This window comes from Neopusillimonas maritima (assembly GCF_003576595.1).
In the GTDB taxonomy this organism is placed as follows: Bacteria; Pseudomonadota; Gammaproteobacteria; order Burkholderiales; family Burkholderiaceae_B; genus Neopusillimonas; species Neopusillimonas maritima.
Genome location: NZ_NQOU01000002.1, coordinates 573,647 through 631,317, shown reverse-complemented (window position 1 = coordinate 631,317; position 57,671 = coordinate 573,647). Strand labels below are relative to the sequence as shown.

Sequence of the window (57,671 nt, the reverse complement as noted above, 5' to 3'; positions counted from 1 at the left end):
ACGTGTTCGCGTGAAATAGCGATTTTTTGGGCACGCCCGTTGCGCAGCTCCCGTGACGTTTGTTGCAAATCGCCAACAGTAATGGGTTCTCGCGGGTTGTCCCATACCCAACGCAGGACGTCTTTGGCGGGTTCCGACAATTGCGCAACCAGGGATTGCATCGTATTGGTTGTAACCACCTGTGCATTGACCCGTTTGCGCCCTGCACGCACAAAGTTAATTAGAAAATAGGCAATAATAAGCGTGCACAGCGCCACCAATGCCCACCAGAAATAGGGGTTGTAGCGATTCAAAAATTCAATGGTGGGGCCACCTAATACCTCGAGACCGGTATAGTCGACCGTGTGGCCGAATGCAACCACGCGTTGCAGCAGGTAGTACCACACAAGGGCAACGACCACGACGACAACCGTACAAATGATTTTGTGCGTTGCGGTGAGCTTCAACAGGGTGTTACGCAATGCAGAGAAATCGCGGCGCGTGGGCTGGTGGGTGGATTCTGTTTTCATGCGGGCTATTTTACCTATGCAATCGCGACAATCGATACAGTTACGCCAGCAGCAGCAATTGGCTTTAACGCCACAATTGCAGCAATCAATTCGGTTTTTGCAGCTATCGGCGCAAGAACTCGAGCTTGAGGTGGCGCAAGCGCTGACTGACAACCCGCTGCTGGAGCTTGAGGGGCAGTATGACACCGACACGTCCAGTGCGGAAGAGGGCCCGTTGTCGCAAGACGACGGCGGTGCGCAGCAAGACAATAATACGTATCTCGATGAAGCCGAGCATTATGGTGCCCAGCCGTCGATGGGGGAACGTTCCCAAGACGATGATTACGCACCGCGCGAGGCTGGGTCAGTGGAAACCTTGCGGGATCATCTGCTGGGGCAATTGAATGTGACGCGCGCCACTGATCGTGACAAGGTGTTGGTCACGCTGCTGGTCGACGAACTGGATGAAAATGGCTTGTTGCCGGTGTCGATTGATGATGTGGTGGGGTATATAAATGGTCATTTGGGCGTACCCGAACCCCAGGACACGCCCGGCGCAGATCAGGCGCCGCAGGCAGCCGTCGAAAACGATGATGAGGACGAGGACCCACACCTGGTCTCTCGCGAGGAAATGCTTGCCGCGCTGCGTTTACTGCAATCGTTTGATCCGCCGGGGGTGGGAGGGCAAAGCGTGGCGGAATGTTTGCAAATTCAGTTGCGACAAACGCAGAGCATCTACCCGATCGATGTTTTCGATTGCGCGATGCAAATGGTGGGCGAGCATCTTGATATGCTTGCTGCGGGTAATTTCACCCGTTTGCGAAACCAGCTGGGCGTGTCGCAAACTATTTTGCAGGCGGCGCACAAATGGGTTTTAAGCCTGAATCCCAAACCGGGCCGCGCCTGGGCGCAAAGTGTGGCCGATTATGTGCGGCCCGAAGTGATTGTGCGTAAAGTGGAAGAGCAATGGCACGCTCGTTTGAACCCCGCTGTTTTTCCGCGTTTAAGGGTGAACCCCGAATATGAACAATGGCTTCAGTCAAACAAGGCAGACGAAAGCACGTCGGCACTTCAGGTTCAGCTTCAGCAAGCGCATGGTTTGATGAAGAGTGTGGCTCAGCGCTTTGAAACGGTGCTTCGGGTGGCGGAGTTTATCGTGCGGCATCAACAGGCTTTTTTCGAGCAAGGGCCGCAAGCCATGCAGCCACTGGTTCTACGGGATATTGCCGACGCGCTCGAGATGCACGAATCAACCGTATCGCGCGCCACCCGTAACAAATACGCCCAAACGCCTTGGGGGGTGTTTGAGCTTAAGTATTTTCTGGGGACGTCATTGGGCGGCGCCGGCTTGGCGCCGGCGTCATCGGGCACTGCGGTGCGTGCCATGATTCGACAACTCATCAGTGCCGAATCCACTCAGAAGCCCTTGTCCGACAATAAAATTGCCCAGTTGCTGGCTGAAAAAGGGGTTGATGTAGCGCGTCGTACAGTGGCCAAGTACCGTGAAGCAGAAGGCATCGATGCCGCGTCTGTGCGTAAAGCGAAGGCGCGGTTAAAAAGGGCGTAATTTTTTGTGGCAGAACAGTTACAAAAAAAATGGGCAGGGGCTTGCGTTGAAGAAAAACATGGATGATAATTATTCTCATGTTTATTTGTATCTGTAACGCCATTACCGAGCGGCAAGTGCGCGAAGCGGTTGCCGGAGGCGCTCATACCATGTCCGATCTCCAGGCCCAGTTGGGTGTGGCGTCGTGCTGTGGGTGCTGCTCCGATACCGCATCCGAGTATCTGCCCGGTGGTCGCCAGGCTGCGTACCCCGCAGTGCACGATATGGTTGAAACCATCGAGGCAGCAGCGAACGACACCGCTCTACCCCCCGGCTTCACGGAAGTCGTGGCCCGACGCGCCTGAAAAAGGCGCTAAATTATGGTTCCTGCTAGTGCGAAAGTCGCACTGGCGTGGTAGGCTTGTTATCTAACGTTTTGCAAGCCAAGGAGAACCGTCATGAAGGGCGACGCCACCGTTATTCAGCACCTGAATAAACAACTCAAAAACGAACTCACCGCCATTAACCAGTACTTTCTGCATGCGCGCATGCTGAATCACTGGGGCTTCAACAAACTAGGCAAACACGAGTACGACGAGTCCATCGGTGAAATGAAGCACGCCGACAAACTCATCGAACGCATTTTCATGCTCGACGGTTTGCCGAATCTTCAAGACCTGCATAAGTTGCTTATCGGCGAAAACGTGCCGGAAGTGTTGTCGTGCGATCTAAAGCTCGAATCGGGCGCTCAGGAAACCATCAAAGACGGCATCGCCTATTGCGAGTCGGTGCGCGATTACGTGTCACGTGATTTGTTGCAGGAAATCCTCGACGACACCGAAGAACATATCGATTGGCTTGAAACTCAAATCGAACTGGTTGAAAAAGTAGGTGTTCAGAACTATTTGCAAAGCCAAATGGAAGAATAAGTTTTTCAACTGTAGCCATGTAAAAAGCTCTCTGATGTTGCTTCGGGGGGCTTTTTCATTTTTTTCCCGGCCAACCTTACGACTTCCAACCAACTTTACGAACAGAAATGCAGATTAATGCCGATTTCTCAGAACCCGCCTGCGTTTTGCCTGATGAATATGAATGGAGGTCGTCTCCTCAGCCGGGCGTTGAGCGCGTCATGCTTGACCGCATAGGTGAAGAAAAAGCACGCGCAACCAGTATTGTTCGGTATGCGCCTGAGTCTTACTTTCCAACCCATTCGCACCCTGGGGGCGAAGAAATCCTGGTACTGTCGGGTACGTTTTCTGAAAGAAACCTAACGCAAGACGACAGCTGCAAGCCGAAGAACGGTCTTAGTCCGGAAGATCATCGTAATTCGGAAGATACGTATCATTATTCGGCGGGGTGGTATTTGCGCAGTCCACCTGGCTCGTCGCACCGGCCCTTCAGTGGCGAGGGCGCGGTGATTTTCGTGAAACTTTGGCAAATGGGTGCCGATGAAACGCAAATGGTGCGCCTGAACACGAATGATCCTGCGAATTGGGTCAGTGAACCCCAGCGCGTATATTGCCAACTTTACATAGGCTCGCGGGAAAACGTGCAGCTAACGCGTTTGCATGCCGGCGCGTCGTTGTTCACAAAAGCGATTGAAGGCGCCGAGATACTGGTGCTGGAAGGCGGTCTGAATGACGCAAGCACGTTTTACCCCGCAGGCGCCTGGGTGCGGCTGCCTGCCGGCCGGTATCCTTCAATTGTGGCTGGCGAAACAGGGGCAAAATGCTACGTTAAAACCGGGCGCCTGGGCGGGCCCAACGCACAATAACGTTGCACTACTCAGCGGTTTCCAGTTGTTTTTGATGCTGGAGCCCACGGGGCCAGGCATACACTAGCGCTTTTAAAAGGGTGGCGAGTGGGATGGCGAAGAAAATGCCCCAAAACCCCCAGATTCCGCCAAAAAATAGCACCGCCACAATAATAGAAACGGGATGAATGTTGTTGGTTTCGGAAAATAAGATGGGCGCCAGTACGTTGCCATCAAGCGCCTGAATAATGCCGTATGCAATAAGTACATACATGAATTCGTTACTGAACCCAAAGTAAAATCCCGCTACTGCGGCCACTGGTATCGTGGCCACGGCCGCGCCAATGTAGGGTACCAGTACAGAAAATCCAACAACTACCGCCAGCAAGGCTGAGTAGGGCAAGCCAAAAAAGGTGAACGTAATAAAAGAAACAATGCCGACAATAATAATTTCAATAAATTTGCCGCGTATGTAGTTGGCAATTTGGTCGTCCATTTCGTTCCAGATACGCGTCATTAAGGTGCGCTTTTTTGGCAGCATGGACAGTACAAAATCTATTAGTTTGCGCCGGTCTTTCAGCAAGAAGAAAACCAGAATTGGCACCAGAACCAAATAAATAATCAAGGCCAGGACGTTACCCAAAGATGAGAGCGAAAGTGTTAGTGCACGTTGGCCGAACTGGGTTATTTCGCGCCCGGCTACGTATATCCACTCTTGAATTTGGTTGGGAGTAATAAGCTGCGGAAACCGGCTTTGCAGGTTGTCTAGTAAAAGCTGTCCGCTGGCAAATATGCGCGGCGTTTCTTGTACCAACCCAACTAACTGGTCCCAAATTAAGGGCAATAATATAAAAGCAAGGGTAAGCAATAACCCAATGAAGCCCACAAACACCAGAATAACGGCCAGCAGGTGTGGAACACGCCGTCTTTCAAGCCAACTTACAACGCCCTGCAGCAAAAAAGCAATAACCAGCGCGGTTAAGAAAGGCGCCAGAATATGCCCGAATAAAATGACCGTAGCAAAGCCCAGTACCAGCACAACCAACAGAATGACTGCCTCTTCGTCGGAAAAGTAGCGGTCAACCCAGTTTTTGAATATTGCTTTCAGGCCCATGATTTATTCTTTATGCCGTCGCCAATTGTGTGGGGGTGAGCTGGTATTTGAAGCTGGCCTGTTAGGAATTAAAAGTTTCGGGAAGGACATTCTTCTATTTGGCCCCAGGCGTTGTTTGGGGTGCAGTATTTGTTGCGCGCCGCCCATGTGCAACTGGGGCGGTCGAAAAAGCTTTCCAGGTTGCATTGCTGCAGTTCGTCTTGCAGCTGTGCTCGCCAGTTGGTCTGGCCGGTACCGGTGCTATTCATGGGTATTTCCGGTGGTGGCGGCGGGGGGTCGGGCATTTCCACCGGTTGCAACGGCATATTGCCGCTTTGCGTGCCCAGGTTCGACATCAGGTCGCCCACATCGCCAATGCCCGAAAGTCGGCCTTGCTCTATGGCGGCAATTTGTTCTGCTTCAACCATCGTAATAGGGTTTGTTGACACCGCAATTACTTCACTGGCCAAGGTCTCGCCCGCCGCTTTTTCTGCAATTTGCCAAGGCACAGGTTCTACGCCCTGCGGAATGGCCAGTTGTCCGTTCACCAGCGGCTGAGGAGGTTGTTGCGAGAATGGGCGCCCGTCGGCATCGAGCACTTCAACCGGCGCCAGTTCAGGCCGACCCGGTGCTGCGGCAGCGGTTGGCCCATGGGCAACCAGCCATTCGCCCAGGCGCAGGCCGCCCCAGGCTGAGGCGCCCGCCAGGACCAGCAGAATTGCGAACATGATTCGCCAGGACATTTAAACCCTCGGGTTATGAAACACGATTCCAAGTATAAAGCGTTGAGCGAAATACCGTGTGTCAGGTTGAGAAAACCTGACCGCCGTGTTCACGCATCGCGTGGAAGGTGACATCGGGGTAGAGCTCTTGAACGACACGCAATTGCGCGGGTGAGCTGGCCAGGAAGGCGGGCGCTTCGACCACATCATAGGCAATATTAGCGGCATTGCTGTCGAGAAACTTTTGCAAAGTTTTACTATCGGGCGCGGTGACCCAGCGAGCCAGGTTGTAGCGCGATGGCATCATTCGGGCGTCGACTCCGTATTCCGACTTCAATCGTTGTGCCACCACTTCGAACTGAAGTTGACCGATGGCGCCCAACAACAATGCGCCCCCTGCTGCGACGGGTCGGAATACCTGGATAGCGCCTTCTTCGCCCAGTTGCGTGAGCCCGGTACGCAATTGCTTGGTGCGCAAAGGGTCTTTGACCTCAACGGCCTGAAACAGTTCCGGCGCAAAGAACGGCAAGCCGGTAAATTGGAGCTTTTCCCCTTCGGTTAGCACATCGCCCAGGTGCAGCACCCCGTGGTTGGGAATGCCGATCACGTCGCCGGCAAATGCTTCTTCAACCAGTTCGCGCCGCTGTGATAAAAACGACACCACATTATTCAGTCGAATTTCCTTGCCGGTCCGGGCCACTTTCAGGCGCATGCCGCGATTGAAAACGCCCGAGCTGACACGCACAAAAGCCACGCGATCCCGGTGGGCCGGATCCATATTGGCCTGAACTTTGAAGACCACGCCGCTGAATTTGGTTTCATCAGGCTGAACCTTGCGTTCCAGTGCTTCGCGTGGGCCGGGTGGCGGGGCCAAGTCCACCAACGCATCCAGCACCTCCTGAACACCGAAATTATTAATCGCGGAGCCGAAAAAGACGGGGGTTTGACGCCCGCCCAGAAACGCCTCGTGGTCGAAAGGGGGCGCAGCGCCCGTGATCAGATCGATCTCGTCGCGTGCCTTGTCGAAATCCGTGCCGAAACGGGAGGCGATATCGGGGTTGTTAATACCGTCAATTAACTCGTCGTTCTCGGTACGGCGTTCTTCCCCTGCCCGGAAAACACGCATGCGGTCGCGTCGAATATCAAATACACCGCCGAAATGACGTCCCATACCCACCGGCCACGAGAACGGAATGGCATCCATCCCGAGATGGTCTTCAATTTCTGAAAGCAGGTTCAGCGGTTCCTGAACTTCGCGGTCGAACTTGTTGACGAAGGTGATAATGGGGGTGTTGCGTGCGCGACACACTTGTAACAATCGAATGGTCTGCGGCTCAACCCCGTTGGCGCCGTCAATAACCATTAATGCGGCGTCTACGGCGGTCAGCACACGGTAGGTGTCTTCAGAAAAGTCTTGGTGGCCCGGGGTGTCGAGCAAGTTGATGACGCAGTCGCGGTATTCCATCTGCATGACCGACGACGCCACGGAAATGCCGCGTTGTTTTTCGATGTCCATCCAATCGGAAGACGCATGACGTGAAGACTTTCGCCCCTTCACCGCCCCGGCAATTTGAATGGCACCCGCGAACAGCAAAAGCTTTTCAGTTAGTGTGGTTTTACCGGCATCGGGGTGGGAAATAATGGCGAAAGTGCGGCGGCGGGCGACTTCCTGTGGGATAGGCAAAGAGGACATTAACTCGTTAAGTAGGGAGGTTTTTAGATGGAAAAATAAGAAGTTGCGGTATATTAAGCAAAAAATTAACAGGCAATAATTCAACTCATGCGTTTCCGCTCAGGTAGCTCTTCACTATGCTGTACGGCGGCAAAAGTAAAAGCGGCGGTAACGCCGCTAATGGTACTGGCACTTGTATGGGTGTTCGGCAGTTCAATTTTTAATCTTGCATCAGCGCAAATACAAAACGCGACACGCACAGAACTGCTTCCGGGAATGTTTGCCTATCAGCCAAAGCCGATGCCAGCGTTGAACTGGATGCCTGATCCGCCTCATTATATAAATTTGCGCACGCAAGACCAACTCTCTGGCGTATTGGCTACGCTTGTTGCTCCTCAAGGTGGCCATGTCGTCCCGCTGGACGCAATTAACATTGTTGAGTCCGGAGGGGACCATGTCGACATTGCGAATGCTGCAATCAGCGTGGTTTCACCCCGGAACGTCACATCTTTTGGCTGGCTCGATATTTGGCAAAAGTACACACTCATGCTTGCCATATTGGCGGTGTTAATGGTGGCAACGATTGGCCTGGCTTTCGTGTTGATGTTGATTTACCGTCGTGAACGACGAGTTCGCAGGCAAAGTCGTGATAGCCAGCGACGGTTGGAAAGCATTATTGACGGCACCCAGGCCGGTACCTGGGAATGGAATCTTCAAACAGGTGAGCTGCGTTTGAATGAGCGTTGGGCGCAGATTGTCGGGTATCAACTGGCGGAACTCGAACCGATTTCGATTCAAACCTGGTTAAGGCTCGTTCATCCCGACGACGTGAATGTATCGGAAAAACTTTTGAAACAACATGTTGCCGATGAACATTCGCATTACGACTTTGAAGCGCGTATGTGGCACAAAGACGGTTACTGGGTTTGGGTTCACGACCGTGGGCGCCTGGCCACCCGAACACCCGACGGCAAGCCTGAATGGATGTTTGGTACGCATCTTGATATTACCGCCAGAAGGCGTGCCCAGGCCGAGCGCGACGCCTGGTTGACGCGTTTTCGGGAGTTGTCGGCGAATGTTCCCGGGGGCTTATATCAATATCGTCTAGACACTGAAGGCAACAGCTCATTCCCGTTTGCCAGTGATGGTATCCGCGATATTTATGGTTTTTCGGCTGATGAATTACTGGAAGATGCCTCGGCGGTCTTTCAGCGCATCCATCGAGACGACGTGCAAGGGGTCAGTACATCGATTCAACAGTCGGCACGCACTTTGGCGACCTGGCGCCATGCCTATCGGGTTTTGCATCCGTCTTACGGCGAACGATGGGTGGAGGGTACAGCAACGCCCAAGTTGCAGCCGGATGGCGCGATTTTGTGGCACGGTTATTTAACTGATATCACCGAGTTAAAAAGGGCACGCGACCAGTTGCGATTGGCTGCCAGCGTGTATGACGCGAGCCGCGAAGGCATTTGCATCACCGACCGGCGACATCGTTTTATTGACGTGAACCGTGCTTTTGTCGAATTAACCGGTTATGAACTCGACGATGTGAGAGGTGCATTCAGTGAATCAGTTTTTGTTGAGAAGCCCGATGCTGCGACGCCGTCGAATGCGATGATGGCAGGCCTTGAGCGAGAGGGGCGCTGGCGGGGTGAGCTATGGGCAAAACGCGATGCCGGTGGTTTTTTTCCGGTAGAGTTGTCGGAGGTCGAGGTGTATGACGAAAAGAATACCGTTGCACATCATGTCACGGTCTTTAGTGATATTTCCGAGCGCAAGAAATACGAGAAAGAGTTAAGTGAAATGGCGCATTTCGATTCGCTGACAGGGATTCCGAACCGGCGCCTTTTTGCGGAATGTCTGAAACATGCCCTCGATAGCGCGCGCGCTCAAGGTGAGCGGGTTGCCGTGTGCATGATGGATCTGGATCATTTCAAGCCTGTCAATGACAGGTATGGGCATGAAGCGGGCGATAAGGTGCTGATTGAGGTCGCCCGCCGGCTTGAGAGGGTGGTTAAGAGTGGGGATACCGTCGCGCGCCTGGGGGGCGACGAGTACGCGCTGGTTATTTGCCACTCCGAAGACGAATCGATTTTTGATCGCATCCTTGATGCTGTGCGTGAGCCGATTGTTTTGGCGCAGGGTCAGGCCTGCGTAAGTGGTAGTTTGGGCGTTGCCTATTTTGAGCCTGATCGTCCACAGGACGGCGACTTGCTCATGCGACAGGCAGATCAGGCCGCCTACGAGTCGAAATCTGCAGGCCGCGACCGTGTCACGGTGTATGAGCCGGAAAGCGTTGAGCATTAGCCAGACTGTAAGAATTGGGGGCGTAGCGTCGACTAACCAAAATGAATAAATACATACGCACGCCAAACCAATGAACTCAGACTCCCGAGCCGACCTAGCCGACCCGGTTTTTTTACGCGGCCTGCCCGATCAGCAGGCGCGCGTATTTACCATGCGCGAGTGTTTGGAGAACACTTGGTTTTTGGAAGGTGAAAAGCCATGTTGAATTGTCGGGGGGTGACCCAATTGCTATCGGAGTCATTGGATCGGGAACTATCATTGTCTGATCGTATGAATTTGAAGATTCATGTCATGATGTGTTCCGGGCGCCGAAATTTTGGCCGGCAAATGAAAGTATTACGCGAGGCCTCGAGTCGCTATGCCGACGGCGAAGTGCCCACCCAGGAAGAACAAAGCAGTAACGGAGAGCGCAATGCATGAAACCATCACGTTATTGAAGGCCACCGATTTCCCCGCTATTGAACGGCAAACCGTTGAGACCCTGCAGGTGAACCTGGGCTACAAATGCAATCAAAGTTGCGTACATTGCCATGTGAACGCAGGGCCGAACCGTTGGGAGATGATGGATGAGCAGACCCTGGATTTAATTCCACTGGTGCTGTCTGCACGGGGTATTAAAACGCTGGATTTAACCGGCGGCGCACCGGAACTGCACACGCAGTTTCGGCGTCTGGTGCGTGCGGCTTCACGCATAGGCGTAAAAGTGATTGATCGCTGTAATCTCACCATTTTGTTCGAGCCCGGGCAGGAAGATTTGGCCGCGTTTTTGGCCGAACATAATGTAGAAATCGTAGCCTCGCTGCCCTGTTACTCGCTTGAAAATGTCGACAAGCAACGGGGCGATGGCGTGTTTGAAAAAAGCATTGCCGCTTTGCAAAAACTGAATGCTTTGGGTTACGGGCGCCCCGATAGTGGCAAGGTGCTGAACCTGGTATATAACCCGCAGGGGCCGCAACTACCGCCGAGTCAGCAAGCGTTGGAAGCCGACTACAAGCGCGAACTGAATGCGCATTTCGGTATTGTGTTTAACAGCCTCTTCACATTAGCCAACATGCCCATTAAACGATTTGGATCCATGTTGATCTCAAAAGGCACTTTTCGCAATTACATGCAATTGCTGAAAGATAATTACCAGGCGCAGAACCTGGAAAGCGTTATGTGCCGCTCAACGGTCAGCGTGGATTGGCAAGGCTTTTTGTACGACTGCGATTTCAATCAGCAATTGTCGCTGCCTGTGCCGGGGGCGCAGCGCCATTTACGCGACATGCTTGAAACCGATTTGAACGGCAACGCTATTTGTGTGGCCGATCATTGTTACGGGTGTACGGCGGGCCAGGGAAGTAGCTGCGGCGGCGCGTTATAGAAACGAACAAAAGAAAACACTTTAAAAGCTGCTTTGGTATAGGGTGTGCCAGTTATACAAGTGACGTGCAGCGCGTGCGGCGCTCCGGACATAAAAGGCCGTATAAATGAAAAAGATCTCGTTGGCCCTTTTGCTTGTGGTGTTGGTTGTTGCGTTTTTTGCATTCGATCTGCAGCAACTGCTTACGTTGAGCAACCTGAAAGCAGGGATGGCGCAGTTTGAGGCGTGGCGTGCCGATCAACCCGTTTTGGTCGGAGCCATTTATTTCGCCGTTTACGTGGTGGTCACCGCATTGTCGTTGCCTGGTGCCGTCATCATGACGCTGGCCGGTGGCGCGTTATTTGGTTTGTTCTGGGGTGTGGTGCTGGTCTCGTTTGCCAGCACAATCGGGGCCACGTTAGCTTTCCTGGTGGCGCGTTATTTGCTTCGCGACGCGGTTCAGCAGCGTTTTGGCCGGCGCTTACAGGCCTTGAACAAAGGGGTTGAAAAGGAAGGTGCGTTTTATCTGTTTACCCTGCGGTTGGTTCCCGTCTTTCCCTTCTTTGTTATTAACTTGCTCATGGGGTTAACGCCTATGCGTGCCCGCACCTTTTATTGGGTGAGTCAGGTGGGGATGCTGGCCGGCACGTTGGTGTACGTGAATGCAGGCACGCAACTGGCGCAAGTAAATGCGCTGGGCGACATTATGTCGCCTTCGTTGTTGGGGTCATTTGCGTTGCTGGGTGTCTTTCCTTTGGTAACGAAGAAAATGCTTGCCTGGATAAGGCGGCGTAAGCAGCGTGTCCAGTACACACCGCCCAAGCATTATGACCGGAGTCTAATTGTTATTGGCGCCGGTGCGGGTGGCTTGGTCTCGGCTTATATCGCGGCAGCCGTGAAGGCAAAAGTCACACTCATTGAGGCCCATGAAATGGGCGGCGATTGCCTGAACTATGGTTGTGTTCCCAGCAAAGCGTTGATCAAAAGTGCGAAAGTCGCACATCAAATGCGACACGCCGATCAGTTCGGGTTGGAACCTGCGTCACCCGAGTTCTCGTTTCGCAAGGTCATGCAGCGGGTTCATCAGGTCATTCAAGCCGTGGCACCACACGACAGCATCGAGCGTTATACCGGGCTGGGTGTGGAAGTGATACAGGGCTATGGGCGCCTGCGCGACCCTTGGACAGTTGAAGTTGAATACCGCGATGGCAGCACCCAAACCCTCACCACCCGGTCGGTGATTCTGGCTACGGGCGCCCGGCCCATTGTGCCGCCTCTGCCGGGCATTGAAGACACCGGTTACGTTACCAGCGATACGTTGTGGTCGGCGTTTGCCGAAATGGATACGCCGCCGTCGCGGTTGGTGATTTTAGGCGGTGGGCCGATTGGCTGCGAGTTGGCACAAAGCTTTGCCCGTTTGGGTTCAACCGTTACCGTTGTGGAGATGGGCCAACGGCTTTTGACGCGCGAAGATACCGATGTGGCGCAACACATTGGTGCTGCGTTGCAGAATGAAGGCGTGCTGCTGATGACGAACACCAAAGCCGTGCGTTGTGAAAAGCAGGGCGAACAAAAAGTACTGGTGGTGCAGCGCAACGGCAACGAAGAAGCTGTGCCGTTCGATGCGCTGTTGTGCGCGGTGGGCCGCCAGGCCCGACTGGAAGGCTATGGCTTGGAAGCCCTGGGCATTGAAACCCACCGGGTGATTGCTACGAACGAATACCTGGAAACCTTGCACCCCAATATTTATGCCGTCGGCGATGTGGCCGGCCCATTTCAGTTTACCCATGCCGCCGCGCACCAGGCATGGTATGCCGCCGTGAACGCGTTGTTCGGGCATTTTAAGCGCTTCAAGGTCGATTACCGATTCATGCCCTGGACAACCTACACCGACCCCGAGGTGGCGCGTTTGGGTTTAAGTGAGCAAGATGCCAACGCGCAAGGTGTGTCCTACGAAGTGACGCATTTTCCCATGGCGGAACTGGATCGTGCCATTGTGGATGGTGCAACGGGCGGGTTCGTGAAAGTGTTAACCGTGCCGGGAAAGGATCGGATACTGGGCGTGACCATTGTGGGCGACCACGCAGGTGATTTACTGGCCGAGTTTGTGTTGGCCATGAAACAGGGGCTGGGGCTGAATAAAATTCTGGGTACGATTCATGCCTACCCCGGCTGGACCGAGGCGAACAAATACGCGGCCGGCGAATGGAAAAAGGCGCATGCGCCGCAAGGCGTGTTGCGCCTGCTGGAAAAGTATCACGCCTGGCGGTTGCGTCGTTCGTAATTTCGACAAACGGTTTAGGGTTCCGTGAATGCCATGCGCATGCCGTCGAGTATCGGGCTGGCCAGATAGGAAAACAATGATCGCTCGCCGGTAAGAATGGCGACGCTGACCGGCACGCCGGGCAGCAAGGGGTAGCGCAGATTGCGGTGTTCAAACGCCAGTGTGTCGGGCCGGATACGGACGCGATAGTAAGGCGTTTTTTGTTCATCCAGGACAGAGTCCGGGCTGATTTCGACGACCTGCCCTTCGATCGGCCGGTAACCCCGCGCAACGATCGACATCAATTGAATGCGGGCGGGTTGTTCGCTATGGACCATGCCCACATCCCCAACCGGTAGGCGTGCCTCGATCAGAACGGGTTCGTCGGCGGGCACCAGGGTCAATAACGTGCCCCCGGGCTGCAAGACACCTCCCTCAGTAACGATATTCAATGTCAGCACGATGCCTTCGATGGGCGCTCGTACAACAGAGCGCGCCTGGCTGTCTGTGAATTTGCGCTGGCGCTCTTGCAGTTCGGCCAGTTGGCGCTGAATTTCCGCCAGTTCATTTTGCAAGCCTTCCGTGTCGCCCGAGCCCAAGGCCTCCAATGCTGCACGTTCCTGTTGAAGGGCAGCCTCGACACGCTGTTGCGACGCCTCGATTTCAAGCAGGGAGCCGCGGGCCTGTTCCTCTTCTTTCAGCAGATTCAGGTGCTCGTAGCGATTGGCCAGGCCTTGTTTCATCAGGCGGTTACTGATGCCGATTTGTTCCTGTAGCAGTTTCAGGCGCTTTTGTGTGCTGGCACGACGGCTGCCCAGTTCTGTTTGTTCGGCCAGTCTTTGTTCGATTTTCTGGTTCTGTTCCTCATAAGACGAGCTTAGCCGGCTGCGTTGAGCCTGGAATAAGGCTTGCGCAATTGAGACCTGGTCTGGAAACTGCGTTGCCAGTGCTTCGGGTACGGAAAAGCTGTCTTGTTTGTTTAGCTGGGCGTTGATGCGTAGGCTGCGAATACGCAGCGCGCCCATGGCCGCTTCAAGTTCGCGCATTTCCGATTCTGTGGCAACACGCTCGATTTCGACCAGTGGCTGATCCTTTTCGACTCGCTGGCCTTCACGCACCATGATCTTGCGAACAATGCCTCCCTCCAGGTGCTGAACCATTTTTGTTTGCCCGGCATTAATCACTTCGCCGGTGGAGTGGCTGGCAATATCGACGGTGAAAAGCATCGACCATACAAGCAAAACCAGCATCAGCAGTCCGGTGATTCTGATGCTCAGGCGACTGGTCAGGATGTCGTCGCCGGGAAGGGCCGGGTCGTGACGATTATCGGGCACCAGCAGGCGGATTAAGTAACGCGTTAGCTTGTGCCGCTCCAGCCGGGCAATAAGCGGGTGAACTGCGGCGGCATCGTCATTGTTTTCCTGCAGCTTTTTCAGGTTTTCAATTGGATCACTCATGCATCGTCTCCGGCGGCGACAGACGTCACGATGTGCGGGGTGGGTTTGCTGTTCAGGTCGATACGTGTGTCGGCCGCTGATTGAATGAAACGCTCATTGCTCATCACGATCAGGGTGCGTCCTTCACGTGAAAGCCGGTTCAAGATCGCGGCGATGGCCTGGCAGCCTTCGGCATCCACGCCCTCCGACGGATCGTCCAGAATAACCAATGGGCCCTCGCTGACCAATGCCCTTACCAGAGCAAGTCGTCGTTTAATTCCAACCGGGATGGCATGGCCTCCCCCGCGAATTTTCATGTCCAGCCCCTCGGAACCCGACTCAACGTATCGTGCAACAGCGGTTTCCTGGCAAAGGGCCAGAAGGTGCTCATCGGTGGTTTCCGGTTTCAGGACGGTCAGGTTCTCTCTTAGCGTGCCGTCGAAGAACAGCGGCTCCTGCGGCAGGTAAACGATTTGCTGACGCCACCATGTCGGATCTGCCTGGCGTAAATCCATGCCGTCGATTTTGATTCTGCCGCGGGCCGGCTCCAGTAGTCCCGCCAGCAGTCTTGCAAACGTGGTTTTCCCGCTGCCATTGGCTCCGCTGACGACCACAACCTGACCGGGTTGAATGTCGCAAAAAAAATGTTCCATGGTGGGCACCGGCTGACCTTTGTAGGCAAAGCCCAGGTCCTCCAGCGTGACACCGCCCCGATACGTTTGAAGCTTCATGCCTTCACTGCGTTCTTTGGGGATGCTGCACAGTTGCTGCAGTAATTCCAGTGCTCTGTCGCCCCGGCCGATTTGTTCACTCAGGCCCAGTGCCCGGGTCATGGCGGCCAGCGCACGGCTTGCCAGGATGTTGGCGCCAATGAGCGTGCCGACGTCCAGGTTGCCTGTCATGACCTGGCGGGCGCCAAGCCCCATGATCAGGATACTCATGAGAATCGTGCCCGCATAGCTGGCATTCTGTATGACGCTTTGCAGTCGATTGGTATCGGCGCGTAACAATGCCAATTGTTCAATCTGCGCCTGCCACTTCAGTTTGAGCGGTTCGGCGACACCGAACACCCGAACCATTTCCCCGCCGGCGGTCAAGGTCTGCTGATGGCCCGCCAATTGAATGTTGGCCTTGCTTTGCGCCTGCATCGGCATACGCAGTTTCTGTTGGGCCAACAGCGAAACGGCGGCAATGAACAGCATGAGCAGTAATGCAAAAAAGGCCAAAAAGGGGCTGATCAGAAACAAGACACACAAAAACACCAACGCAAAAGGGGCGTCGAGCATGGTCACCAGGTTCGGTGCGCTGAAACATTGCTGTACCGTTGTTTGCCCGCCAATGATTTCCCTCCTGGCCGGTGCAGGGAGCTGTTCCAGCAAGGAAAACTGGCCCCGTGCGGTTGCATCGAAAATGTCGCCCGACAAACGTTGGTCGGCCTGCATGCAGAGCCATTGTGCCAACTTGAGACGGGCGCCTCGCAGGAAAATTTCAAAACCAACGGCAATGAGGGCGCCAATGGTCAGGCTGATCAGGGTTGCGTCGACCCCCAGCGCCAGATAGCGGTTCAGTACCTGAATGCTGTAAAGCGAGCTCGCCAGCCCCAGCAGGTTGATTAACAGTGATGAAACCAGCAACTCGGTACGTAACGATTTGTGCAACGAAAAACGCGCTAGAAACTCTTTCATTGCTTGTTACGTACCTTGAGGCTGAACGACATCGTCGGGTAAAGCGGTGGCATCAGACTGGTTGGCCACTTCGGCCAGCGCCACCATTTGCGAACCGTCTTCCCCCGACCCGGTGTCGGCATCGTAATACAAACGTGTCACATCGCCATCGGAAATCAGGAAGAAGGCCGCGCCGGAATGATCGCCGTCGCTAATGGCCGCCTCGAGTTCATCGAGTTCACCATTGTCGCCGGTGTCGAACCGGAACTGCCCGGGGTTGAAACTGATTTTGTACAGGTCGGCGTCTGCCTGGCCCGCCAGCGCCGTTAACGTCGAGAAGACGTCGCCTGTCGATGCTTGCGATACGACGCTCAACGTGCCCAGGTTACCGAACTGGGCGGAATTGAACGTGAACAGGTCTGTTCCCGGCTGGAAATCGAGAATGGAGTCCATCCCCTCTGTGGGCGCATCGTAATAGAAGCGATCGGCCCCGCTGCCGCCCGACAACACATCGGCACCACTTCCGCCTGCCAGCAGGTCGTCTCCGGCTCCTCCGGAAAGAGAGTCGGACCCGTTGTATCCAAACAGGAAGTCATCGCCGCCCAAGCCTTGCAGGGTATCTTCGACGGCCGTTCCTTGCAGCACGTTGGCGTTCGCATCGGCGTTATCGTCGTTTACGATGGTTCCTGTTTTGCTCAGAATGGGGTTTGCGTGATCGGGAGTCCGGCTGATGATAATCCGGAAGCTCTCATTGGCTTCCACCCAGGCGTCACCGTCTACGTCAAAGCTGAAGCTGGTCGACGTAGCGTTTGCCGCGAATGTCACCATGCCGGAGGCAAAGCCGCCCACCAGATCGCTTTCGTCGATGCCCTGGCCGTTGCCGCTAATGACTTTCCAGTAGAAGGTTTCGATTTCCGCCGAGGGGTTGCGGGTGAGGTCGTAGCTGAGCGTTTGCGCTGTACCTTCGTTGCCTTCAACCACGCTATCCGGCCCGGCCAGGGCCAGACCCAGGTCATCGTCGGTAATGGTGCCCGACAAGACGGTATTGCCACCGGTCAAGGTGGGATGCGTAAAGGTGATGTTGAAAGACTCATTCCCTTCGCGCAGCGTATCGCCGGCAATGGGCAAGGTAAAGACCATCTCGGAAACACCTGCAGCCAATGTCACCGTTCCGGTGAGCGGCGTTTCGAAGTCGTCGCTGTTCACGCCGCCGGTAATCGCATATTGAATGACAATGGCCTGATCGTCGGGCCCGGCGCGCAAAATACGATAGCTCAGTGCTTCGGCGTCGCCCGGCTGTCCTTCAGGACGTTGACTGTCAAGTGCGATAATGGTCAAGGCAACATCGTCGCCGCGAACGGTCGCGCGGGCCGAGCCTTGCAACGGATTGATGCTGGTGCCGCCCGAGTTGCCGGACAACTGCACCAGGAACTGTTCATCGGCTTCACCGATGTCGTCGCCGTAGACTTCAATTTCAATCGTCTTGCTGGTTTCGCCTTCGGCGAAATTCAGCGTGCCTGATGGGAAAGTACCGCCCACGAAATCGTCGGCGTCAACGGGTTCGGCTCCGGTGCCCAATACCGACCAATCAATACTGGCCGCCAATTCAGTTTCACCCGAGCGGGTGACAGTGAACCGGAAGACGGTTGTGCTGCCGTTATTGCCCTCGTTCAATGTGGCATCAAGGGCGTTAACCGAAAATTGGCTGTCGTCGTTCAATATGGTTCCGCTTGCGCGGTCATTGATGATTCCGATGCCTTGTGGTGAAGACAGGACGACATCGAAGGTTTGGTCCGGCCCCAAGGTGTTGTCACCGGCAATCTGCACGATGACGTCCTTGAACGTTTCACCTTCATTGAAAGTGACGGTCCCGCCTGGGAAATTACCGCCGGCAAAGTCGGTGGCCTGGCCCGGGTAGCTGCCGGTACCTTCCACATGCCAGTCAACCGATACGGTCCCCGTGCTATCACCCAGTCGTTCGATGCGGTAGGTGAACGTGACGAGGTCTCCGGCCTGGCCTTCGTAGCGTGCAGCTTCTCCCACAGCCGAGACCACCAGGCCGGTATCGTCGTTGGTGATGGCAGTGTGCGCGCTTGGCTCAAGGATTGATGCGCCTTCCGGCTCCGACAGTACAACGGAGAAGGTTTCGTCGCGCTCGCCCTGGGCATCGCCAGTGATGTAAACCGTAATGGTTTTGCTGGTTTCGCCAACGCCGAATGCAACAACGCCGCTGGGATAGTAGCCGCCAAAGTCTTCCGCGTTGGCGCTGATGGCCCCGAAGGGAACGACCTGCCACAGCGCGCTGGACGTTCCGCTGAGGTCACCGCTACGTGTCACTGTGAACGTAAAGGCGGTTTCGTCTCCAGCCTGGCCTTCCAGTGTTGCCGAGGCGTCTGCCGCGATGAACAATACGGGGTCATCATTAATGACGGTTGCACCTACCTTGCCGTCGTTGACGCTTGTATTGATGGTCGAGCCGAAACTGGCATCACTGAGCCAGACTTCGAATGACTCATCGTATTCACCGAGTTCGTCGGCTTTAACCGAAACGGTGAACGTTTTGAATGTCTCACCATCGGCAAAGGTAACGATGCCCGAAGTGGCCGAAAACTCGTCGCCGGCAAGGGGGTGCGTACCGATGCCCGCGGCATTCCACTGAACCGATGCTTCACCGATCGATGTACCGCTGCGGTCGATACGGAAAGTGAAAAGGGTGATTCCCTCATCGCCTTCGGCCACCATCGCGTTAACGGCAGACAAGGTGAGGATGTCATCGTCGTCGCCGATATTGCCGGTAAGGTTGTTGTTCACGATATCGACGGCGGCGTCGACATCAGACAGGTGCAAGGTGAATTGCTCTGTCGACTCGGCAGCGCCATCGCCGTTGATATCAATATAGATATCCTTGCTGGTTTCTCCGGCAGCGAATGTAATCGTGCCTGATGGCAGTACACCCCCTGCGAAGTCGTCGGCCTGGGCCGAGCCCGCCAGAACCGCCCAGTTGAACGTGGTCGCCGCGCTGAGATCGCCTGTGCGGGTCACCGTATAGTGAAGACGCCCGCCGTTGTCGCCGTCGCCCTCGATGACCTCGGCCACAACGGCATTGACGGTCAGGTCGATATCGTCGTTGCGGATAATGCCATTGGCCGACGATGACTCTGGATCGATGGTACTGCCGGCGCCGGGGTTGAATAATTCAACAGTAAAGGCCTCATCGATTTCCACGCTGCGGTCACCGGAAACAGGCACCGTAAGAATGTATTCGGCCTGACCGTCGGCAAAAGTGATGGTGCCAACGGACTGGACGAAATCGGCATCGGTTGTGTCGCCATGGGCAATCCGCCACCCTACGGTGGATGTGCCTTCCAGGCTGCCTGTTCGTGTAATGGTAAAAGTCAGTGTGCCTGTGTCACCCGAACCCTCAGGGCCCTCGTTGCTTGTTGCGCTGATTGCCATGACGTCGTCGTCATTGCGGATGACGACGTCCAGCGTGTCATTCGCAAAAGTATGTGTCTGGCTATCGTCTGGCGGCGTTAGCGTGAGTGTGAATGACTTGTCGCTCTCCAGTATTGCATCACCGGCGACCCAGACGGTCAGGGTTTGTGAACTGACGCCTCGTTCGAAATGAATTGTGCCATTGGGGAATGCGCCGTCGAAGAAGTCGCTGACGTCTGCCGGGACATCGCCTGTACCGGTGACCTGCCAGTCCAGCGAGGTGGCGCTCAGGCTGCCCGTGCGCGAGACAGTGAACGTGTAGGCAATGGCACCGCTATCTCCCTCAGTGGGTGTGGAAAGGGCGGCAAGTGTCCATTCAATGTCGTCACTGACTACGGTGCCGGTTGCCGTGGGGGTGACGATGTCGGTGCCGGCTGAAGGATTGGCCAGACGGATAACCAGGGTCTCGTCTGCTTCAACGCTGCGATCGCCGATCACGGTAACGCTGATGGTCTGGCTAAGCTGCCCGGCCTCAAAGCTGAGGGTTCCTGAGGGCAGGACGCCGTCAAGAAAATCGTCGGCATTAACAGAGCCGGCAGCCAGGTCGACCGACCAGTCGATTGTGCCTGGAAGGTCGACGTTGCCACTACGGGTGACCGTGAAGGTGTAAACGGTCTGAGCGCCGTCGTGTCCTTCAATGTGTTGTGCGTCGGTCGCGGCAATGGCAACAGCTACGTCGTCATTGAGTATGACGGCATCGGCGCTTGCGGTATCGAAAACAACATCGTCATTGCTTGACAGCGTGACACGGAAGCCTTCGTCGTTTTCAGCCCGGTAGTCGCCGGTAACCGCAACGCGCACGATAGCCTGCGTTTCGCCTGCAGCGAACGAAACGGTGCCGCTGGTGTCGACAAAGTCGTTTGAATCAATGGGGTGTGCCCCGATGCCGGTAATGGCCCAGTTCAAAGTCTGTGCACCCGTAAGGTTACCGCTGCGCGTAACAACAAAATCAAAATACGTGGTGTCGCCGTCGGCGCCTTCGCTTGCATTTTCGGGGGCGGCAATCGAGAAAACAATGTCGTCGGCCTCGATCGTTGCGGTTGCGCTGGCGTTGTCTATGCTGGTGCCTTCAGACGGGTTGCTCAGGGTAACGGTAAAGTTTTCGTCGGGTTCGCCTTGCAGGTCTCCCGATACATATACCGTGAGTGTCACGGAGTCTTGCCCGGCCGGCAGTGTTAACGTGCCCGAGGGCAGTGCGCCACCGAAATCGAGTTCGTTGGCCGCATTGGCGCCTGAGCCGGTCACGGCCCAGTCAACGGTGCGCGTGTCGCTTAATGACCCGGTGCGTGTAATGGTGAAGGTAAAGGCAGTTTGATTGCTGTCGCCTTCGGCCTTGGTTGCCGAGGCAGCCGCAATCGAGATGGTGGCATCGTCATTCAGGATAATGCTGTCTGCCGCGCCTTCATTTTCCACAATCTGGCCCGCGCTGGGGTTACGCAGCGTAACGGTAAAGGTCTCGTCATTTTCCTGGACGTTGTCACCGGCGACAAGAATGGTAATGGTCTGGCTCGGTTGCCCTGCGTCGAATGTCAGTGTGCCGCTTGGCAGCCCGCCATTGCCCAGCGAGTCTGCGGTCAGGAAATCGAGCGCATTGGCTGCATCTGACGACAGGACCCAGTCAACGCTCCCCCCGGCACTGATATTGCCGGTACGGGTAACCGTGAAGGTGAAGGCGGTTGAGCCGGCGTGGCCTTCGGCCGCTTCTGTTTGGTTGGCGCTGATCCGGTAGCCGGCATCGTCGTTGACGATCAGGCCTTGTGCCGAATCGGTGGTAATGACATCACCGCTTGTGCCGCCTTCCAGCGAGATCTGAACCGTGTAATCTTCGTTCTGCTCTGCCTGACTGTCATTATTGGGCGTGATGGTAATGGTTTTGCTAAGCTGGCCCGGTTCGAATGTGACCGTTCCGGTTAGTAATTGTCCAGCAAAGTCATCGGCGTTGGCGCTGCCATTGAAAACCAGCGTCCAGCGCACGGTCTGGTATTGATCCGTGTCGTGCGAGCGGGTAATTGCAAAGGTATGTACGCCGTTTTCCTGGCCTTCGGCGGCGAGCGCTGCAATTGCAAAGCTGCTGTCGTCGTTCTTGACGACACCGGTGGCCGAGGTTTCAATCAAGTCGGTTACGTCGGAGCTGATATTGGTTAGGTTAATGTAAAACCGCTCCATATCCTCCGGCGTTACGTCGCCTTTCAGGGTAACGCTGATTGTTTTGATGGTGTCGTTGGCATTGAACGTAATCGTGCCGCTGGTGGGTCCAACAAAATCAGCTGCACTGGTGCTGTCGTTCACCAAAATCCAATTCATCGTCGACTGGCCGGTCGTGACGCCCGAACGCTGAACCGTGAATGTGATGGTTTGGTCGGCATCGGACTCCGTCAGGGCAGCACCATAAATTTGAATCCCGGTGTCGTCGTTAACGATCGTCAGGTTGGTGCTGTTGTATTCAATCTCTCGGGTGATGCCGGCATTGACTAAAACCTCCTCGTACAGGACAACGCGGAAGTTCTCGTTTTTTTCCACCGTGCGGTCGCCCGCAATCTGGAAGGAGATCTGGCCGGCTGTAACGCCTGGCTCAAACCGTAGAACACCACTTGGGAAAGTACCGCCGAAATCATCGGCCGTGGCGGCGTCTGTACCAATGCCTTCAATGCGCCAGTACAACCGTGTCTCGCCTGTGTACCCATTGCGGGAAACATTTAGGGTGTAGGTGGGATATTGCCCGTCGTCGCCTTCGTTCTGGCTGGTTGCGACGGGGCTCAGTGAATAATTTGTGCTTGCTTCAAGAATGCGCCCGTTGAGTTCCAGTTGTGTTTGCGAGCTGGCAACATAACCGGTGGAGCCGAACCGCACAGTTGAGCCGGTAACGTCGCTGGGTGCGTTAAGTTGCAGCTTGAAGCTCTCGATCGACGAGGCGTCGATACCGTCTTGCGCCAGAACATCGCTTAGGGAAATGTTGTAGTAGCTTTGCCCGCCGGCCAGTACGAAACTACCCGTCATTGTGCCGCTAGCAAAGTCGGCATTGGCGGTGGAAACATTGACGATCGTGTATTGGATCGTGATGTCGTGATCCAGCCGCCCATTGCGAACCATCGAGAACGACAATGGTTTGCCTTCATACGCTTCGATCGTGGGTAGCGGATTGCTGTTGAAACCATTAATCCAGAGCTGTACGTCGTCGTTGTTGTAGGTAACTGAAACGTTGTTTGCTGCAGGGTCGGCATTGGCGGGGCCATAACCATCGCTGTTGCCCACAACGTTGTAAGCCTCGGCGGCGCTGAGTACGCTGAAGTTCAGGTTGTTGATCTGTGTTTCAACCGCAGTGTCGCCCGTAAATGTGACGGTTACGGTTTTCTGGGTTTCGCCGGCGGCAAAGGACACTTCGCCGTACGTCAGGCCATTATTGGGTTTCGAGACATTAGTAGCGTCGCCGCCATATGAAAAGACTTCGGCGTCGAGGTTGACCAGGCCATAAACTTCATTGAGATTGGTGCCGGTCAGTTTCCAGACCACCGTCGTGGGGTAGTTCAGTGCGCCATCGTGATCATTCAGGTCTGTTCGGGTCAGGGTGAACGTGATGGTTTTGCTGGTACTGGTACCTTCGTAAAACTGTGCGGTATCCGAAGTAACGGAAATGAGCGGGTCAGGCTCATTGTCGTATACGGTGCCCACGGCCCCGCCGCTGCCGACGGTAGGCGTTTCAATGTCTTCGTGCTCAACTTCGCCGTCATCAAGGTTCTGTGGGTTGCTCAAAGACATGGAAAGCGATTCACGCCATGTCTCAGTCAGCGTATCGCTTAAGGTACGCAGCGTAATGGTGTGGCTGGTTTGCCCGTCGGTGAAGGTGAACGTGCCGGAGAAAGTGCGTTCCGTTGCGTTCCATTGCAGGTTGGCAATGTGGCCATTGTTTTCCAGAATCCAGTCAATGTCCAGGTCGGACGGATCAAGCTTGTACCAAGTGCCGGTGTCATTGTTGGTTTCGTTGCCGGTTTCGGTACCGGGAACCGTGATTACCCAATCAACAGAGTCGATACCACGTACATCGCCGCTTCGCTCAACGCTAAATACCAAGTCACCCGCTTCCTCTGCAGTTTCGTTGTACACATCGAAACGGGTGTCGTCGTTGGTTAAGGTAACGTAGTTGTTGGTGCCGACGACCGACGCGGCATCGGACTCGTCGATGCTGCTGCCGGGGCTGACATCCGACAAATACACGCGAAAGCTTTCGTTGAACTCGCCGAGGTTGTCGGTTGCTGTGCGAATCGTGATGGTTTTTGAGGTTTCGCCGTCGTTGAACTCGACCCTGCCGGAGGGCAGGCCGCTGTTTGTGTTCAGCGCATCCTGGCCGGGGTAAAAATCGTCGAGGTCGGTGGCGTAGTTAATGCCTGCAGCGGTTTGCACTTTCCATTCCACCCAGGCCGAGCCTGAAGTGGAAATAGTGCGATGAATGGTGAAAGTGTGTTCAATATAGTCACCCGCGCCCTGGTCGGCCGGCGTATCACCCTCTGCACGCTGGTTTCCGGTAACGGGCGTGCTATCCAGGTTGAAAATGGACTCATCACGCTGCACTTCCCCAATGAGCGTAATGGTGCTGGTGTCATGACTGTTGAGCTGTTGACCATACAAATAAGTGTTGCTGCTTCCATTGTTGGAAGTGTAAAGCTCATCGATGCCGCCACCGTTTGTGAAATCAACGCGGAACCATTCGTCGTCTTCAATGGTGTTGTCGCCGGCCACGGTGAAGGTAATGGTTTTCGATGTTTCGCCACTGGCAAAAACCACGCTGTTGCTTGTGATGCCGGAAAAGTCGGCGGCGTCGGTGCCGTATTCCCATTGCCCACTGTTGTAGTCGTATAGCGAGAAGCCGGTAACAGACCAATTCACTGTTGAGGTTTTGGCGGTATCGCCGGAACGGGTCAGTGTAATGGTGTAAGTGGTGGATTCCCCCGCTATTTTTTCCGCCTGCCGTGCCTGTGTCCATTCAATGGTCACCAGCGTGTCGTCGTTTGTTATGGTGCTTTCGAACTGGCTGTTGCTGCCCACTTCGCTACCGCTGCTTGGGTTGCGCAAGACAACCTGAAAAGTCTCGTTGGCTTCGACACTGCCCCGGTTAATGCCCTGGTAATTATCGAGTCCGGTATCGCCATAGGCGCGCACGGTAAAGGTCTTGGACGTTTCACCGGCGGCAAACGACAACGTGCCCGAAGGTAGCTGACGCGTGCTGCCCACGACAAAGTCATAGGCATTGGCCGGATTGCTGCCGGAACCACCCGGAACATACCACTCCACGGTGGATGCGCGGTCGGTGTTGCCGGTGCGCGTGACAGTATAGGTAAAAGTGGGGCCACTGAGTCCGCTATCGCCTTCGACTTGCGACAAGGTGCCCGAGGTGATGTTGTATTGGGCGTCGTCGTTACGCACGATACCGGTTGCGCTGCTGGTATCGATTTCCGAACCGGCTGACGCATTGGTCAGCATGATTTTCAGGTTTTCGTTGGACTCCAGTTTGCTATCGGACCTCACATAGACGGTAATGGTTTGGCTGGAGACCCCGTTGGCGAAAGTCAAGGTGCCGCCGGGATACCCGTCGTTATCGAAACTCACCCCGCTGGGCTGGCTGAAATAAAAATCGTCAGCCGAGACTGAAGTGGCGACACTGGGGTCAACACGCCAGTTAATCGTATTGGTCTGGCTGGTGTAGTCGGATCGCGTAACGGTAAACGTGAAAGCCGTGTAGCTGGCGTCACCTTCCGCTTTGTCGGCAGACAGCGCGGCAATCGAGAAGGCGGCATCGTCGTTGTTGACGGTCGTCGTGGCACTGCCTTGCCCACTGGCAATGGCGCTATTGGCCGACGGGCTGGCAAGCGAAACGGTGAGTACGGCGTCGTCTTCTACCTGGTTGTCGCCTTTGACTTGTATCGTGATGGTTTGCGTGGTTTGCCCGTTGGTAAAGCTGAGCGTACCACTGGTGGGCTGGCCGTCGACCAGGTCAAGTGCGCTGAATGACGGGTGGTTCTGCAGCGACCAATCAACCGTCTGGTCGTTGTGCAGGGCGCCGTTTCGTGTAACGGTAAAGGTAACGGTGGTTTGCCCGCCATCGTTGCTTTCCCAAGCGGTGACGGTGTCGGCGCTGATGCTGAACACGGCGTCATCATTCAGAATGGTGGTGGTCGCGCTGGCTGCCTCGGGGTTGACCAACCCGCCGCTGGGGTTCGAGAGAACAATCTCGAATGGCTCATCGCCTTCCAGACTAACGTCGCCTTTGACGCGTACCGTGAAGGTTTGCGTGTCGGGTCCGTTTGCGGTGAAGTTGACGGTGCCGCTGGGGAAATTGTTATTGCTGCCCAGTTGATCGCTGGTATCGAAATCCGAGGTGCTCAGGTTGCCGCTGGGATTGGTCAGCTTCCATTGCACAGAGCCGTTGGTGTCGACGCCAGTGCGTGTTATGGTGAACACGTAATCGGTGTATTCACCGCTGCTTCCTTCATACGCCGCGACCGGCGCACTAAGGCTGTAATAGGTATCATCGTTGGTGATGACAGTGGTTGCCTGGCCCTGCGAGGGGCTGATGGTGCCGGCGCTGGGGTTGTCCAGCGTCAGTGTCAGGCCTTCGTTGTCTTCCGCGATGGTGTCGCCAACGATCGTGACCGTAACCGTTTTCTCGGTTTGGCCTGCCTCGAACATCAAGGTCCCGGAGGGTAATCCGTTCAATGTGTCGCTGGCGTTGATTCCCGCGGTTGCGCTGACCGCATAGGCGACACTGGCTTCAGCAGATGTATTGCCGGTGCGGGTAATGGTGAAGGTTAAGGTTTTGGTACCGGAATTGCCCTCGATAATGGATTCCGGCGATGAAACCTGGAATTGCTGGTCGTCGTTCAGTATGGTGGCACTGGCGGTTGCGTCGATAATGTCCAGTGCGGTGTTGTTTTCCAATCGGGCGTTCGAGATTTCAACCGAGAAGGTCTCATCGTTTTCGACATCGAGGTCGCCATTGACGTAAATCGTCAGTGTTTTGCTGGCCTCTTGCGGTGCAAACGTCAGGGTGTCGCCAAGGGCTGAAAAATCGGCCGTGCTCAGGTTACCCGAAAGTGGGATAGACCAATCGACAAACGCGACGGCGTCAAGATTGCCGGCGCGCGTGACCGTAAATGTAAATGCCGTCGTGCCAGCCTGGCCTTCCGCCTGGCTGGTTGACACTGCGGCAATAGAAAAGCCCAGGTCATCGTTGGTAATAATGCCTTGTGCCGTGCCGTTGATGAGCTCGGTATTGGCAGGCGGGTTAACCAGTACAACCTGGAAGGCTTCATCCAGTTCGATGCTTCGATCGCCCTGTATCCGGACGGCGATATTGGCCGTTTCCTGCCCTTCAATGAAGGTCACCTGGCCTGAAGGAAAGCCATCGTTGTTGTTCAGGATGTCCTGATCACTGGCAAAGTCGGCCAGACTGGCCGGGCTGCCCGTTTCAGGCAGCATCACTTTCCAATCGATGGTGCTGGCTCCCAGCACGCCGGTGCGCGTAATCGTGAACGTGAATTCGGTGGTTGTGTTTTCCTGACCTTCGCTGTTCTGAACCGGTCCGGCATTGAGCGCCAGGCCGGTATCGTCGTTGCGAACGAGCGTGCCGGCGGATGCCTGTTCAATGTACGTGCTGTCTTGCGCCGGGTTGTTGCCTGGATTGGTAATCGTGACCGTGAGTGTTTCGTTGCTTTCCACCTGTGCGTCTGCCTTGAGCGTGAACTCAAGCGTTTTGGTCAGCTCATTGGCATCGAACTGGAGGTCACCGTTGAATGCGGTTGCATCGATAAAATCGCTGGCCTGCAGACCGGACGCTTCCCAGTGGATGATTGCCGGGGTGGTTGTATCGCCGCTGCGGGTAATGGTGAATCGCAGTACTTGCGTGCCATCGGCGCCTTCGGCCAACTCGGTCTGTTCGGCGGCAATCGCAAAGCTGATGTCATCGGCAATAATGCTTGCCTGTGCACTGTTTGTGGTGATGTCGCCGTGGTTGCTGGCATTGGACAAGGTGACCGTGAAAGCTTCTGTTGTCTCGATCTGGGTATCGCCCGAGACCGCAATTTCAATCACTTGTGTTTCAACGCCCGGCGCGAAGGTCAATGTTCCGGAAGGAAGTATGCCGCCAAAATCAGCGGCGTCGACGTCGCCGCTAATGGCCCAGTCGACAGTGGTGGTTTGGCTCAGCACACCGCTGCGGGTCACGGTGAAGCGATGAATGACGGTGCCGCTGTCTTGTTCGGCCAGATGACTGGAAGTGGTCATAATCGCCAGGCCGACATCGTCATTCACAATGGTGGCCTCGGCCGTGCCATTGGCCACTGATGAGCCTGTGGCCGGGTCGTACAGCTCGATACGCAGGTTTTCGTCCTGTTCCATTGCGTAGTCGCCCGCAATATCAAGGGTGACAAACTGTTCGGTTTGGCCGGCAGTGAAATTCAATATGCCGCTGGGCAACACGCCGCCCGCGAAATCGGCGCCGCTGACCGTATCGCCGCTGGTTGTGACGATCCGCCAGGAAACCTGGCCGGCGCCTGTGGTGTCGCCGGTGCGGCTCACAAGAAAACGAATCTCGGATGATTGACCCGCCGCGCCTTCGGCGACGCTGGCGGTGTCGACCGTAACCGAGAACGTGTGATCGTCGTTCAGGATCACTCCGCCGGCCTGGCCTGTTTCGATCGTGGCACCGGGGTTGGGGCTGCCTAACTGGATAATGAAGCTTTCATCGGCTTCCAGTGTCGAGTCTGGCGTAATGGGGATTCGAATGGTCTGCGTACTTTGGCCTGGGTTGAACGTAAGCGAACCGTTGGGCCACGTACCGCCAAAATCGTGAATGTCGACGGGGTTCGTGTTGCCGGGCAATAGGCTCCAGCCAATGACGTCGGTACCTGAAAGGTCGCCGGCGCGTTCAACGGTGTATTCAATAAAGTGCGTTTCAGCACTGCCTTCTGCAATGTGGGCGCCAGGCACCAGGTTGAAGGTGACATCGTCGTTTGTGATCTTGCCGTTGGTGCTGACGGTCACAATCTGGGTGCCGGCGCTTGGGTTGCTGAGAACAACGCGAAAGTCTTTGTCGGCCTCGAGCAGGCTGTTCGGATTAAGGTTCAGTACCACTGCCTGGCTTTGTACGCCGCGCGTGAACGTCAGCGTGCCGCTGAAGACTGTTCCGTCGGCGAAGTCTGCCGCAGTTGCCGGGTTGTTGCCTTCGAACACAATCTGCCAGTTGACGGTTGTGCTGGTTAAAAGATCCCTTGCGCGTTCAACGGCAAGGGTCAGCGTGCCCGGTGCGCCCGGGTCTCCTTCCGGGCCGCTCAGTGCAACGGCGTCTACTGTCAGTGTGACGTCATCATTGCGGATCACCCCGTTGGCCGTGTCTTGCGTAATGGTCAGGCCCGGCGTGGTCGAGGTAATGACAACCTGCAGGCCTTCGTCCTGTTCGCGGATGCTGTCTGGCAAGGGGCTGAAGCTGATCACAGCTTCCGATTGCCCTGCTTCAAACTGAATGACGCCCGACGGCAGCATGCCGCCGAAATCGGTGCCGTCGACGGGGTTGATGCCCCGACCCGTCACCTGCCATTGCACGGTTGCGGGAATGGAGAGTTCGCCTGTTCTGGTAATGGTGAATTGCAGCGGTTGCGAGGTGTCGTTACCTTCGCGAATGATCGCATTGGTTGCCGCCAAGCTGATCGACTGATCGTCGTTCACAATGGAAACATAGGCGGCACCCACATCAACTTGGGCGTTGTCGCTTACGGGTTGCAAAGTAAACGACCAGGTTTCTTCACCTTCGATGACATTGTCGCCGCTAAGTTGCACCTGAACGATACGCTCGGTTTGTCCGGCTGCAAAGTCAAGCGTGCCGTTCAAAGGCTGGCCGGTTGCAAAATCGATGGCGTCGGCGGGCAGTTCGCCATAGCCTTCGATGACAAAATCGATACTGCCGGCGACCGTGGTATTTCCGGTACGCGAAACAATAAACGTCTGAATGCCGTCCGAGCCGTTGCCCTCGAGGGTTGTGTTTTCAACGGCTTGCACGCTGTATACGGACTCGTCGGTTTCAATGACACCATAGGCCTCGCCATTGATAATCTGCATGCCCGTAGAGGGGTTCATCAGAATGACACCGTAGGTCTCGTCGATTTCGGCGATGTTGTCGCCTTTAACGTAAACGGTAACAGTATGCTGGTTGGTGCCATTTTCGACGAACGTAACCGTGCCGCTGGGCATGCCGTCGCTAAGATTCAGGCCATTCTGGCTAACGACGAAGTCGGTGCTATCGGCAGCATGGGTGCCCCATCGAACCAGGCGCCATTGCACTTCGCCGGCCTGCGTCATGTCGGCCGAGCGGCTAATCACGAATGTAATGGCGGTTTGCGTGTTTTCTGCACCTTCTGCAACCTCGGTTTGAATCCCGGAAAGGGTGACACCGAAGTCATCGTTTGTAATGGTGGTGCTGGCCTGGGCCGCATCAATTCGTGCATTGCCCTGGGGGTTGCTTAGCGTGACGACGGCGGTTTCATTTGCCTCGATGGTTCGATCGCCACGGATTTGCAACACGATATCCCGGCTGGTTTGCCCTGGTGCGAATTCAATGGTGCCTTGCAATGCGCCGTTGGCAAGATCGTCAAGGTCGATGCCGCTAATGGACCAATCCACTGAACTCGACCCATTTCCGTTGGTGCGGGAAACCGTGAAGCTGATCAGCGATATTTTTCCGGTATCGCCCTCGGCAACCTGGGTTTGGTTGGCATTAATCGAGACCCAGCCGTCGTCGTTGAGAATTGTGGTGGTGGCTGTGCCCTGGGTAATGGTGATATTCGGGCTGGGGTTGCCCAGCGTGACGGTCAGGATTTCATCGGGCTCTACCGTTTGATCGCCGCGGATCGGAATGCGAATGGTCTTGCTCAGTTCGCCTGCGCTGAAATTGAGGGTGCCTGATGGAATGGGGCCTTCGAAGTCGGTTTCATCGAGTCCCTGGGCTGTCCAGTCAACGGAGGCATTGCTGCGTCCATTCGTGCGGGTGACCACGAACTCCGCATAGGTGACTTCATCGGTGGTGCCTTCAAGCACCGACACGCCTGCTGCTTGAATCTGCAGTGTGCCGTCGTTGTCGTACACCGTTGTGGCCGCCTGGGCAGTGCCTAGCGTATGGCCATTAGTGGGGCTGCTTAATGTAACCGTGAGGGTTTGGTCGCCATTGACACGTGTGTTGCCGGCGATGGTAACGACAACCGTGGTTGAAAGCTGCCCGTCGGCAAATTGTGCCGTTCCTTGCGTCACACTGTTTTCCAGCAGCGAGGTATCGCTGCCCGTCAGGCTCCAATTGACCTGGGCACTGCCGTCGGCGCGGGTGCGCGTAATGATGAAGCTGAGCGTGGCGCGGCTGGTATCGGTTTCGACGATGGTGCTTTGAACCGGCGCAACCGAAATGACCGGTGCGGGTGGCACAGCAGGCGGAACGGGTTGCGGATTCGATGCGGGCGGTGTGGCAGCCGGTGGGGGCGCTGCGGGCGGCAGCGTATTGATGCCGCTGATGCCGGGGCTGGGCGGGTTCAGGGTAACGCCCTGGTTAACGCCGGAAATCAATGAGTCGTTAGCGGCGTCTGTCGATAGAAAAGCCAGTTCAGGCGGCGTGCCGGGCGGAATAATGCCGCTTCCGGTTGCATCCCCTGTTAACGCCGTGCTTTCCGGCGGCGCGCTGCCCCGTTGCGTATTGCGCGCGACTTCACCCGTTAACCCGGTGAGCTCGGGGCGAATGGTTGAGTTGAACGGGGCAGGGCCGGTTAGTACTGACCCCTGTTGGGCGGATAAGGTATTGTTTCCGTCGAACGAAGTAGTGGGTACAGGGATCGCAGTGAGTGGCGTAGTCGGCGCCGCTGACGGTGTGTTGGGACTAATTGACTGTATGTCGCCTTCGTCACTCGCATCAGCATCTGCATTGGCAAGAACGTTGTCATTCCGAGTCGCCAAGTTATTACTTGCAGACTCGGTGTTGTCCGAAGGAGTGTTCTCCGGCAGATCATTATTGAGCAATTGCATCAATGATGCAGTGCTGAACGCGTTCTGCGCAAGCAGAGTGCTGATTTGCGTTAATGCGTTCTGCGCCAGTTCGGTACTAATCCCCGCCTCTGTCAGAATTGTTTGCGCCAGATCCAGGGCCTGGCTTTGGGTGGTTATGTTGGTGGGCGCGTTACCGTTGAGGAAGTCGTTAATTGCTTGTGCGGCGCGCGTAACTGCGTCGGCCTGGGCGGGAGTAAGTTCAGCCATTGGGTAATGCAGTGCTTAAGAGTGACTCGGCAGGCACAACAATGCCCGGTTCGCGCAAAATTGAGGGTGATAAACGGCCCACGGCGCGTAAAAGCCGATAGGCGGCAATCACTTCGTCGATTCGGGCGATTGATGCATCGCTTTGTGCGTTGATTAATGAAACCTCGCCATTCAGGATGTCGAGCAGGGAGCGACGGCCCATTTCCCGTTCTTGACCGGCAAGCTCCAGGAAGCGGCTCGCAATCGTAGCCTGGCTGATCAGGTATTCAGAGCGGGCCTGTGAGGTACGCCACTCAGACCAGGCATTCAAAGCTTCCTCACGCGCCTGAACACGGACGTAATCGGTTTTCTGCTTGGCCGACACAATAGCCTGAGCGGCGGCCCGGTCGACGTGCACTGCACGCAGGCCGAAATCGAACTGCCATTCGAGATTGATCATTGCCTTCGAGTCGTCGCGACGACCGTAGGAACCGTCGTAATCGTGATGACGCGAACGACGCAAATCAAGTGTGACCCGCGGCATCCACTCATTCTTGCTCGAGACATTGCTTTCCGCCAAGACGACATTGGTTCGCTGGATGGCCGCCACCACATCGGGATTCTGGGAGGCGATGCTTTCAATAATTTGGTTTGGCGAGGAAGGCATGAGGGCAATGGGGATATGGATACCTTGCATGTCACTCAGGCTTTTGGGTGCGGTGCCAAAAACGGTTTCATATCGATTAAGGGCAACGCTGAGCATGCGCTCACTTGCAACACGCCGTGCTTCAGCTCCCGCCAATTGTGCTTTAGCCTGCAATACATCCGTCGCGTATCCGCGGCCTGCATCCATGCGTGCATTCTCCAGAGAGGTTTGTTCTTTAATCCGGTTTTCGGATGCCTGAGCGAAACTAAGTGCCTGCCAGGCCTGAATGAGTTGAAGTTGAGCCTCAATGGCTGCCAGTGTCAGGTTCTGGCGCTGTAGTTCGCGTTCAGCTTCTTCCTTTGTGACGACGGTTTGAGCCGCCTCGACACGCGCCGGCGTATAGCCGAAGTCGGTAATCAGTTGGCTGATTCCCGCACTCATTTCCGATGGGTCATAGTTGCCATTGGCGCCTTCTTCACGCTCCAGGTGTTGCCTGCCTATGGCCCCCCGCAAAGTCAATTTCGGGTAATACCCTGATTTCTCGACTTTTACTTGTTCTTTGGCCGTGGCGACATCTGCGTCAACCATTTGAATGAGTTGGTGTTCCTTTAGGACTCTATCAATCTCATCGGGTAAGTTTTGGCTGATAGAGCCGAAACTGATGCAGAGAAGAGGAGCAGTAAAAGCGGTGGCCCAAAAACGGGCACGTTTGCAGACAGTTTTCATTATTTTGGGCCCGGCGCAGGCTGGAGAGGCTAGTTTGATAAAGGGGTTTATTGTTCTTATTTTTATCTCTGCGCACAATAAAATTCTTATATTTTTTACGTTTTTGTTGCAACAATGAAACTGTCGGTGACTTTTCCAATCAAAAACTTATGTTTCGTCCAGCACTTTCCGTATTTTTGTGGCCAGCTCATGGCGTCGATAAGGTTTACCCAGCAAGTGCACCCCCGCATCCAGGCGACCGTGATGCACAATGGCGTTCTCGGTATAGCCCGAGGTGAACAATACTTTCAGGTTGGGTAAGGATTTCAAGGCTTCGTCGGCCAGTTGGCGCCCGTTCATGCCGCCCGGCATAATAATGTCGGTAAAAAGCAGGTCGAAATCATTACGGGCCTGCAATGAGGCCAGCGCCTCGATACCCGATGAAGCGCTTGAAACACGATAGCCCATGCCCATCAGCAGGTTGGTAACGTGTTCGCGTACCATGTCGTCGTCTTCCACAACCAGAATGTGTTCGTGACCGGTTTGCAGCTTTTTGGGTGCGGGTTGCTCCATATCGACTTGCCCTTCCTTGAACGCGCGGGGGAAATATAAACGTATGGTGGTGCCTTCACTGACTTCGGAATAAACTTTTATGTGACCGCCCGATTGTTTAACAAACCCATACACCATGGGTAGACCAAGCCCGTTGCCTTTGCCCACTGGCTTGGTGGTGAAAAAAGGCTCGAAAACCCGGCGTTTAACCGCTTCAGTCATGCCGCTGCCTGTATCGGACACGGAAATCATGACGTATTGTCCTGCATCGACACCGGGATGGGTGTCGGCGTAGGCGTCGTCCAGGCGTGCGTTGGCGGTTTCAATTGTGAGCTTGCCACCTTCCGGCATCGCATCGCGCGCGTTAATCGCCATGTTCAGTAGGGCTGACTCCAATTGGCTGGGGTCGACTTCCGCATTCCATAGGCCACCGCCACGCACCAGCTCAATGTCAATGTCTTCGCTCAGTGTGCGGCGCAGAAGGTGTTCCATGTCGCTCACCAGGCGGTTAATGTCGGTGAGCTTGGGTTCCAGCGCTTGTCGGCGCGCGAATGCCAGCAGGCGGTTGGTGAGCTCGGCACCCCGCTCTGCGGCGTTGGCAGTCATCTCGGCATAGATGCGCAGGTTTGGGTGGTCGTCCAGGCTTTCTTTTAGCAGCTCTGCATTACCCATAATCACGGTAAGCAGATTGTTGAAATCGTGTGCCACGCCGCCCGTGAGTTGCCCGACGGCTTCCATTTTCTGCGATTGATTCAGGCGCTCCGCCATTTCGCGCCGCTCGGTTACGTCGCGAAAATAAACGGCGATACTGTCGTAGGTGGGATAAATATTGGTTTCAAACCAGCATTCGAATTGTTCGGAATAGTGCGTGAATTCCATCGACTTTTGTTCAACCAGGGCTTTGTCGATTTGGCGGGCGATCTCGGCGTGTTTTGTACGCGGGAAAGCATCGAATAAAAACTGGCCCACAACGGCATCGCGCGAGCAGCGCAGCAGTTTTTCTGCCTGCGGATTCAGGTAAACAAAAATCAGGTCTTTGTCGAGCAGGTAAAAGGCGTCGCTCATGTTGTCCAGGGTTTGGGCCAAACGTTGGGCCAATGCCGAGGATTCTTCCTGGATTTTGACTTGGTCGGTGATGTCTTGAAAAGCGCCTTGGGCACCCACAATGTCGCCTTGTTCGTTTCGCAGGGGTTCACCAATCGCACGAACCCACGCCCGCTCGCCGCTAACGGCCTTGATAATCTGCAATACCTCATCGAATGGCCGCCCTTCTGTGATGCAGGCTGAAAACACTTTCTGAATACGCGCCCGATACTCCGGTGTATAAAAGGACATGGCCTCTTCCAGTGACGGACGCAGGGTTTCAGGGCGCTCGTGAATGCGGGCGGTTTGCTCCGACCAGCGCACAAAGTTTTCATGCAAATTCACGCGCCAGCCGCCCAGCTTGGCCGCCTTGTCGGCGATGCGTTGCATGCCGGCGGCGGCGTCCAGGCGCAGTTGAGTTTCCACTTCTTGTGTGACGTCGAGAATAATGCCGGTGAGAATGGGGTTGCCGCTTTCGCCGGTTTGGATTTCCGCCAACCCGCGGAAATGGACAACGGATTGGTCACGTGGCCGAACAAAGCGGTGGGCGAACGCCATGGGTCCTTCGGGATTGCGCTGATAGTCTTCCAGTAATTGCCGGGTGCGCGCCCGGTCGTCCGGATGGATCAGTTCATTGATTAAATAATCTACAGAATGGTCGATTTCGGCGGGCGATACGCCACACAGGGTGTAAAGGTTGTCGGACCAGTACATTTGCCCGCTGCGTAAATTAATGTTCCACACGGCCAAAGAAAGCAGTCGCTGTGCCAGGCGCAAATGGGCCTCTTGTGCTTGCAGCCGTTGGTTGGTGTCTTTCAGCTCTTGGGCACGTAACAAAATTTCCGTAGCTAACTGGGCTTCTCGACTTTCTTGCGCTAGTGGAGACAAGCTGCTGTTCGATCCGGCCATTTTGACGAAATCGGTTACGTCTTCCACGCGGTGAATAATATAGGTAACGTGTTCATCGCCCCCTTTTATCGGGCTGTTCACCACGCTCCAGAACCGCTCTTCGAATTCGATGCCATGGGCCCCTTCAACCGGTATGGGGTAACGCTGAACGCCCATGGTATCCGTCAGGCCGGTTTCCAGTACGCGGGTTAGGGAGCGTCGCAAGGTCGAGACGCCGTCGTCACTGGAGGGGTCGTTGGGGTCTTCGGGAAAAGCCTCGAACAGGGGTCGGCCTTTCAGTTCGTCGCGCCTGCGTTGCGTGACCTTAAGGTAGTCGTCGCTGGCAGCCACAATGGAGAAGTTTTCGGCGTCGACGACGAGAAACTTGCCGGGTAGGGCTTCAAAAAAGGTTTGCAGTTGCGCTGTCGCGGTAATATTGCGCGCCACTACTAAACGGGCGTCCCGCCCGTGGTATTGAATGGCTTGCGACACAATATCCACCAGCAGGGTTTTGCCGGCCCGGGTTAAATGGCGCCAGATATAGCCCCCAACGCGTCGGCCATCGATGCGTTTAATGGCTTCCAGCAACCGGGGTACGTCTTCGGCCGGCCGCAGGGCCGCGAGCGTCATCTCGAGGAATTCTTCGCGGCTATAACCGTATACTTCTAGTGCTGTGCGATTCACCGCCAAAAACTTCAGTGTTTTGGGGTCGTAAACAAACATGGCATCAGGGTGGTTTTCGAAGAAAAAACCCAGTTCGTCATGCATAGCGGCACCGAGAGTGATAACAGTGAAATGATTCTATCACCGGCCTTACAACTGTCACATCAGCATGTTCCCCATGGCGCCGGTGAGCGACATGGGGAGAGCGTGAAGCGGATTACGCCGGACGTCGTGCCGCCTGATGCGAGGCGGGACGCCCACTTGGTCGGCCTGGCCGATTACCGGATCGGCTTGGTTGCCCTTGTGCGCCGCGGGGTTGATGCCCTGGGCGGCGGCCCTGGGGGCGGGGCCCGCGCGCGGAGCGCACTTCTTCTGTGGCCGAGCCCGGTGCGACAGGTTTGGGCACCCAGCCTTCAATTTCCGTACGCTCAATGGGGCGGCGCATCATTTTTTCAATGGCGCTCAGGTATTTGATTTCGCTTTTGTCCACGAGCGACAAGGCCGACCCTGCGCTACCTGCGCGGCCGGTGCGGCCAATACGGTGAACATAATCTTCCGGGATGTTCGGAAGCTCGAAGTTCACCACATGGGGCAGTTCGTCGATATCAATGCCACGGGCGGCGATATCGGTGGCGACCAACACGGTGACTTTGCCGGTTTTAAAGCCGTCCAGGGCGCGTGTGCGTGCGTTCTGGCTTTTGTTGCCGTGAATGGCCGCCGCGCTCAGGCCGTCTTTGCTAAGCTTTTCAGCCAGGCGATTGGCGCCGTGCTTGGTGCGCGTAAAAACCAAGACCTGATGCCAGCCGCTTTCGCGAATCACGTGGCTGAGCAAATCGCGTTTCTGGGTTTGGTCGGTTAACACGACACGCTGGTTCACCAGTTCCGAGGCCGTATTGCGTGGGGTGACGGATACTTCCTTCGGGTTGTTCAGTACTTTATGCGCCAGCCCGCGAATTTCTTCCGAGAAGGTGGCCGAGAACAGCAGGTTTTGGCGTTGCTTGGGCAGCAAAGCCAGTATGCGGCGGATATCGTGGATAAAGCCCATGTCGAGCATACGGTCGGCTTCATCAAGCACGAGAATTTCAACGCCGGAAAGGTCGATTGTTTTCTGGCCGGCGTGATCCAGCAGGCGTCCGGGTGTGGCCACCAAAATATCAACCGGCTTTTTCAAGGCGCTGATTTGCGGGTTGATGTTGACGCCACCGAAAATAACCAGCGAACGTAACGCGGTGTGGCGGCCATACTCTTTCACTGAAGCTTCGACCTGGGCGGTGAGTTCGCGCGTGGGGGTAAGAATCAGGCAGCGCGGGCGCCCGGCAGCGCGCTTGGCCGGCGAGGCCAGCAAGCGATGCAAAATGGGCAAAGTGAAGCCTGCGGTTTTGCCGGTGCCGGTTTGGGCGGCCGCAAGCAGGTCGCCGCCTTGCATGACCAGGGGGATGGCCTGGACCTGAATAGGGGTGGGCGTGGTGTAGCCGGTATCGGAAACAGCACGCAAAAGGGGTTCAGCCAACCCGAGGTCGGCAAAAGAAACGGAATGAGACAAAAGTTGTGCTCCGGCGCCAGCCTGCCATAATTTAAATAGCACCAGTCTGGGCGGACGAGACAAGGCCAACAAGGCCATAATTGAATGAAGTGGCCTTTTAAGCAGGCCAACGCGCAAGCTGACTGGCTCGGCTTGCGGGGCATAGTGTAACCCACGCAGTATCATGGCAACATGATCTTTATTTTCAATTGTTGTTTTCCGGGAAGACTTTAAATGAAACGCATACTGTTCTGGTTGTTCGCGCCATTATTGGCTGTTGTGTTGTCGGGCTGCGGCTATAACGAAATTCAACGGCTTGATGAGCAGGTGAAAGCGTCCTGGTCGCAAATGCTGAACCAGTACGAGCGGCGTGCCGACCTGGTACCGCAATTGGTGTCGTCGGTTAATGCCTATATGGTGAATGAGCGAACCGTGTTAACGGAAGTGACCGAAGCCCGCAGCAGGGTGGCGAATTTGCAGATTAATGTCGACGACCTGAACGATCCGGCCTTGGTACAACGCTTCGAGCAGGCGCAGTCACAGTTGTCGTCGGCATTGTCGCGTTTGATTGCCGTTTCGGAAAACTACCCGCAACTGAAAAGCGATGGTTTGTTTCGCGATTTGATGACCCAGCTTGAAGGGACGGAAAACCGCATTGCCACCGAGCGCGGGCGTTATGTAAGGGCGGTTCAGGAATATAACGTGGCGATTCGCCAGTTCCCCACCGTGATCACGGCAAAACTGTTTGGCTATTCGGTTAAAGAAAATTACGGCATGGACCGGCAGGAAGAGCTCATGCGTCGACCTGAGGTGCGATTTGATACGCCGCAACAATCGGGGGCGCAATGATGGGGGTGACGGCTTTGTTGCGAATCTGGGCTGTCGCTTTGTCGGCGTTAATGTTCGCCGGCCCGGTGTTTGCACAAACCAGTGAAGAAGTGCCGGTTCCGCCGTTAGAAGCGCGGGTTACCGACACGACCGATACGCTCGACGCCCAAACTATCGAATCGCTGACTCAGTCGCTGGCCGCGCTGGAAGCTGAAAAAGGGGCACAAATTGCGGTGCTGATTATTCCCACAACCGGTAATGAGAGTATCGATCAGTATGCCGTGCGTGCGTTCGAGCAATGGAAATTGGGTCGTAGCCGTGTGGACGATGGCATTTTATTCGTTGTGGCCAAAGATGACCGGCGTATGCGTATTGAAGTGGGCTATGGTTTGGAAGGCGCCGTTCCCGACCTTTTGGCAGGCCGCATTATTCGCGAACAAGTGGCGCCCCGGTTTCAACAAGGGGATTTTGCCGGGGGCGTGACGGCGGGCGTTAACAGCCTCATCGGGCTGGTACAGGGCGAGGATTTACCGGCACCTGCTGAAGGCGCAGCGGGGCAAAACGGTCAGGATGAGGACTCTTGGTGGGATTTGGCTTTGTTTGGCCTGATTTTCGTGTTGGCCATGCCGCCGGTTATTGCCGGCGTTGCTGGTGGCGTACTGATATTTATGGCAAGTAGCAGCCTGGTATTTGCCGTGCTCGGCGGCATGGCCCTGTTCGTCATCAGTTTGGCCATTCGCGCGGCGCGCGGTGGTGGCGGTGGTGGTGGTCCCGGGGGCGGCTCGGGAGGGTCGCGGCGTGGGCGTTGGGGTCGTGCAGGCATGGCGGGTGGCCTGGGTGGTTGGGCTGCAGGCGGTATGCGTGGCGGCCGTTCCGGCGGGTTCGGCGGCGGTGGTGGCTTCGGTGGCGGCGGTGGCCGCAGTGGCGGGGGCGGAGCCTCGGGCGGATGGTAAAAAAAATCGCCCGTTCCAGCCTGGGCTGAAGCGGGCGAACATACCGGAGGCATCGCGGTATTTCAGGCCTTGGTATAGGCCGTTTTTACAATCGTGAAAAACTCCTGGGCGTAGCGGCCTTGCTCGCGAGGCCCGTAGCTGGAACCTTTACGGCCGCCGAACGGCACATGGTAATCGACCCCGGCAGTGGGTACATTCACCATGACCATGCCTGCTTGGATATGACGTTTGAAATGGCTGGCGTGTTTTAGCGAGGTGGTGCAAATACCCGAACTTAAGCCGAACTCCGTGTCGTTGGCCAAGGCCAGCGCATGGTCGTAGTCGTCGGCTTTGATCACGCTGGCCACCGGCCCGAAAATCTCTTCGCGAGACGAGCGCATATCGTTGGTGGCATTGGCCAATACAGCAGGGGTGAAGTAATAGCCGGGTGTGTCGCGTTCCACACGTTCACCGCCACACAGCAAGGCGGCACCTTCCTCCTGGCCAACGCGCACGTAATCCAGGTCTTGTTCCAGTTGCGACTCATCGGCCACAGGGCCAATTTGCGTGTCCGGGTTCAGTGCATCACCCACGCGCAAGGCTGCTGTGCGTTTGGCCAGTTCTTGGGTGAACGAGTCGTAAATGCCTTGTTCCACAATAATGCGGCTGCTGGCGGTGCAGCGCTGGCCGGTTGAATAGAATGCACCTTGAATGGCCACGTCGAGCGCGGTTTCCATATCGGCGTCATTCAGAACCACCAGCGGGTTTTTGCCGCCTAATTCCAGCTGTACCTTTTTCTGCCGTTCGGCCGCCTGGTTCAACAGGTTGCGCCCGGTACCCACCGAGCCGGTGAAGGTAATAGCGTTAATGCGGGGGTCTTCCACCATGGCGGCGCCCACAACCGAACCACGGCCCATTACTAAATTGAATACGCCTGCAGGTAGCCCGCTGCGGCTGATAATTTCGGCCAGCGCCCAGGCGGAACCCGGAACCAGATCGGCTGGTTTGAAGACAACGCAATTGCCGTAAGCCAGCGCCGGGGCGATTTTCCAGGCCGGAATAGCAACAGGAAAGTTCCACGGCGTAATAATGCCCACCACGCCCAGCGGCTCACGGGAAATTTCCACTTGCAGGCCGGGTCGCACAGAGGGGAGTGATTCGCCGCCCGTGCGCAGTACTTCACCGGCAAAAAACTTGAAAATTTGCCCCGCGCGGGCTGCTTCGCCAATGGCTTCAGGCAAGGTTTTGCCTTCTTCGCGCGCCAGCAGTTCGCCCAGTTCATTCTTGCGTGCCAGAATTTCCGAGCCGATGGCGTCGAGCGCGTCGAAACGCTGTTGCGGAGTGCTGAGTGACCAGGCGGGCCACGCATGTTGCGCCGCCTCGATGGCGGTTTCAACCTGCTCGGCCGAGGCGCGAACATATTCACCCACCACATCGTTCAGATTCGATGGGTTGAGATTTTTTTGAACGTTTGATGAGCCGACCCATTCGCCGGCAATCCAGTTTTTATGCATTGTGCGTCCTGTTTAACGTCGCGATCACTTGAAACGAGTGACACGCCGGTGTTCAGGGCCGACGTTTAGCGCTCGAGCAACTCGCGTTTATTGGGTTTGTCTTTCCACTCCTCGGCGTCTGGCAGCGAGCCGATACTGGAATCAATGACCTCCCATTCAGGTGCCAGTTCGGCATTGATGCGAATGAAATCGAGTTGATCCTGAGGCAGATCCTCTTCCGCAAAAATAGCTTCAACCGGGCACTCTGGCACACAGACGGCGCAATCGATGCACTCGTCGGGATCAATTACCAGAAAATTGGGGCCAATATGAAAACAGTCGACCGGACAGACATCGACACAATCAGTATAGCGGCACTTAATACAGGACTCGGTTACGACGTGCGTCATCTTTTAAACCTATGGTGTGAGTGAACACAAAAATTTTCCACATATTACGGCATAAATTTAATGTAGTAAATACCAAATTATTCGGAATTGACTACATTTATTTATGCCCCCAGAATGGCCTCAATCATAGTTTCTGAATGGCGCCATGGCAACAAGCAGCAGTAAAACTTCCCCGCGCACTCGGCGCAAAACCACGGCGCCGGTTGCCGTTGTCGGCCAGGCGCGCGCTCAGAAAACGCGCGACGCCATTTTGCGCGCCGCCACCCGTGTATTTTCCCGCCACGGCTTTGCGGGCGGCAAAATCGAGCAAATCTCGAGGTTGTCGCGCACGCACGACCGCATGATTTATTACTACTTCGGCAGTAAAGAGCGCTTGTTTGTTGAGGTGCTTGAAATTGCTTACGCCCGTATGAACGAGGCAGAGGCGGAACTGGAGTTCGACCTGAACGACCCGGAAAAGGCGTTGACCACCGTGGTGCATTTTGTTTGGCAGTACTACCTTGATCACCCGGAAATGATGACGCTGCTCAACAGCGAGAACTTGCAGCAGGGTAAGCATATTAAGAAATCCGCCCGGGTGTCCAAGTTGTCGTCACCGGCGGTCCAGGTGCTGGATCAGGTGTTGGTCGCCGGGGTCAAGAAAGGCTTGTTTCGTAATGACATCAGTGCACGCGACCTTTATATCGAGATTGCGGCGCTCGGCTATTTCTATTTGTCCAACCGTTTTACGCTTAGCGCGTTTCTGAATGTGGATTTGCGTTCGGCCGAAAACCTGGCGCACTGGAAAGCGTTCATTACCGACGTGACTTTGCGGTCGGTTAAGCAGACCAGTCAGACCGATGCGCGCAAGGCGTCACCTATCGATGCGGGGCAGTCGGCGTCAGTCGGCGCCCCCTCTTTCTGATTCATTCATTTGTTATTGCGCAGGATTTCCGTATGACTTCATCTTTTTCCGAACATCGTCAGTCTGATGAAATTATTGCTCTGGACGCCTCCCGTACGGCCGTGTTGGTAATTGACATGATTAATGATTTCTGTACGGCGGGCGGCGCCATGATGTTGCCCGGGGCTGACGTGCTCTATCCACCGCAGAATGCGGTGATGAGAGCCGCGCGGGAAGTGGATGTGCCGGTGGTGCATATCCAGGATAAGCACCGTCACGGTATGAAGTGCGATCGTGAGTTTTTGAAACGTACTCCGCACTGCATGGAAGGCGAATGGGGTTCGGCCATCGTGGATGAGCTAGAGCAAAAGCCGCAAGACCATTACGTAACCAAGCGCCGTTTTTCGGGCTTTTTCAATACCGACCTGGATTTGACGCTAAAGGATCTGGGCGTCGACACACTGGTTGTGATGGGCGTAGTGACTAATATCTGCGTGCGTTCAACTGTTCACGATGCTTTTTTCCTGGGGTATCGCGTGGTCGTGGTTGAAGACGGCGTTGCCGCAACCGGACCGCGAGAACAAGCTTCCTCTTTATATGACATCGCCACTCATTTCGGTGTTGTGTCGCGATCCGATTCCGTTATTCAGTCGTTAAAGCAAGGCAGTGAATTGCGTTTGGTGGAATGCCAATAAATGCGCTCAGGCGCGATCTACAAAAGTGAAGGAGCAACACATGAGTAACAAACACACCCTTACCCGTTCTTTCCTTGTTAGCCCTCGCCGGCGTTCCATGATGTTGGCCTCGGCCGGTTTAATGGGCGCAGGCCTGGTTGGTTTGCCGACATTGTCCCGTGCCGAAGAGGCCATTAAGGTTGGCATTTTGCAGCCGTTTTCCGGTGGCCTGGAAGCATTGGGAGCACAAGGAGGTCAGGCAACGCGCCTGGCGCTCGAGGAAGTGAATGAGTCGGGCGGCATTCTGGGCGGCCGCATGTTTGAGATGATTCGCGCCGATACCAAAACCGACCCCAAAACCGCGGTGGAGCGTACCAATGAGTTGATTCGCCGTTATCGCGTGAATGCCATCATCGGACCCGTGACGAGCGCCGAACGGGATGCGATTCAGCCACTGGTGGAACGCTACAAAACGCCCTTGCTCTATGCCACCGATTACGAAGGAGGCACATGCAGCCGCTACGTCACGCTGTACAGTTCGGTGCCTGACCAGTGGGTAAGCACTTTCATTCCGTACCTGGCCGAGAACGTGGGTAAGAATATGTTCCTGATTGGCAGCGACTACGTATGGCCGCGCAAAATCAACGAAGCCATTGGCAAAGTGGCGGCTGAGAAGGGGTCGAAAGTGGTGGCGGAAGAATACACGCCCTGGGGTGTGAAAGACTACACCAGCACCTTGCGCAAAATAGAGTCTTCGGGTGCCGATGTAGTGGTGATGTCGATTGTGGGCGCCGACGCGGTGACATTCATTAAACAGTTCGCCGCCGCGGGTCTGCAAGACAAAGTGAAAGTGGCTTTCTTCGGTTTCAGTGAAAACTATTTGGCCGGCCTAACGCCGAATGAGTCCGAAGGTATTTACACCGTATGTAACTTTACTGAAGCACTCGACAAGCCGGAAGCAAAAGCCTTGGTTAGGAAAGTGCGTGATCGTTTCGGTGAAGACGCCATCGTGAGTAACACGGTGGATGCGCACTACACCATGACCCAGTTTTACATTGAGGCGATCAAGAAAGCGAATTCGGCCGACAAGGAAGCCATTACCGATGCCATCGTAGGCCAGACTCTGATGTCAGGCAATGGCAAAGTCACCCTGCGCGAAAGTGATCGTCATGCTGACCTGAACATCCTCATTGCGCAAGCGCAGGGCGGCAAGATGCAGGTTCTGGAAGATATGGGGCTGATTAAAGCTTCACAGCAATGCGCAGCCTGAAAGTGATGTGTTGTCGGGTAACGAGGGGGCGGCATGCTGGAAGTTAAATCTGTGGTGAAGCGCTTTGGCGGTATCACCGTGCTGCATGGCCTCTCGTTGACCGTGCAGCCGGGTACCGTTAATTGCATTATTGGGCCGAACGGCTGTGGCAAAACGACGCTGTTCAACATTATTACCGGGAACTTGCGACCTGAAGAGGGGCAGGTGTTTTTGAACGGCACCGAGGTAACCGGCATGCCGGCGTATCTGGTGGCGCGCCGCGGGATTTCACGTAAATTTCAAATTCCGGGTGTTTACCCTGAACTCAGTGTGGTGGAAAACCTGATGATTCCGTTGGCCGGTCAGGGCGGCAAAGCGGGGGTGATGTCAACCTTGTTTTCCAGTCCCACCGAGCGATTGGCCGAACTGCTTGATCTGTGCGGCTTAACCGATAAAGCCACCGATAAAGTGGAAACCTTGGCGCATGGGGAAAAGCAGTGGTTGGAAATTGCCATGTTGCTGGCGTACGACGCCGACCTCATTATGCTCGACGAACCCACGGCAGGGATGTCCGTTCCCGAAACGCAGAAAACAGCGGAGTTGGTGCGTCGCTTGCAAACGGAGTACGGGAAAACCGTGTTGGTGATTGAACACGATATGAGCTTCGTGCGGGCGTTGGATTGCCGCTTGGTGGTGATGCTGCGTGGTCGGATTGTGCGTGAAGGGTCGTTGGACGATATTCAGAATGACCCCGAAGTCGTGGCGGCGTACCTTGGAGGAAGCGCGTAATGTTGAAGGTTGAAAACGTGATTGCGGGCTACTTGGCCGGCAGTCGGGTGCTCGATGGATTCTCCATGGAGATGAAAAAGGGCGAGGTCGTGGCATTGTTGGGCCGTAACGGTATGGGCAAAACCACTTTCTTGAAAGCCCTGATGGGCCACGTGGCCATTTCCCAAGGTTCCATGTTGTTCGACGGTCAGGAGTTGGCCGGCAAAAAACCGTATGAAATTGCGCGCATGGGAATGGGTTACGTACCTCAGGGGCGCGATATTTTTTCCGATTTCACCGTGGAAGAAAATTTGCGTATGGGTTTGCTGGGGCACCCAGGTAAGTCGAAGGAGATTCCCGACTGGGCCTTTGACCTGTTCCCCATTTTGCGTGAGCGCCGTACTCAGCGCGCGGGTAGTTTTTCCGGTGGGCAACAACAACAGTTGGCCATTGTGCGGGCCTTAATTGCCAAGCCCCAGCTGCTGCTTCTTGATGAGCCGTCGGAAGGGATTCAGCCTTCGATTGTGCAGGATATCGGCCGGGTATTAAGTGACATTGCCAAAGAGCAAGGCCTCACCATTTTGTTGGTTGAGCAAAATATGGAGCTGGTACTGGGCATGGCGCAACGTTGCCTGTTCATGGAAAACGGTCAGGTGGTTTATGAAACAGACGAAGTACAGGCGCTGAGGGATGACCCGGTGCCCATTCACAAGTACTTGGCGGTCTAGGTTTCTATGGAGCAATAAATGGAATTTGCAATTGAACTGGGCCTGGACACCCTGAGCTATTCCCTAAGCCTGCTGTTGGTGGCGTTGGGGCTGGTGGTGATTTTTGGCCTGATGAATGTCATTAATATGGCGCACGGTGAATTTTTTCTGTTGGGTGCTTACACCGTGTTGGCCGTTCAGGCGATGGAGATGCCTTACTGGTTGTCACTTATTCTGGCACCGCTTTTTCTGGCGGTCATCGGCATAGTGATTGAGCAGCTTGTGATCCGACATGTTTATCACCGCTTTATCGATACCATTTTGGCCACGTGGGGTTTGTCGATTGTCATCAAACAAGCCATTGTGATTGGTTTTGGGCCCACGTCACAAAGTATTGTGAACCCCATTCCCGAGCCTGTGAATATTTTGGGTGTGGTGTATCCGTCGATGCGCTTATTCATTATGGGCATGGCCTTGCTGGTGACCCTGGCCGTGTTCATTGTGTTTTATCGCACACACTTGGGCCTGGCGGTGCGAGGTGTGATTGCTAATCGTCCTATGGCGGCCTCGCTGGGTTTGAACACGCGCAGTATGGACCGCTGGACGTTCGCTTTCGGCGCTGCGTTGGCCGGTTTTGCGGGTGCGGTTATGGCTCCCATCATGAGTGTTGATCCGCAAATGGGCGGCGGCTTTCTGATCCCGGCGTTCCTGGCCATTATGGTGGGTGGGGTGGCGCATCTTATGGGGGTCGTGCTGGGTGTAGGCCTAATCGGCTCCACCAATACGGTGATTGCCTCTATTGATACCCAGGTGGCGGCGCAGGTGGCTGTGTTCATTCTGGCTATTGTCCTTATTCGCCTTTTCCCGGAAGGCCTCATTACCCGGAAGCGTTGATATGAATAAGCAAGGATTTTTAGGCGTTAATTTAACTGTGCTGGTGTGGGTGCTGTTGTTCTTGGCACCGCTGGCGCTGGACGAATGGACGGTGAGTCAGTTCGGCCAATATCTTACCTACGGCATTTTGGCCATGAGCCTGGCTTTTATTTGGGGCCAGGTGGGTATTTTGTGTTTCGGCCAGGCCATTTTCTTTGGTTTGGGTGCGTACCTCATGGCCTTAACCACATTGGAAAAATTTACGTGGTTTGGCGGTTCGCAAATCATGGGCTTGCTGCTGGCAACCGTAGGGCCGGCCATAGCAGCCTATATTCTCGGCAAATTGCTGTTTGTGGGTCGGGGTTTGTCGGGTGCGTTCTTTGCTATTGTGACCTTATGCGCAGCCGTGGTGGTTGAGATTGTGGCGCAGCGTATTGAGTTTATTGGCGGGTTCGACGGTTTGTTGGGTGTGCCGCCTCTATTTGCAGGCTGGCGTGATGGCGACATGATGACGACTAACGAGATGTTCTATGTGGTGCTCATTTCCGCCTTGCTGATTTATTTGGTGGCTTTGTTTGTCCAGCGCTCGCCGTTAGGGGCGGTGCTGGCGGGTATCCGCAACAATGAAGTGCGAACGGCGTCGTTTGGCTATAAAACAACCGACTTCAAAGTCCTGGCCTTTACGTTCTCGGGTGCCATGGCGGGTTACGCAGGGGCTTTGTTCACCGCGCAGTTTGGTTTTGTGTCGCCTGCCGTTATTGGGATGGCGTTGTCTACGGAAGTGCTGATTTGGGTGGCCGTGGGAGGCCGGGGCGTGCTGATGGCTGCCTTTCTGGGTGTGATTCTGGTGCGTTGGGTGGAAAGCCTTTTGTCCAGCGCACTAGGTGCGTACTGGCTACTGACGCTGGGCGTGCTGTTTATTGTCACGGTTGTCGTGATGCCTGAAGGCATATTTGGGCGTTTGTTCAAACCACCGTTGCCGCGTAAGTGGCGTAACCCGTTGCGCGGCGGCGACCGTTCAATAACAAGGAAAGCTAATGCATAAGATTCAATTGAACCCCGAATTGGTTGAGCGTAGCCGTGGTCATCGCGGTCGTGTTCAGGCTTTTCATCGAATTGACCCTAGCAAAACTGCCCACTTAATTATTGATATGCAGAATGGCTTTGTTGAGCCGGGCGGCGCCGTGGAAATTCCGCTGGCGCGCGAGATTGTGCCCAACATTAATAAGGTCAGCGCCGAGGTGCGCCGCGCAGGCGGCGTGAATGTGTTCTTGCGTTTTACCTACGATGAAACCGAAGCGACCCCGTGGACGGTTTGGTACAACGTGATTGCGTCGCCGGAATCCAAACGAGCGTCTGCCGAGGCTTTTTGGGAGGGTGCGCATGGTCATCAGTTATGGCCCGAGCTTGAGGTGCAAGACGACGATCTGATCGTCAACAAGACGCGTTTCAGTGGTTTTACGCCCGGTACAAGTGAGTTGGATCGCATATTGAAAGAGCGCGGTATCGAGACCGTGATTATTTCCGGCACCATGAGTAATTGCTGCTCGGAAAGTACCGCGCGTGATGCACAGCAAATGAACTACCAGGTGGTGTTTCTGGCGGACGCCAACGCCACGTTAACGGATGAAGAACACAACGCGACCCTGAACAACGTACAAACCTTGTTTGGTGACGTGTTGATGGCCGACGATGTACCGCATTTGTGGCCATAGGGTTAGCGTACGAAATTTGCACGTATACACTACAATTATTGTCGTCAAAAATCTTTTAAGCTATTATCAAATATAGTGTTTATAAAATATAAATGTAACTAACACGTGGTAAGTGGGTGGCGTGCACACAGCACAAGGAGTTGTCAGAAATGACTGAACACACAAAAATCGATCACAGCATGGATAACCTGGACGACACCACGTCCAGTACCTCGGGACCAACGGTATTGGAAAAATCCAAGCCGCGAAGCGAGAAAATGGCTTCAAACAAGGTAGAGTGCAACGCCTGTCCGGTGCTGTGCCAAATTACGGATGGCCGCACGGGTGCCTGTGATCGTTGGGGTAATGAAGACGGCAACTTGGTTCGTATCGACCCCGTTATCCTGATGCGCCGGCTCGACGATACGGGGCTGGCCACGCGCCACGAACCCGTTGCGGGCGACGCCCCCGAGGGCCTGGTGAATGCCCGCACGCGCGATGTTGAGGCGAATGCCGTTTCCGACCCGAACGATTTGTTCGTAAGCGGCATTGGTTCAGGTACCACCTACCCCGATTACAAACCTGCACCGTTCATTGTCTCGTCGAAGGCGAACGACGTGGATATGGTCACTGTGGTCACCGAAGGTATCTTCAGTTATTGCAGCTTCAAGGTCAAAATCGATACTGATCGTTATCTGGGCCCGGAGCAATCGAATATTCGTTTTAAAGGCGAAATTGTCGGCCACGTTACAACCGCGGAATATGGTTCGCAAATGTTGTCATTGGGTGGCGTGCACCACTTAACCGGTGGCAGCAAGAAAGAAGGCCGCATGACCTGCGACATGATGATGGCGCTGGGTAATAAAGAAGCGGTAGAGCTGTCGATCGACGGCGGTGCGCAACTGGTGGTTCAGGCCGGCAAAGCCCCCATTGTCGACGGCGTGGAAGAAAAGCGCATGCGGGTGGGCTGCGGTTCAGCGGCGATCGGCATTTTTGCCAAGCAATGGTTCGGTCACACCGACGAAGTGGTGGTGGTCGACGATCACATTACCGGGGTGCTCAGCGAGCACCAGGCCGGGCGTTGTCTGGATATTCCCCCTACCGGCATCAAAATGAAAGGGCGTAAATCCACACCGGGCCGTTACTTCCAGGTGGCCAACCCCGGTAACGGTTGGGGCGGTACCGACATTTCCGACCCGCTCGCCATTATTGAAGGCTTCAACCCCGACGTGGCCTGGCCGGGCTTGCGTATGTTGATTACGTCCACCACCGGCGAGCATGCTGAATACTACGAGCTTGACGACGACCTGAAACCGCAGCGTAAGCCCATGCCCGATGCATTGCAGAAAACAGTGGAGCGCATCGGTGAAAATTGCGAGCCCTCGCTGGCCAGCGTGCTGTTCCTGGCGGGTGCGGGTGGCTCTTTGCGTGCCGGGGTCACCGAAAACCCCATTTGGCTAACGAACTCCATTAAAACGTCGCTTGTGAACGTAACGTGTGGCGGCGCCCCCGCGTATATCTGGCCGGGTGGCGGCATTACCGTGATGGTCGATGTGCTTCGCATGCCCGACAACTCATTCGGTTATGTGCCGACACCGGCCATTGTGGCGCCGATCGAGTTTTCCATGAAGCTGGACGACTACACCCGTTTGGGTGGCCATGCCGACGCAGTGCGTTCGATTCAAGACGTTGTGGAAAAAGATCGCCACCGCATTATTGAATGGCACGACGAGAACAGCCCCTGGCCCCTGGGTCGTAAACCCATGCTGGCCTAAGCGGCCCGCGCTACGGGCATGACGCAGCACGCGCTTCAGGAACGCACGCGCAGCGCCCCTTCGGGGGCGTTGTGTGCAACGTTGCCCGATGGCCGCACGCATTTTCAGCATGGCCCGATTGATTTGATTATTGGGGTTGAAGGTGACCCCGACGCGGTTAATGCCGGGTTGGAGCGCGCCTGGGAACGGTTTTCCCAGATATTGCCTGAACTGGTGATCGAGTTGAAAGCCCTGCGCCGGCCTATTCCGAATACATTAGAACCACGCGCATCTTTTCATTCGGCAGTTGCCCAACGCATGTTTGCCGCCTGTTGGCGCCATCGAGCGCAATTCGTCACCCCCATGGCGGCGGTGGCGGGTTCGGTGGCCGATGAAGTGCTGGAAACTTTGTTGGGGCGGCCGGGTGCAATGGTGTCCGGGGCAGATGTGCGCCCTGACTTCCCACGCGCTTACGTAAATAACGGTGGCGATATCGCCTTGCATCTTGCGCCCGGCCGACACTACACCGTGGGCTTGCTTAGTAACCCCGAAGCGATTCATGTTGAAGGCGGCGGCTTGGCGGTAGACGGTCGTTTCACCATTACCCCTGAAATGGGCATTGGCGGGATTGCCACCAGCGGCTGGCGTGGGCGCAGCCAAAGCCTGGGTATTGCCGACAGCGTAACGGTATTTGCACCGCAAGCGGCACAGGCCGACGTGGCCGCCACGCTCATTGCCAACCAGGTGAATGTGTCGCATGATGCCATTGAGCGCGCACCCGCCAACACCTTAAAAGATGACGCAGATTTAGGTGATTTGCCCGTCACAGTGGCCGTAGGGCCATTGCCGCCCGTTGCCATAAAGCAGGCGCTGGATGCAGGTGAAACCGCTGCCCGCGTTATGTTCGAACAGGGCGCTATTTTGGGCGCAGTGTTGGTGTTGCAAGGGCAGGCCCGTTTCATATTGCCGCAAAACATTATTGAAAACGCATTGAACTGATTCTTTAAATTTCCAGGAAAGCAGGAAGGAACGTCATGTCAGACCTTATTGAAGTACGGAACATCCAAACCCAGGTTGAAACGATTTTTCATGAATTCGGGCCGGTGGCTGATAAGCCGTTAATTCGGGGGTCGGTGGCGGCCGTGTTGAAAAACCCCTATGCCGGGCGCTATGAGCCCGACATTGTGCCCATGATGGAAGCCTTGAACCCCGTGGGCCTGGAAATGGCCGAGCGCCTGGTGAAAGCCATGGAAGTCACGCCCGACGATATTGAAAGCTATGGCAAGGGTGCCATAGTGGGTAGTGCCGGCGAACTTGAACACGGTGCGCTCTGGCATGTGCCCGGTGGCTACGCCATGCGCGAACTGTTGGGCTGGAAGGGCGATCGTTCTTCCTACAAACAAGGTCAAAGTTCTGGGCAAAAAGGGTTAGAGATGGGGCGTGCGCTTTCCATTGTGCCTTCAACCAAGAAAGTGGGCGACCCCGGTACGCGTTTAGACGTGCCCCTTACCCACGTTACCGCCAGCTATGTGCGTGGCCATTTCGATGCCATGGAAGTGTGGGTGCCCGGCGCCCCGGCGCGCGACGAAATTGTGTTTGTTTTGGTGATGGCAACTGGTGGGCGCATTCACCAGCGCGTGGGCGGCTTAACACCCGACCAGATCAGCAAGTACGACGGTTTGCGCTAAGCGCGTTAAATAACACGGCGCTCGCAAGTAATCGTGCGTGTTGCCGAAGCGTTTCGCGTTAAAGCCGATTGGTTAAGAATGAGTAGATATTCTGCAAAAAGTAGTGTCAGAAAAGACCCGTAAGGAGAGTAAAAATGGCAGCAAAGATTCGCAAGATCGTCGTCACCGTTGACGAAACCCGTATCGAAATGGGCAAGCAAATAAACCCACCCACGCGTCGCGCGGTGGCGGTAGCGGTAATTGAAAACCCGTATGCCGGTAAATATGTTGAAAGCCTGGATGACCTGATTGCCGCGGGTGAAGAATTGGGCGGTTTGCTGGGCGAGAAGTGCGTACAGGCATTGGGTATTCAGCCCGGCCAGGCAGAAAGCTATGGTAAAGCTGCCATTGTGGGCGAAGCCGGCGAGCTGGAGCATGCGGCGGCGATTTTGCACCCCAAGCTGGGCGCACCCTTACGCAAAGCCATTGAAAAAGGCGCGGCGCTGGTACCGTCGTCCAAGAAAATGGGGGGTGTGGGTGCTGCAATCGACGTGCCCCTGGGCCATAAAGATGCGGCCTATGTGCGCACCCACTTCGACGCGGTAGAAGCCCGCGTATCCGACGCACCGCGCGCCAACGAAATTGTGGTGGCTGTGGCCGTCACTGATTCCGGCCGCCCCTTGCCACGCGTAGGCGGGCTTACCAAGGATGAAATCAAAGGCGAAGACGGTTTGCGTTAAATAATGTGCACCGCGCGCTTAATTAAAGGGCGCGGCATACAACAGGAGGAACAACATGGCAGCAGCAGCTCCCGAAGCCAAATCCGGCAAAGTAGTCATTAAAAATATTGGTTTGCTCTTGTCGGGTGACCTCGACAACCCCATTCTTGAAGCCGACACCATTGTGGTGAACGACGGCCGCATTGCGGCGGTGGGTAAATACAAAGATTGCGATGTGGAAGGTGCCGATCGCGTGATTGATTGCCGGGGTACTGCGTTGGCGCCCGGCCTAATCGACTCGCACGTTCACCCCGTAGCGGGCGACTGGACACCGCGCCAGGGTCAAATCGGTTGGATCGACTCAACCCTGAACGGTGGGGTGACCACCATGATTTCGGCCGGTGAAGTGCATTATCCCGGTCGCCCAAAAGATATTGTGGGCTTGAAAGCGTTGGCCATTACTTCGCAACGAGCCTTTGAAAATGCCCGCCCAGGTGGTGTGAAAGTCTTGGCCGGTGCGCCGGTGATTGAAAAGGGCATGGTCGAGTCCGACTTCAAAGACCTGGCCGACGCGGGTGTGAAGCTGTTGGGTGAAATTGGCCTGGGTAGCGTGAAGGCGGGTGACGAAGCCGCTGAAATGGTGAAATGGGCGCGCAAGTACGGCATTCAAAGCACCATTCACACCGGCGGCCCGTCCATTCCAGGTTCGGGTCTCATCGACAAAGACGTGGTGCTGGAAGCAGATGCCGACATTATCGGCCACATTAATGGCGGCCATACGGCGTTGCCCTATAAACATGTGTGTGAATTGTGTGAGCGTTCCACGCGCGGCATTGAAATTGTGCATAACGGTAATGAGCGCATTGCCATTCTGACTGCGCGTCATGCCCATGAACTGGGCTGTTTGCACCGTGTCATTCTGGGCACCGACGGCCCGGCCGGCTCGGGTGTGCAACCCTTGGGGATTCTGCGTATGATTGCACAGTTGTCCAGCCTGGCCGACATTCCCGCTGAAATTGCGTTCTGTTTTGCCACCGGCAATACGGCCCGCATGCGCGATCTGGACTGCGGCTTGATCGAGGTGGGGCGTGCGGCCGACTTCGTAATTATGGACCGTGCCCAGCACACACCGGCCGAGAACATTCTGGAAAGTGTTCAGTTGGGTGATATTCCAGGTATTGGCATGGTTATTATCGACGGTATTGTGCGTTGTCAGCGCAGCCGCAACACACCGCCGGCCACGGAGTTGCCGGTGATTGAAAAGTAAAAAGGGGTGAGGTAGATGTCAGGCGCGTTAAACGGGGTGGTTGTTCTTGATTTGTCCAGAATTCTGGCCGGCCCGTGGTCAACCCAGAACCTGGCCGACCTGGGGGCCGACGTTATTAAAGTCGAGCGCCCGGGCAAGGGCGACGACACCCGCGCCTGGGGCCCCCCCTTTGTGAATACGGCTGAAGGCGAACCCCGCGACGCTGCCTATTACTTCTGCGCCAACCGCGGTAAACGTTCCATTACGTTGGACTTCACCCAGCCCGAGGGCAAGAAAGTATTGCTCGAGTTGGTGGCAAAGGCCGATATTCTGGTTGAAAACTACAAGTTCGGCGGCCTGAAAAAGTATGGCCTGGATTACAACAGCCTGGCCAAGGTGAACCCGAGGCTGATTTACTGTTCCATTACGGGTTTTGGTCATACCGGCCCTTATGCCGAACGCCCCGGTTACGATGCTCTTATTCAGGCCATGGGTGGCTTAATGAGCATTACCGGCGAGCCCGACACCGTACCGGGTGGCGGCCCGCAAAAAGTGGGCGTGGCCGTGGTGGATATTCTGACGGGCCTGTATGCCACATCGGCCATTCTGGCGGCGCTTTATGCGCGTACACAAACCGGCCAGGGGCAGCACATCGACGTGGCGTTGCTCGACGTGCAAGTGGCCTCGCTGGCGAACCAGGCCAGCAATTACCTGTTAAGCGGCAAAGTGCCGGGACGGTTGGGCAGTGCGCACCCGTCTATCGTGCCGTACCAGCCATTTCAATGTGCCGACGGCTACGTTATGTTAGCCATTGGCAACGACACCCAATTCAAAGCCTTTTGCGAAACGGCCGGCTACGGCGGCTTGGCTGAAGATGAACGCTTCAGCACCAATGCCCAGCGCGTGGCGAATCGCGACCAACTCGTACCTTTGCTACAAGAACGCATGTTGCTGAAAACCATTGATCAATGGTGTCAGCTTGCCATTGAAAACGGTTTCCCCTGCGGGCCCATTAATACGATTGACCGCGTATTCGAAGACCCCCACGTGCAGGCACGCAATATGCGGGTGGAAGTGCCGTCGGAAACGTATGGGTCACTGAATTTAGTGGCCAGCCCCATGAAGTTCTCTGGCACCCCCATTGAATACACCACGCCCCCGCCGACGCTGGGGCAGCATACCGAACAGGTGCTGGGTGAGTTAGGGATTGATGCGCAGACGATTGAGTCGTTGAAAAAGGCCGGCGCGGTTTAGTATCGGTTTTAGCAATAAAATAGAAATATTGCTTTTGCCAATTAATTCATTTAAATTGCTTATAGCGATGTAAATGGATTGAACAATGAATACACTGCCTGGTTCTTTGCAACCTGTTCCTTTACGTACCGAACGTGAAATCAGCGTATTGTTGAATGGCTTGCGCAAGCAACAAAAAATTAGTCAAAAAGAGCTAGGCAAGCGGCTGGGGTTGCAACAGTCACGCGTGTCAGAACTATTGTCTAATCCAACCGCCATGCGGGTCGAGCAATTTATGCAAATACTGGCGATACTGGGCATGCAATTGCAGGTCCAGTCGCGTGATGCCGTATTCGCGGACCCTACTTTGCAAGAGTCCGGGGGTTCAGTTACGCGAAGCAAACCGCAATGGTAGGCGGTGAGTCTGCTTCTTCAACTGCAAGGCCGGGCAGGCCTTCGCAGCGTCGTCGGCTTTCCGTTTGGATGAACGGCGTGCGGGTAGGGTGGTGGGAAACCCGGCGGGGCGTGCAGCCAAGCTCCGACACCTTCGAGTATGACTCGGCGTGGCTGCATCACCCGGCTTTTCGCCCGGTGTCGCTTTCAATGCCGGTGGTAAACGGCATGCTGACACAAAATGGGCCGCACGTTAGGGCCTATTTCGACAACCTGTTGCCCGACAATATCAATATTCGTCGTCGTATCGGCCAGCGTTTTGGGGTAAGCCCCAGCGACTCTTTCGCCCTGTTACGTGAAGTGGGTCGCGATTGCATAGGTGCGCTGCAACTGCTTGAAGATGACGACGAAGCGGCCATGCCAGGGCCGCCGCAAGGCATAACCCTTTCAGAATATGCCTTGGCAGATTATTTCGACTCGGTGTTGTCAGGCGGGCCGTTATTGCATCAAGATAACCCCGACGATTTTCGCATTTCGTTGGCCGGTGCGCAGGAAAAAACGGCATTACTTTGGCACAAAGAGCAGTGGATGTTGCCGCGCGGTACCACGCCCACAACACACATTATCAAGTTTCCATTAGGGCAGGTGGGCGGAAACGCAGCGTTGACCGCGTTGCATTCTGTAGAGAATGAGTGGTTGTGCAGTCGAATATTGCATCATTTCGGTATACCTGTTGCCAACACCGCCATACAAGTTTTGGGTCATCGTAAGGTGTTAGTGGTTGAGCGGTTCGATCGTGATTGGCAAGGCAACGTTTTACTGCGCCTTCCGCAAGAGGATATGTGTCAGGCATTTGGTTTGCCCCCGCATATGAAATATGAAAGGGATGGCGGTCCGGGCATTAACCAAATAGCGCGCTTGTTGGAACAAGGTCATCATGCGCAGGCGGATTTGGCCACATTCTTCCGCGCCCAGGCGTTGTTTTATGCCTTAGCGGCAACCGATGGGCACGCGAAAAATTTCAGTGTGTACCTTGATCGCGGTGGTGCTTATTTTTTAACGCCGCTTTACGATGTTATTTCGTTGTTGCCGCTGGTTCAGTCGCCCGGTTTTCCCGATTTCCATTTGCGTCGGTTGAAGTTATCCATGGCATGGGCACAAGGTAAAAAACGCCACTACGACTTATTCAACATGCGCTTGCGCCATTTAACGGGTGGCGTTGACACAATTAACAAGTGGATAGACGAATTAAACGACAAAGCGTCAATTGCAATTGCCAAGGTTGAGCAGGACATTCATAACCATGCTCCCGACATGCCTGCGAGCTTATTTGAAAACATTGCGCTTACCTGCAAGGTGCGACTTCACGATTTGGTAACCCGGTATCGCACTTAAATTTTCAAATTTACGTTTTCAGGCCAGGCTTTAGCACAGACTGCATCAGCAAATCGCTAATGTACTTGGCCCAATGTTCCACTTCTTTCGGGTCCATTAAGTCGGCCGCCAGGAACGCCGAAAACGTGTAGCGGTTGGAAATATAAAAGTAGCCCAGCGCCGTCATGGCCATATACAAATGTTCGCAATCGACGTCGTTGCGAAACAAGCCTTTCTTTTGGCCTTCTTCAATGACATTGCGCAAAATCGAAATGGCCGGGCCTGCGTACTGGTCGGCGCTTTTCGACTTGGCAATGTGCTTTCCCTTATTCAGGTTTTCTGCATTCAGCAGTACGATGAGTTCGGGGTTTTCAATGTAGTAACGAAACGGAAACTGAATAATGGTGCGTAACGACTCAACCGGGTCGTTCATATCCAGGTCCAGATTCTTTTCCGCTTCGAAAATATCTTTATAAGCCTCTTCCAGTACCGCAACAAACAGTTTTTCCTTGCTGCCGAAGTAATAGTAAATAAGGCTGTCGTACGATTTGGCCGCTTTCGAGATTTTATCCACCCGCGCCCCGCCGTAGCCGTCGCGCGCAAAAATCTTTTTAGCCGCTTTCAGAATATTTTCCCGCGTGGTTTTAGATGACCGTGTGCGCCCCTTCTTGCGTGG

The 57,671-nt window shown here is 55.3% G+C and carries 39 protein-coding genes and 1 pseudogene (2 of these 40 running past the window's edge); 26 read left to right on the top strand and 14 right to left on the bottom strand.

The annotated features are described in order from the left end of the window. Positions 1–509, bottom strand: the 5' portion of a protein-coding gene (locus tag CJO09_RS07980) for a hypothetical protein (protein WP_119441875.1). It extends 37 nt beyond the left edge of the window; 509 of the gene's 546 nt are visible here — the first part of the coding sequence; it begins with the start codon at positions 507–509; its stop codon lies off the left edge, out of view. Between CJO09_RS07980 and rpoN the strand changes: the two genes are divergently transcribed. The 4 genes from rpoN (at position 508) to CJO09_RS07960 (ending at position 3,808) form a co-directional block, all read left to right on the top strand. Beyond that, the gene (rpoN, locus tag CJO09_RS07975) at positions 508–2,055 is read left to right on the top strand and encodes an RNA polymerase factor sigma-54 (protein WP_245961264.1); all 1,548 of its coding nucleotides are present in this window, start codon (positions 508–510) and stop codon (positions 2,053–2,055) included. The genes CJO09_RS07980 and rpoN overlap by 2 nt on opposite strands. Before the next feature lie 77 nt (positions 2,056–2,132). Continuing rightward, entirely contained in the window at positions 2,133–2,399 is a 267-nt protein-coding gene (locus tag CJO09_RS07970; protein WP_114419537.1) for a (2Fe-2S)-binding protein, read from the top strand. Positions 2,400–2,492: 93 nt separating this feature from the next. Beyond that, entirely contained in the window at positions 2,493–2,963 is a 471-nt protein-coding gene (bfr, locus tag CJO09_RS07965; protein ID WP_114419126.1) for a bacterioferritin, read from the top strand. Positions 2,964–3,070: 107 nt separating this feature from the next. Further along, complete coding sequence (locus CJO09_RS07960) at positions 3,071–3,808, top strand: cupin domain-containing protein (protein WP_119441874.1); 738 nt, start codon at positions 3,071–3,073, stop codon at positions 3,806–3,808. 7 nt (positions 3,809–3,815) lie between these two features. Here CJO09_RS07960 and CJO09_RS07955 read toward each other — a convergent pair whose 3' ends face one another. From CJO09_RS07955 to CJO09_RS07945, 3 genes are all read right to left on the bottom strand, one after another. Next, positions 3,816–4,901, bottom strand: coding sequence for an AI-2E family transporter (locus tag CJO09_RS07955; protein WP_119441873.1), 1,086 nt, complete (start codon positions 4,899–4,901; stop codon positions 3,816–3,818). 68 nt (positions 4,902–4,969) lie between these two features. Next, a complete protein-coding gene (locus tag CJO09_RS07950; RefSeq protein WP_119441872.1) occupies positions 4,970–5,623 on the bottom strand; it encodes a hypothetical protein in 654 nt (217 codons plus the stop codon). 61 nt (positions 5,624–5,684) lie between these two features. Continuing rightward, the gene (locus CJO09_RS07945; protein ID WP_119441994.1) at positions 5,685–7,286 is read right to left on the bottom strand and encodes a peptide chain release factor 3; all 1,602 of its coding nucleotides are present in this window, start codon (positions 7,284–7,286) and stop codon (positions 5,685–5,687) included. 96 nt (positions 7,287–7,382) lie between these two features. Between CJO09_RS07945 and CJO09_RS07940 the strand changes: the two genes are divergently transcribed. The 4 genes from CJO09_RS07940 (at position 7,383) to CJO09_RS07925 (ending at position 13,210) form a co-directional block, all read left to right on the top strand. Then, positions 7,383–9,584, top strand: coding sequence for a sensor domain-containing protein (locus CJO09_RS07940; RefSeq protein WP_119441871.1), 2,202 nt, complete (start codon positions 7,383–7,385; stop codon positions 9,582–9,584). A gap of 198 nt (positions 9,585–9,782) precedes the next feature. Continuing rightward, positions 9,783–10,004, top strand: a complete 222-nt coding sequence (locus tag CJO09_RS07935) for a zf-HC2 domain-containing protein (RefSeq protein ID WP_119441870.1) — start codon at positions 9,783–9,785, stop codon at positions 10,002–10,004. After that, on the top strand, positions 9,997–10,947 hold the full coding sequence (arsS, locus tag CJO09_RS07930; protein ID WP_119441869.1) for an arsenosugar biosynthesis radical SAM (seleno)protein ArsS: 951 nt from the start codon (positions 9,997–9,999) through the stop codon (positions 10,945–10,947). The genes CJO09_RS07935 and arsS overlap by 8 nt, the downstream gene beginning before the upstream one ends. A gap of 106 nt (positions 10,948–11,053) precedes the next feature. Further along, complete coding sequence (locus CJO09_RS07925; protein WP_119441868.1) at positions 11,054–13,210, top strand: FAD-dependent oxidoreductase; 2,157 nt, start codon at positions 11,054–11,056, stop codon at positions 13,208–13,210. A gap of 14 nt (positions 13,211–13,224) precedes the next feature. On the opposite strand, the gene CJO09_RS07920 is transcribed toward CJO09_RS07925, so the two are convergent. From CJO09_RS07920 to CJO09_RS07895, 7 genes and pseudogenes are all read right to left on the bottom strand, one after another. Continuing rightward, positions 13,225–14,646, bottom strand: a complete 1,422-nt coding sequence (locus CJO09_RS07920) for an HlyD family type I secretion periplasmic adaptor subunit (RefSeq protein ID WP_119441867.1) — start codon at positions 14,644–14,646, stop codon at positions 13,225–13,227. Further along, entirely contained in the window at positions 14,643–16,310 is a 1,668-nt protein-coding gene (locus tag CJO09_RS07915) for an ATP-binding cassette domain-containing protein (RefSeq protein WP_119441866.1), read from the bottom strand. The genes CJO09_RS07920 and CJO09_RS07915 overlap by 4 nt, the downstream gene beginning before the upstream one ends. A gap of 6 nt (positions 16,311–16,316) precedes the next feature. After that, positions 16,317–28,655, bottom strand: coding sequence for a Calx-beta domain-containing protein (locus CJO09_RS07910; RefSeq protein ID WP_391523665.1), 12,339 nt, complete (start codon positions 28,653–28,655; stop codon positions 16,317–16,319). A 168-nt stretch (positions 28,656–28,823) separates the two neighbouring features. After that, a pseudogene (locus tag CJO09_RS15935) lies at positions 28,824–31,832 on the bottom strand (Calx-beta domain-containing protein); the annotation flags it as partial. A 220-nt stretch (positions 31,833–32,052) separates the two neighbouring features. Then, positions 32,053–33,411: a TolC family protein gene (locus CJO09_RS07905; RefSeq protein ID WP_119441864.1), complete on the bottom strand. Its 1,359-nt coding sequence runs from the start codon at positions 33,409–33,411 to the stop codon at positions 32,053–32,055. Between the two features lie 147 nt (positions 33,412–33,558). Beyond that, on the bottom strand, positions 33,559–36,681 hold the full coding sequence (locus CJO09_RS07900; RefSeq protein WP_119441863.1) for a PAS domain S-box protein: 3,123 nt from the start codon (positions 36,679–36,681) through the stop codon (positions 33,559–33,561). Positions 36,682–36,793: 112 nt separating this feature from the next. After that, on the bottom strand, positions 36,794–38,119 hold the full coding sequence (locus CJO09_RS07895; RefSeq protein WP_119441993.1) for a DEAD/DEAH box helicase: 1,326 nt from the start codon (positions 38,117–38,119) through the stop codon (positions 36,794–36,796). A gap of 213 nt (positions 38,120–38,332) precedes the next feature. Here CJO09_RS07895 and CJO09_RS07890 point away from each other — a divergent pair, with 213 nt between their 5' ends. Further along, positions 38,333–38,947, top strand: coding sequence for a LemA family protein (locus tag CJO09_RS07890; protein WP_114419140.1), 615 nt, complete (start codon positions 38,333–38,335; stop codon positions 38,945–38,947). Further along, positions 38,947–39,879 carry a TPM domain-containing protein gene (locus CJO09_RS07885; protein ID WP_119441992.1) on the top strand — a complete coding sequence of 311 codons (933 nt, stop codon included), beginning with the start codon at positions 38,947–38,949 and terminating at the stop codon, positions 39,877–39,879. Before CJO09_RS07890 ends, CJO09_RS07885 begins: the two co-directional genes overlap by 1 nt. Before the next feature lie 62 nt (positions 39,880–39,941). On the opposite strand, the gene CJO09_RS07880 is transcribed toward CJO09_RS07885, so the two are convergent. Together CJO09_RS07880 and fdxA are read right to left on the bottom strand one after the other, a co-directional pair. Beyond that, the gene (locus CJO09_RS07880; RefSeq protein WP_119441862.1) at positions 39,942–41,372 is read right to left on the bottom strand and encodes an aldehyde dehydrogenase family protein; all 1,431 of its coding nucleotides are present in this window, start codon (positions 41,370–41,372) and stop codon (positions 39,942–39,944) included. Positions 41,373–41,437: 65 nt separating this feature from the next. After that, positions 41,438–41,761: a ferredoxin FdxA gene (gene fdxA, locus CJO09_RS07875; protein WP_119441861.1), complete on the bottom strand. Its 324-nt coding sequence runs from the start codon at positions 41,759–41,761 to the stop codon at positions 41,438–41,440. A gap of 145 nt (positions 41,762–41,906) precedes the next feature. Here fdxA and CJO09_RS07870 point away from each other — a divergent pair, with 145 nt between their 5' ends. From CJO09_RS07870 to CJO09_RS07795, 16 genes are all read left to right on the top strand, one after another. Continuing rightward, entirely contained in the window at positions 41,907–42,665 is a 759-nt protein-coding gene (locus tag CJO09_RS07870) for a TetR/AcrR family transcriptional regulator (protein ID WP_119441860.1), read from the top strand. A gap of 32 nt (positions 42,666–42,697) precedes the next feature. Then, entirely contained in the window at positions 42,698–43,339 is a 642-nt protein-coding gene (locus tag CJO09_RS07865; RefSeq protein WP_119441859.1) for a cysteine hydrolase family protein, read from the top strand. A 40-nt stretch (positions 43,340–43,379) separates the two neighbouring features. Then, positions 43,380–44,588, top strand: a complete 1,209-nt coding sequence (locus tag CJO09_RS07860; protein ID WP_119441858.1) for a substrate-binding protein — start codon at positions 43,380–43,382, stop codon at positions 44,586–44,588. Positions 44,589–44,621: 33 nt separating this feature from the next. After that, positions 44,622–45,356: an ABC transporter ATP-binding protein gene (locus CJO09_RS07855; protein WP_119441857.1), complete on the top strand. Its 735-nt coding sequence runs from the start codon at positions 44,622–44,624 to the stop codon at positions 45,354–45,356. Continuing rightward, positions 45,356–46,063: an ABC transporter ATP-binding protein gene (locus CJO09_RS07850; protein WP_119441856.1), complete on the top strand. Its 708-nt coding sequence runs from the start codon at positions 45,356–45,358 to the stop codon at positions 46,061–46,063. The genes CJO09_RS07855 and CJO09_RS07850 overlap by 1 nt, the downstream gene beginning before the upstream one ends. A gap of 18 nt (positions 46,064–46,081) precedes the next feature. Then, positions 46,082–46,936, top strand: a complete 855-nt coding sequence (locus CJO09_RS07845) for an ABC transporter permease subunit (RefSeq protein ID WP_114419149.1) — start codon at positions 46,082–46,084, stop codon at positions 46,934–46,936. A gap of 1 nt (position 46,937) precedes the next feature. Beyond that, the gene (locus CJO09_RS07840; protein WP_119441855.1) at positions 46,938–47,960 is read left to right on the top strand and encodes a branched-chain amino acid ABC transporter permease; all 1,023 of its coding nucleotides are present in this window, start codon (positions 46,938–46,940) and stop codon (positions 47,958–47,960) included. Next, positions 47,953–48,630: a cysteine hydrolase family protein gene (locus tag CJO09_RS07835; RefSeq protein WP_119441854.1), complete on the top strand. Its 678-nt coding sequence runs from the start codon at positions 47,953–47,955 to the stop codon at positions 48,628–48,630. The genes CJO09_RS07840 and CJO09_RS07835 overlap by 8 nt, the downstream gene beginning before the upstream one ends. Before the next feature lie 149 nt (positions 48,631–48,779). Continuing rightward, complete coding sequence (locus tag CJO09_RS07830; RefSeq protein WP_119441853.1) at positions 48,780–50,384, top strand: 6-hydroxynicotinate reductase; 1,605 nt, start codon at positions 48,780–48,782, stop codon at positions 50,382–50,384. An 18-nt stretch (positions 50,385–50,402) separates the two neighbouring features. Beyond that, a complete protein-coding gene (locus CJO09_RS07825) occupies positions 50,403–51,362 on the top strand; it encodes a UPF0280 family protein (protein WP_119441852.1) in 960 nt (319 codons plus the stop codon). Positions 51,363–51,397: 35 nt separating this feature from the next. Then, positions 51,398–52,051, top strand: a complete 654-nt coding sequence (locus CJO09_RS07820) for an amino acid synthesis family protein (RefSeq protein WP_119441851.1) — start codon at positions 51,398–51,400, stop codon at positions 52,049–52,051. A gap of 134 nt (positions 52,052–52,185) precedes the next feature. Beyond that, on the top strand, positions 52,186–52,770 hold the full coding sequence (locus tag CJO09_RS07815; protein WP_119441850.1) for an amino acid synthesis family protein: 585 nt from the start codon (positions 52,186–52,188) through the stop codon (positions 52,768–52,770). 55 nt (positions 52,771–52,825) lie between these two features. Further along, positions 52,826–54,016, top strand: a complete 1,191-nt coding sequence (locus CJO09_RS07810) for an amidohydrolase family protein (RefSeq protein ID WP_114419156.1) — start codon at positions 52,826–52,828, stop codon at positions 54,014–54,016. 15 nt (positions 54,017–54,031) lie between these two features. Then, positions 54,032–55,249, top strand: coding sequence for a CaiB/BaiF CoA transferase family protein (locus CJO09_RS07805; RefSeq protein ID WP_119441849.1), 1,218 nt, complete (start codon positions 54,032–54,034; stop codon positions 55,247–55,249). An 85-nt stretch (positions 55,250–55,334) separates the two neighbouring features. Further along, on the top strand, positions 55,335–55,643 hold the full coding sequence (locus CJO09_RS07800; RefSeq protein ID WP_119441848.1) for a helix-turn-helix domain-containing protein: 309 nt from the start codon (positions 55,335–55,337) through the stop codon (positions 55,641–55,643). Continuing rightward, complete coding sequence (locus CJO09_RS07795) at positions 55,637–57,016, top strand: HipA domain-containing protein (RefSeq protein ID WP_119441847.1); 1,380 nt, start codon at positions 55,637–55,639, stop codon at positions 57,014–57,016. The genes CJO09_RS07800 and CJO09_RS07795 overlap by 7 nt, the downstream gene beginning before the upstream one ends. Before the next feature lie 10 nt (positions 57,017–57,026). On the opposite strand, the gene CJO09_RS07790 is transcribed toward CJO09_RS07795, so the two are convergent. After that, positions 57,027–57,671, bottom strand: the 3' portion of a protein-coding gene (locus CJO09_RS07790) for a TetR/AcrR family transcriptional regulator (protein WP_119441846.1). Its footprint extends 72 nt past the window's final position; the window shows 645 of its 717 coding nt (coding positions 73–717); its start codon lies off the right edge, out of view; the stop codon is at positions 57,027–57,029.

Excerpts from the sequence above, each read along its gene's own strand:
- CJO09_RS07915 (WP_119441866.1), bottom strand. The coding sequence starts at position 16,310 with ATGAAAGAGTTTCTAGCGCGTTTTTCGTTGCACAAATCGTTACGTACC.
- CJO09_RS07795 (WP_119441847.1), top strand. The coding sequence starts at position 55,637 with ATGGTAGGCGGTGAGTCTGCTTCTTCAACTGCAAGGCCGGGCAGGCCT.
- CJO09_RS07850 (WP_119441856.1), top strand. The coding sequence starts at position 45,356 with ATGTTGAAGGTTGAAAACGTGATTGCGGGCTACTTGGCCGGCAGTCGG.
- CJO09_RS07955 (WP_119441873.1), bottom strand. The coding sequence starts at position 4,901 with ATGGGCCTGAAAGCAATATTCAAAAACTGGGTTGACCGCTACTTTTCC.
- CJO09_RS07950 (WP_119441872.1), bottom strand. The coding sequence starts at position 5,623 with ATGTCCTGGCGAATCATGTTCGCAATTCTGCTGGTCCTGGCGGGCGCC.
- CJO09_RS07820 (WP_119441851.1), top strand. The coding sequence starts at position 51,398 with ATGTCAGACCTTATTGAAGTACGGAACATCCAAACCCAGGTTGAAACG.
- rpoN (WP_245961264.1), top strand. The coding sequence starts at position 508 with ATGCGGGCTATTTTACCTATGCAATCGCGACAATCGATACAGTTACGC.
- CJO09_RS07800 (WP_119441848.1), top strand. The coding sequence starts at position 55,335 with ATGAATACACTGCCTGGTTCTTTGCAACCTGTTCCTTTACGTACCGAA.
- CJO09_RS07870 (WP_119441860.1), top strand. The coding sequence starts at position 41,907 with ATGGCAACAAGCAGCAGTAAAACTTCCCCGCGCACTCGGCGCAAAACC.
- bfr (WP_114419126.1), top strand. The coding sequence starts at position 2,493 with ATGAAGGGCGACGCCACCGTTATTCAGCACCTGAATAAACAACTCAAA.
- arsS (WP_119441869.1), top strand. The coding sequence starts at position 9,997 with ATGCATGAAACCATCACGTTATTGAAGGCCACCGATTTCCCCGCTATT.
- CJO09_RS07825 (WP_119441852.1), top strand. The coding sequence starts at position 50,403 with ATGACGCAGCACGCGCTTCAGGAACGCACGCGCAGCGCCCCTTCGGGG.
- CJO09_RS07970 (WP_114419537.1), top strand. The coding sequence starts at position 2,133 with ATGTTTATTTGTATCTGTAACGCCATTACCGAGCGGCAAGTGCGCGAA.
- CJO09_RS07925 (WP_119441868.1), top strand. The coding sequence starts at position 11,054 with ATGAAAAAGATCTCGTTGGCCCTTTTGCTTGTGGTGTTGGTTGTTGCG.
- CJO09_RS07880 (WP_119441862.1), bottom strand. The coding sequence starts at position 41,372 with ATGCATAAAAACTGGATTGCCGGCGAATGGGTCGGCTCATCAAACGTT.
- CJO09_RS07940 (WP_119441871.1), top strand. The coding sequence starts at position 7,383 with ATGCGTTTCCGCTCAGGTAGCTCTTCACTATGCTGTACGGCGGCAAAA.
- CJO09_RS07840 (WP_119441855.1), top strand. The coding sequence starts at position 46,938 with ATGAATAAGCAAGGATTTTTAGGCGTTAATTTAACTGTGCTGGTGTGG.
- CJO09_RS07905 (WP_119441864.1), bottom strand. The coding sequence starts at position 33,411 with ATGAAAACTGTCTGCAAACGTGCCCGTTTTTGGGCCACCGCTTTTACT.
- CJO09_RS07935 (WP_119441870.1), top strand. The coding sequence starts at position 9,783 with ATGTTGAATTGTCGGGGGGTGACCCAATTGCTATCGGAGTCATTGGAT.
- CJO09_RS07835 (WP_119441854.1), top strand. The coding sequence starts at position 47,953 with ATGCATAAGATTCAATTGAACCCCGAATTGGTTGAGCGTAGCCGTGGT.
- CJO09_RS07900 (WP_119441863.1), bottom strand. The coding sequence starts at position 36,681 with ATGCATGACGAACTGGGTTTTTTCTTCGAAAACCACCCTGATGCCATG.
- CJO09_RS07960 (WP_119441874.1), top strand. The coding sequence starts at position 3,071 with ATGCAGATTAATGCCGATTTCTCAGAACCCGCCTGCGTTTTGCCTGAT.
- CJO09_RS07865 (WP_119441859.1), top strand. The coding sequence starts at position 42,698 with ATGACTTCATCTTTTTCCGAACATCGTCAGTCTGATGAAATTATTGCT.
- CJO09_RS07845 (WP_114419149.1), top strand. The coding sequence starts at position 46,082 with ATGGAATTTGCAATTGAACTGGGCCTGGACACCCTGAGCTATTCCCTA.
- CJO09_RS07890 (WP_114419140.1), top strand. The coding sequence starts at position 38,333 with ATGAAACGCATACTGTTCTGGTTGTTCGCGCCATTATTGGCTGTTGTG.
- CJO09_RS07815 (WP_119441850.1), top strand. The coding sequence starts at position 52,186 with ATGGCAGCAAAGATTCGCAAGATCGTCGTCACCGTTGACGAAACCCGT.
- CJO09_RS07855 (WP_119441857.1), top strand. The coding sequence starts at position 44,622 with ATGCTGGAAGTTAAATCTGTGGTGAAGCGCTTTGGCGGTATCACCGTG.
- CJO09_RS07810 (WP_114419156.1), top strand. The coding sequence starts at position 52,826 with ATGGCAGCAGCAGCTCCCGAAGCCAAATCCGGCAAAGTAGTCATTAAA.
- CJO09_RS07920 (WP_119441867.1), bottom strand. The coding sequence starts at position 14,646 with ATGAGTGATCCAATTGAAAACCTGAAAAAGCTGCAGGAAAACAATGAC.
- CJO09_RS07885 (WP_119441992.1), top strand. The coding sequence starts at position 38,947 with ATGGGGGTGACGGCTTTGTTGCGAATCTGGGCTGTCGCTTTGTCGGCG.
- CJO09_RS07830 (WP_119441853.1), top strand. The coding sequence starts at position 48,780 with ATGACTGAACACACAAAAATCGATCACAGCATGGATAACCTGGACGAC.
- CJO09_RS07805 (WP_119441849.1), top strand. The coding sequence starts at position 54,032 with ATGTCAGGCGCGTTAAACGGGGTGGTTGTTCTTGATTTGTCCAGAATT.
- CJO09_RS07860 (WP_119441858.1), top strand. The coding sequence starts at position 43,380 with ATGAGTAACAAACACACCCTTACCCGTTCTTTCCTTGTTAGCCCTCGC.
- fdxA (WP_119441861.1), bottom strand. The coding sequence starts at position 41,761 with ATGACGCACGTCGTAACCGAGTCCTGTATTAAGTGCCGCTATACTGAT.